Source organism: Micromonospora sp. LOL_021 (assembly GCF_048060215.1).
GTDB lineage: Bacteria > Actinomycetota > Actinomycetes > Mycobacteriales > Micromonosporaceae > Micromonospora_E.
In genome coordinates this window covers 57,307-113,522 of the sequence record NZ_JBHMIN010000008.1, presented here as the reverse complement: position 1 = coordinate 113,522, position 56,216 = coordinate 57,307, and the positions used below count along the sequence as shown (strand labels likewise).

General features: G+C 71.4%; 54 protein-coding genes (2 of these 54 only partly in view). 14 read left to right on the top strand and 40 right to left on the bottom strand.

Annotated features, from left to right (window positions below; translation table 11 throughout):
• From ACFHWT_RS08475 to ACFHWT_RS08425, 11 genes are all read right to left on the bottom strand, one after another.
• Positions 1-848, bottom strand: partial view of an NADP-dependent succinic semialdehyde dehydrogenase gene (locus ACFHWT_RS08475; protein ID WP_416594021.1) — the 5' portion only. It extends 526 nt beyond the left edge of the window; the window shows 848 of its 1,374 coding nt (coding positions 1-848); it begins with the start codon at positions 846-848; its stop codon lies off the left edge, out of view.
• Between the two features lie 2 nt (positions 849-850).
• The gene (locus ACFHWT_RS08470; protein ID WP_416594020.1) at positions 851-1,576 is read right to left on the bottom strand and encodes an E3 binding domain-containing protein; all 726 of its coding nucleotides are present in this window, start codon (positions 1,574-1,576) and stop codon (positions 851-853) included.
• Positions 1,573-2,550 (bottom strand): alpha-ketoacid dehydrogenase subunit beta, encoded by a 978-nt coding sequence (locus ACFHWT_RS08465; RefSeq protein ID WP_416594019.1) that lies wholly within the window; start codon positions 2,548-2,550, stop codon positions 1,573-1,575. Before ACFHWT_RS08465 ends, ACFHWT_RS08470 begins: the two co-directional genes overlap by 4 nt.
• Complete coding sequence (locus tag ACFHWT_RS08460) at positions 2,538-3,602, bottom strand: thiamine pyrophosphate-dependent dehydrogenase E1 component subunit alpha (RefSeq protein ID WP_416594018.1); 1,065 nt, start codon at positions 3,600-3,602, stop codon at positions 2,538-2,540. The genes ACFHWT_RS08465 and ACFHWT_RS08460 overlap by 13 nt, the downstream gene beginning before the upstream one ends.
• Entirely contained in the window at positions 3,599-4,972 is a 1,374-nt protein-coding gene (locus tag ACFHWT_RS08455; protein WP_416594017.1) for a M24 family metallopeptidase, read from the bottom strand. The genes ACFHWT_RS08460 and ACFHWT_RS08455 overlap by 4 nt, the downstream gene beginning before the upstream one ends.
• Positions 4,972-5,916, bottom strand: coding sequence for an NAD(P)-dependent oxidoreductase (locus tag ACFHWT_RS08450; RefSeq protein WP_416594016.1), 945 nt, complete (start codon positions 5,914-5,916; stop codon positions 4,972-4,974). Before ACFHWT_RS08450 ends, ACFHWT_RS08455 begins: the two co-directional genes overlap by 1 nt.
• A complete protein-coding gene (locus ACFHWT_RS08445) occupies positions 5,913-6,881 on the bottom strand; it encodes a cupin domain-containing protein (protein WP_416594015.1) in 969 nt (322 codons plus the stop codon). Before ACFHWT_RS08445 ends, ACFHWT_RS08450 begins: the two co-directional genes overlap by 4 nt.
• 57 nt (positions 6,882-6,938) lie before the next feature.
• Positions 6,939-9,476, bottom strand: a complete 2,538-nt coding sequence (locus tag ACFHWT_RS08440; protein WP_416594014.1) for an ATP-binding cassette domain-containing protein — start codon at positions 9,474-9,476, stop codon at positions 6,939-6,941.
• A gap of 5 nt (positions 9,477-9,481) precedes the next feature.
• On the bottom strand, positions 9,482-10,660 hold the full coding sequence (locus tag ACFHWT_RS08435) for a substrate-binding domain-containing protein (protein ID WP_416594013.1): 1,179 nt from the start codon (positions 10,658-10,660) through the stop codon (positions 9,482-9,484).
• Positions 10,661-10,809: 149 nt separating this feature from the next.
• Positions 10,810-11,844, bottom strand: a complete 1,035-nt coding sequence (locus ACFHWT_RS08430; protein ID WP_416594012.1) for an ABC transporter permease — start codon at positions 11,842-11,844, stop codon at positions 10,810-10,812.
• The gene (locus tag ACFHWT_RS08425; protein WP_416594011.1) at positions 11,841-13,229 is read right to left on the bottom strand and encodes an amidohydrolase family protein; all 1,389 of its coding nucleotides are present in this window, start codon (positions 13,227-13,229) and stop codon (positions 11,841-11,843) included. Before ACFHWT_RS08425 ends, ACFHWT_RS08430 begins: the two co-directional genes overlap by 4 nt.
• Positions 13,230-13,454: 225 nt before the next feature.
• On the opposite strand from ACFHWT_RS08425, the gene ACFHWT_RS08420 reads away from it, so the two are divergent.
• Complete coding sequence (locus tag ACFHWT_RS08420) at positions 13,455-14,078, top strand: helix-turn-helix domain-containing protein (protein ID WP_416594010.1); 624 nt, start codon at positions 13,455-13,457, stop codon at positions 14,076-14,078.
• Between the two features lie 21 nt (positions 14,079-14,099).
• On the opposite strand, the gene ACFHWT_RS08415 is transcribed toward ACFHWT_RS08420, so the two are convergent.
• The 3 genes from ACFHWT_RS08415 to ACFHWT_RS08405 form a co-directional block, all read right to left on the bottom strand.
• Positions 14,100-15,380, bottom strand: a complete 1,281-nt coding sequence (locus ACFHWT_RS08415; RefSeq protein ID WP_416594009.1) for a glycosyltransferase — start codon at positions 15,378-15,380, stop codon at positions 14,100-14,102.
• On the bottom strand, positions 15,377-15,838 hold the full coding sequence (locus ACFHWT_RS08410) for a GbsR/MarR family transcriptional regulator (RefSeq protein ID WP_416594008.1): 462 nt from the start codon (positions 15,836-15,838) through the stop codon (positions 15,377-15,379). Before ACFHWT_RS08410 ends, ACFHWT_RS08415 begins: the two co-directional genes overlap by 4 nt.
• Positions 15,839-15,960: 122 nt before the next feature.
• On the bottom strand, positions 15,961-16,875 hold the full coding sequence (locus ACFHWT_RS08405; RefSeq protein WP_416594007.1) for an SDR family NAD(P)-dependent oxidoreductase: 915 nt from the start codon (positions 16,873-16,875) through the stop codon (positions 15,961-15,963).
• Positions 16,876-16,961: 86 nt separating this feature from the next.
• Here ACFHWT_RS08405 and ACFHWT_RS08400 point away from each other — a divergent pair, with 86 nt between their 5' ends.
• Positions 16,962-17,537: a TetR/AcrR family transcriptional regulator gene (locus tag ACFHWT_RS08400; RefSeq protein ID WP_416594006.1), complete on the top strand. Its 576-nt coding sequence runs from the start codon at positions 16,962-16,964 to the stop codon at positions 17,535-17,537.
• Here the strand turns inward: ACFHWT_RS08400 and ACFHWT_RS08395 are convergent.
• Positions 17,516-18,304 (bottom strand): AfsR/SARP family transcriptional regulator, encoded by a 789-nt coding sequence (locus ACFHWT_RS08395; RefSeq protein WP_416594005.1) that lies wholly within the window; start codon positions 18,302-18,304, stop codon positions 17,516-17,518. The two genes, ACFHWT_RS08400 and ACFHWT_RS08395, sit on opposite strands and share 22 nt — an antisense overlap.
• Before the next feature lie 145 nt (positions 18,305-18,449).
• Between ACFHWT_RS08395 and ACFHWT_RS08390 the strand changes: the two genes are divergently transcribed.
• The 4 genes from ACFHWT_RS08390 (at position 18,450) to ACFHWT_RS08375 (ending at position 24,953) form a co-directional block, all read left to right on the top strand.
• Positions 18,450-18,665 (top strand): DUF6229 family protein, encoded by a 216-nt coding sequence (locus ACFHWT_RS08390; RefSeq protein WP_416594004.1) that lies wholly within the window; start codon positions 18,450-18,452, stop codon positions 18,663-18,665.
• A gap of 130 nt (positions 18,666-18,795) precedes the next feature.
• A complete protein-coding gene (locus tag ACFHWT_RS08385; protein ID WP_416594051.1) occupies positions 18,796-21,711 on the top strand; it encodes a type 2 lanthipeptide synthetase LanM family protein in 2,916 nt (971 codons plus the stop codon).
• 15 nt (positions 21,712-21,726) lie between these two features.
• Complete coding sequence (locus ACFHWT_RS08380; protein WP_416594003.1) at positions 21,727-23,601, top strand: ABC transporter ATP-binding protein; 1,875 nt, start codon at positions 21,727-21,729, stop codon at positions 23,599-23,601.
• Positions 23,577-24,953: an FAD-binding oxidoreductase gene (locus ACFHWT_RS08375; protein ID WP_416594002.1), complete on the top strand. Its 1,377-nt coding sequence runs from the start codon at positions 23,577-23,579 to the stop codon at positions 24,951-24,953. Before ACFHWT_RS08380 ends, ACFHWT_RS08375 begins: the two co-directional genes overlap by 25 nt.
• Before the next feature lie 51 nt (positions 24,954-25,004).
• On the opposite strand, the gene ACFHWT_RS08370 is transcribed toward ACFHWT_RS08375, so the two are convergent.
• Positions 25,005-26,480, bottom strand: coding sequence for an AAA family ATPase (locus ACFHWT_RS08370; RefSeq protein WP_416594001.1), 1,476 nt, complete (start codon positions 26,478-26,480; stop codon positions 25,005-25,007).
• 207 nt (positions 26,481-26,687) lie between these two features.
• Here ACFHWT_RS08370 and ACFHWT_RS08365 point away from each other — a divergent pair, with 207 nt between their 5' ends.
• Both ACFHWT_RS08365 and ACFHWT_RS08360 read left to right on the top strand, forming a co-directional pair.
• A complete protein-coding gene (locus ACFHWT_RS08365) occupies positions 26,688-27,083 on the top strand; it encodes a type II toxin-antitoxin system RelE/ParE family toxin (protein ID WP_416594000.1) in 396 nt (131 codons plus the stop codon).
• Positions 27,080-27,394, top strand: a complete 315-nt coding sequence (locus ACFHWT_RS08360) for a helix-turn-helix domain-containing protein (protein ID WP_416593999.1) — start codon at positions 27,080-27,082, stop codon at positions 27,392-27,394. The genes ACFHWT_RS08365 and ACFHWT_RS08360 overlap by 4 nt, the downstream gene beginning before the upstream one ends.
• Before the next feature lie 156 nt (positions 27,395-27,550).
• Here the strand turns inward: ACFHWT_RS08360 and ACFHWT_RS08355 are convergent, their stop codons facing one another.
• The 11 genes from ACFHWT_RS08355 to ACFHWT_RS08305 all read right to left on the bottom strand — a co-directional run bounded on the left by ACFHWT_RS08355 (position 27,551) and on the right by ACFHWT_RS08305 (position 36,572).
• Positions 27,551-28,726, bottom strand: a complete 1,176-nt coding sequence (locus ACFHWT_RS08355) for a helix-turn-helix domain-containing protein (protein ID WP_416593998.1) — start codon at positions 28,724-28,726, stop codon at positions 27,551-27,553.
• A complete protein-coding gene (locus ACFHWT_RS08350; protein ID WP_416593997.1) occupies positions 28,723-28,992 on the bottom strand; it encodes a hypothetical protein in 270 nt (89 codons plus the stop codon). Before ACFHWT_RS08350 ends, ACFHWT_RS08355 begins: the two co-directional genes overlap by 4 nt.
• The gene (locus tag ACFHWT_RS08345; protein ID WP_416593996.1) at positions 28,989-29,132 is read right to left on the bottom strand and encodes a hypothetical protein; all 144 of its coding nucleotides are present in this window, start codon (positions 29,130-29,132) and stop codon (positions 28,989-28,991) included. The genes ACFHWT_RS08350 and ACFHWT_RS08345 overlap by 4 nt, the downstream gene beginning before the upstream one ends.
• Positions 29,133-29,397: 265 nt before the next feature.
• Positions 29,398-30,609: a helix-turn-helix domain-containing protein gene (locus ACFHWT_RS08340; RefSeq protein WP_416593995.1), complete on the bottom strand. Its 1,212-nt coding sequence runs from the start codon at positions 30,607-30,609 to the stop codon at positions 29,398-29,400.
• Positions 30,610-30,768: 159 nt separating this feature from the next.
• Positions 30,769-31,191, bottom strand: a complete 423-nt coding sequence (locus ACFHWT_RS08335) for a hypothetical protein (protein ID WP_416593994.1) — start codon at positions 31,189-31,191, stop codon at positions 30,769-30,771.
• Positions 31,192-31,254: 63 nt separating this feature from the next.
• Entirely contained in the window at positions 31,255-31,671 is a 417-nt protein-coding gene (locus tag ACFHWT_RS08330) for a hypothetical protein (protein ID WP_416593993.1), read from the bottom strand.
• Positions 31,672-31,733: 62 nt separating this feature from the next.
• Positions 31,734-32,444, bottom strand: a complete 711-nt coding sequence (locus ACFHWT_RS08325) for a DUF624 domain-containing protein (RefSeq protein ID WP_416593992.1) — start codon at positions 32,442-32,444, stop codon at positions 31,734-31,736.
• On the bottom strand, positions 32,441-33,262 hold the full coding sequence (locus tag ACFHWT_RS08320; RefSeq protein ID WP_416593991.1) for a carbohydrate ABC transporter permease: 822 nt from the start codon (positions 33,260-33,262) through the stop codon (positions 32,441-32,443). Before ACFHWT_RS08320 ends, ACFHWT_RS08325 begins: the two co-directional genes overlap by 4 nt.
• On the bottom strand, positions 33,259-34,206 hold the full coding sequence (locus ACFHWT_RS08315; protein ID WP_416593990.1) for a carbohydrate ABC transporter permease: 948 nt from the start codon (positions 34,204-34,206) through the stop codon (positions 33,259-33,261). The genes ACFHWT_RS08320 and ACFHWT_RS08315 overlap by 4 nt, the downstream gene beginning before the upstream one ends.
• Positions 34,207-34,215: 9 nt before the next feature.
• Positions 34,216-35,502, bottom strand: a complete 1,287-nt coding sequence (locus ACFHWT_RS08310; protein ID WP_416593989.1) for an ABC transporter substrate-binding protein — start codon at positions 35,500-35,502, stop codon at positions 34,216-34,218.
• A 56-nt stretch (positions 35,503-35,558) separates the two neighbouring features.
• On the bottom strand, positions 35,559-36,572 hold the full coding sequence (locus ACFHWT_RS08305; RefSeq protein WP_416594050.1) for a hydroxyacid dehydrogenase: 1,014 nt from the start codon (positions 36,570-36,572) through the stop codon (positions 35,559-35,561).
• A 165-nt stretch (positions 36,573-36,737) separates the two neighbouring features.
• Between ACFHWT_RS08305 and ACFHWT_RS08300 the strand changes: the two genes are divergently transcribed.
• Positions 36,738-37,835 carry a substrate-binding domain-containing protein gene (locus ACFHWT_RS08300; RefSeq protein ID WP_416593988.1) on the top strand — a complete coding sequence of 366 codons (1,098 nt, stop codon included), beginning with the start codon at positions 36,738-36,740 and terminating at the stop codon, positions 37,833-37,835.
• A 2-nt stretch (positions 37,836-37,837) separates the two neighbouring features.
• Here the strand turns inward: ACFHWT_RS08300 and ACFHWT_RS08295 are convergent, their stop codons facing one another.
• The 3 genes from ACFHWT_RS08295 to ACFHWT_RS08285 are packed head-to-tail and all read right to left on the bottom strand — an operon-like array spanning position 37,838 to position 42,520.
• Complete coding sequence (locus ACFHWT_RS08295) at positions 37,838-39,829, bottom strand: DUF2264 domain-containing protein (RefSeq protein ID WP_416593987.1); 1,992 nt, start codon at positions 39,827-39,829, stop codon at positions 37,838-37,840.
• Positions 39,826-41,742 (bottom strand): heparinase II/III domain-containing protein, encoded by a 1,917-nt coding sequence (locus ACFHWT_RS08290; RefSeq protein ID WP_416593986.1) that lies wholly within the window; start codon positions 41,740-41,742, stop codon positions 39,826-39,828. Before ACFHWT_RS08290 ends, ACFHWT_RS08295 begins: the two co-directional genes overlap by 4 nt.
• Complete coding sequence (locus tag ACFHWT_RS08285; RefSeq protein WP_416593985.1) at positions 41,732-42,520, bottom strand: sugar phosphate isomerase/epimerase family protein; 789 nt, start codon at positions 42,518-42,520, stop codon at positions 41,732-41,734. The genes ACFHWT_RS08290 and ACFHWT_RS08285 overlap by 11 nt, the downstream gene beginning before the upstream one ends.
• Before the next feature lie 172 nt (positions 42,521-42,692).
• On the opposite strand from ACFHWT_RS08285, the gene ACFHWT_RS08280 reads away from it, so the two are divergent.
• Complete coding sequence (locus tag ACFHWT_RS08280) at positions 42,693-42,953, top strand: type II toxin-antitoxin system Phd/YefM family antitoxin (protein WP_416593984.1); 261 nt, start codon at positions 42,693-42,695, stop codon at positions 42,951-42,953.
• Entirely contained in the window at positions 42,943-43,356 is a 414-nt protein-coding gene (locus ACFHWT_RS08275) for a type II toxin-antitoxin system VapC family toxin (RefSeq protein ID WP_416593983.1), read from the top strand. Before ACFHWT_RS08280 ends, ACFHWT_RS08275 begins: the two co-directional genes overlap by 11 nt.
• Before the next feature lie 59 nt (positions 43,357-43,415).
• Here ACFHWT_RS08275 and ACFHWT_RS08270 read toward each other — a convergent pair whose 3' ends face one another.
• The 4 genes from ACFHWT_RS08270 to ACFHWT_RS08255 all read right to left on the bottom strand — a co-directional run bounded on the left by ACFHWT_RS08270 (position 43,416) and on the right by ACFHWT_RS08255 (position 46,701).
• A complete protein-coding gene (locus tag ACFHWT_RS08270; protein WP_416593982.1) occupies positions 43,416-44,075 on the bottom strand; it encodes a hypothetical protein in 660 nt (219 codons plus the stop codon).
• Positions 44,072-44,689, bottom strand: coding sequence for a helix-turn-helix domain-containing protein (locus ACFHWT_RS08265; protein WP_416593981.1), 618 nt, complete (start codon positions 44,687-44,689; stop codon positions 44,072-44,074). The genes ACFHWT_RS08270 and ACFHWT_RS08265 overlap by 4 nt, the downstream gene beginning before the upstream one ends.
• A complete protein-coding gene (locus tag ACFHWT_RS08260; protein ID WP_282230161.1) occupies positions 44,686-44,865 on the bottom strand; it encodes a hypothetical protein in 180 nt (59 codons plus the stop codon). Before ACFHWT_RS08260 ends, ACFHWT_RS08265 begins: the two co-directional genes overlap by 4 nt.
• 609 nt (positions 44,866-45,474) lie before the next feature.
• Positions 45,475-46,701 (bottom strand): helix-turn-helix domain-containing protein, encoded by a 1,227-nt coding sequence (locus ACFHWT_RS08255; protein ID WP_416593980.1) that lies wholly within the window; start codon positions 46,699-46,701, stop codon positions 45,475-45,477.
• A 392-nt stretch (positions 46,702-47,093) separates the two neighbouring features.
• On the opposite strand from ACFHWT_RS08255, the gene ACFHWT_RS08250 reads away from it, so the two are divergent.
• On the top strand, positions 47,094-49,214 hold the full coding sequence (locus ACFHWT_RS08250) for a DEAD/DEAH box helicase (RefSeq protein ID WP_416593979.1): 2,121 nt from the start codon (positions 47,094-47,096) through the stop codon (positions 49,212-49,214).
• 77 nt (positions 49,215-49,291) lie between these two features.
• Positions 49,292-49,963: a hypothetical protein gene (locus ACFHWT_RS08245; RefSeq protein ID WP_416593978.1), complete on the top strand. Its 672-nt coding sequence runs from the start codon at positions 49,292-49,294 to the stop codon at positions 49,961-49,963.
• 67 nt (positions 49,964-50,030) lie between these two features.
• Here the strand turns inward: ACFHWT_RS08245 and ACFHWT_RS08240 are convergent, their stop codons facing one another.
• Positions 50,031-50,174: a hypothetical protein gene (locus ACFHWT_RS08240; RefSeq protein WP_416593977.1), complete on the bottom strand. Its 144-nt coding sequence runs from the start codon at positions 50,172-50,174 to the stop codon at positions 50,031-50,033.
• A 268-nt stretch (positions 50,175-50,442) separates the two neighbouring features.
• Here ACFHWT_RS08240 and ACFHWT_RS08235 point away from each other — a divergent pair, with 268 nt between their 5' ends.
• Positions 50,443-50,814, top strand: a complete 372-nt coding sequence (locus tag ACFHWT_RS08235; protein ID WP_281554221.1) for a DUF805 domain-containing protein — start codon at positions 50,443-50,445, stop codon at positions 50,812-50,814.
• An 83-nt stretch (positions 50,815-50,897) separates the two neighbouring features.
• Here ACFHWT_RS08235 and ACFHWT_RS08230 read toward each other — a convergent pair whose 3' ends face one another.
• The 5 genes in view from ACFHWT_RS08230 to ACFHWT_RS08210 are tightly spaced (at most 50 nt apart) and all read right to left on the bottom strand, a layout consistent with a single transcriptional unit that may run on beyond the window.
• Entirely contained in the window at positions 50,898-52,121 is a 1,224-nt protein-coding gene (locus tag ACFHWT_RS08230) for an MFS transporter (RefSeq protein ID WP_416593976.1), read from the bottom strand.
• Positions 52,122-52,165: 44 nt separating this feature from the next.
• Complete coding sequence (locus ACFHWT_RS08225) at positions 52,166-53,299, bottom strand: sugar kinase (protein ID WP_416593975.1); 1,134 nt, start codon at positions 53,297-53,299, stop codon at positions 52,166-52,168.
• Positions 53,296-53,994, bottom strand: a complete 699-nt coding sequence (locus ACFHWT_RS08220) for a hypothetical protein (protein WP_416593974.1) — start codon at positions 53,992-53,994, stop codon at positions 53,296-53,298. Before ACFHWT_RS08220 ends, ACFHWT_RS08225 begins: the two co-directional genes overlap by 4 nt.
• 50 nt (positions 53,995-54,044) lie before the next feature.
• Positions 54,045-56,096: a hypothetical protein gene (locus tag ACFHWT_RS08215; RefSeq protein WP_416593973.1), complete on the bottom strand. Its 2,052-nt coding sequence runs from the start codon at positions 56,094-56,096 to the stop codon at positions 54,045-54,047.
• Positions 56,096-56,216 carry the final stretch of a heparinase II/III domain-containing protein gene (locus ACFHWT_RS08210; RefSeq protein WP_416593972.1) on the bottom strand. It continues 1,454 nt past the right edge of the window, so only the last 121 of its 1,575 coding nucleotides appear in the window; its start codon lies beyond the right edge, outside the window; its stop codon occupies positions 56,096-56,098. Before ACFHWT_RS08210 ends, ACFHWT_RS08215 begins: the two co-directional genes overlap by 1 nt.

Sequence of the window (56,216 nt, the reverse complement as noted above, 5' to 3'; positions counted from 1 at the left end):
CCGGTGAACTCGTCGAGCACCGCCCGGTGCACGATGAACCGTTTCGCCGCGATGCACGACTGCCCGTTGTTCTGGCAACGGGCCCGCGCGGCGACCGCCGCCGCCCGCGGCACGTCCGCCGACGGCAGCACGACGAACGGGTCCGAGCCGCCCAGCTCCAGCACCGTCTTCTTCAGCGCCTGCCCGGCGGCGGCGGCCACCGCCCGCCCGGCCGCCTCACTACCGGTGAGAGTCACCGCCGCCACCCGGTCGTCGCGGATCACCCGGTCCACCGTCGACGCGCCGATCAGCAGGCTCTGGAACGCCCCGGCCGGGAAGCCGGCCCGGGTGAACAGTTCCCCGAGGTAGATCGCGGTCTGCGGCACGTTGGAGGCGTGCTTGAGCAGGCCGACGTTGCCGGCCATCAGCGCCGGCGCGGCGAACCGCAACGCCTGCCACAGCGGGAAGTTCCACGGCATCACGGCCAGCACCACGCCGAGCGGTTCGTAACGCACGTACGCGCTACGCGCGCCGACCGCCGCCGGGTCGGCCGGCTCGTCGGCGAGCATCCGTTCGGCCTGCTCGGCATAGAACCGGCAGCCGGCCGCCGACTTGCGTACCTCGGCCAGCGCCGCGCCGACGGGTTTGCCCATCTCCAGGGTCATGGTGGCGGCCAGGTCGGCGGCGTCGGCGTCGAGCAGGTCGGCGGCGGCCCGCAGCCAGGACGCCCGCTGGGCGAAGCTGGCGGCCCGCATCGGCGGCCGGGCGGCGGCCGCCGCCGCGAGGGCCTGCTCGATCTCGTCGTCGCTCATCGACGGGTACGTCCGTACGGTCTCGCCGGTGGCCGGGTTCACGGTGGCGATGGGCATGGTCAACGGTTCCTGTTCGTCGTCGGGTTCGTCGTCGAGCGGAGGGTTTCCAGTTCTGCGCGTACGGCACCGAGCAGCGCGTGGGCGGCGGTGGGTGCGATCCGCGCCGGGTCGTGGACGATGCCGACGGTGCTGACCGCGCCGATGGCCAGCATCGGCTGACCGTCGTGGCGCACCACGGTGGGTCGCTCGACGGGTGCCCCGACGCTGACCACCGCCGCCAGCCCGGCCGGCAGCTGCGGGACCTCGTGCAGCAGGCCGGCGGCGGCGCTGTCGCACAGCGCGACCGCCGGTGCCGGCTGGTCGCCGACGGTGCCGGACGGCCCCTCGGTCAGGCCGTCCGGGTCGGCGAGGCGGCGGGCGACGGCCGCCGGGTTGAGGTCCCCGGCGTCGCGCAGCACCCGTACGCCGCGTCTGCCGTCCGCGCCGTCGACGAGCACCGCGAGGTGCCGTCCGTCGGCGTCGGCCAGCGGGGTGCGGCGTAGCGCCCGCAGCAGCGCGACGGCGGCGAGCGGCCCGACCGGACGATCGTCGGCGGCGCCGAGCTGGGCTTCGACCAGCGCGGCTGCCACCGTACGGCCGGAGCCGGCCGGAGCCGGCCGGCCGGCGGCGAGCACGTCGGCGGGTCGTACCCGACCGGCCGGGCCGCTCCCACGCAGGCCGGCCAGGTCGACACCGTGTTCGCCGGCGAGCCGCCGCACCCGGGGGCTGTGCTGCTGGCGGGTCACGACTGCAGCGCCTTCTCGATGGTCTGACCGATGCTCTCCACCGACGGGATGACCAGGTCCTCCAGCGAATCGGCGGACGGCAGCGGGATGTGCGGGGTGGTGATCCGCTGGACCGGCCCGTCCAGATCCCAGAACGCCTCGTCGACGGCGATCGAGGCGATCTCCGCGCCCCAGCCGAGCAGCCGCGGGTTCTCCTCGACGGTGAACAGCCGCCCGGTGCGGTGCACCGAGTCCAGGATGGTGGTCACGTCCAGCGGCACCAGTGACCGGACGTCGATGACCTCGACGTCGATGCCCCGCCCGGCGAGTTCGTCGGCGGCCTGCAGCGCCCGGGGCACCATCAGGCCGAGCGCGACGACGGTGGCGTCCCGGCCCGGCCGGCGGATCTTCGCGGTGCCGAGGGTGTCGACGACCTCCCCGTCGGGCACCTCGGCCCGCCCCGCGTACAGTCCCTTGTGTTCGAAGAACAGCACCGGGTCGTCGCTGCGGACGGCGGCGGCCATCAGACCGACCACGTCGGTCGGGGTGGACGGGCTGACCACCTTCAGACCGGGTACGGCCATCGCCCAGTTCTCCACCGACTGCGAGTGCTGCGCGCCGAACCGTAGGCTGCCGCCGTTGCCGGACTTGATCACCAACGGCAGGCTGACCTGGCCGTTGGTCATGTACCGGGTCTTGGCGATCTGGTTGACCACGATGTCCCAGCAGACCGCGAAGAAGTCGGAGAACATGATCTCGGCGACCGGACGCAGCCCGGTCATCGCCGCGCCCATCGCCGCGCCGAGGATGGCCTGCTCGGAGATCGGGGTGTCGACCACCCGACGCGGCCCGAACCGGTCGAGCAGCCCGGCGGTCGTCTTGAACACCCCGCCGGCGCCGGCCACGTCCTCACCGACCAGCACCACCCGCTCGTCGCGCTCCATCTCCTGGGCGATGCCCCGGGCGACCGCCTCGCGGTAGCTCAGTTGCGCCATGACGATCCTCCATCCGCCCACAGCTCGGTCATCGCGCTGCCCGGTGGGGGCAGCTCGCCGGCGCTGGCCCGCTCGGTCGCCTCGTCGACCGCGTCGGCCACCTCCTTGTCGATCCGGTCCAGCTGCGCCGGGTCGACGCCGAGACGCCGCAGCCGGCCCCGGTAGATCGCCACCGGGTCGTACTCCTGCCAGGCCGCCACCTCGGCCGCCGGCCGGTACTTGCCCGGGTCGGCGCGGGAGTGCCCGCCGTGGCGGTAGGTGACCGCCTCCACCAGCGACGGTCCCGCGCCGGACCGGGCCCGGGCCAGGGCGGCCACGGCCGTCTGGTAGACCTCGTCGGCGTCGTTGCCGTCGATCTCGATCGGTGTCATCCCGTACGCCGCCGCCCGGTCGGCGGCCGGCCGGCGCACCGCGGTGATGTCGCTGGTGACCGTGTACTCCATGTACAGGTTGTTCTCGCAGACGAACACCACCGGCAGCCGGTACACGGCGGCGTAGTTGAGCGCCTCGTGGAACGCCCCGATGTTGGTGGTGCCGTCGCCGAAGAAGCAGACCGCGACCTGCCCGGAGCCCCGGTACTGGGCGGACCAGGCCGCGCCGTTGGCGATCGTCAGATGCGCGCCGATGATCGCGTACGAGCCCAGCATGCCGTGCTCGACGCTGGTCAGGTGCATCGAGCCGCCCTTGCCGCCGAGCAGCCCGTTGGCCCGGCCGAGCAGTTCGGCGAGCACCGGGGTCATCCCGACGCCCCGGGCCAGGGTGTGCGCGTGGCCCCGGTAGGTGGCGAAGCTGTAGTCGTCGGCGCGCATCGCCACGCCGAAGCCGGCGGCGATCGCCTCCATCCCCAGCGACAGGTGGCTGGTGCCCTTCACCAGCTGCTGCATGAACAGGTCGTACGCCCGCTTCTCAAACTGGCGCATCTCCTGCTGACGCCGGTAGAGGTGCAGCCGGGTGTCCAGGTCGATCGGTGCGCTGTCGTGCCGGGTCACGTCGCCCGGCGGCAGGACGGCGTCGTGCTCGCCGTACGGGTGGTGTTGCAGTGGCAGGGTCATCGGTGGGCTCCGTCCGCGCCGGGTCGGTTGTTGATGTGCGACTGGCTGTGCCGTTGCAGCGGCAGCGCGCCGCCGGTGGTGAAGTAGCGCTGGCCGGCGACGAGCAGCTGTTCGGCCGGGAACTTGGTGATCACTTCGGCGCCGTCGGCGGTGACGACCAGCTCTTCCTCGATCCGGGCGGCGCCCCAGCCGTCGGCGGCCGGCCAGTAGGTCTCCAACGCGAAGACCATGCCTTCTTCGATCACCTCGGGGTGCTCCAGTGAGACGAGCCGACTGAAGATCGGCTTCTCCCAGATGGACAGACCGACGCCGTGGCCGTACTGCAGGCCGAACGCGGCCTCCTCGTCGGCGAAGCCGAACTCCTGCGCGGTGGGCCAGACCGAGACGATGTCGGCGGTGGTCGCGCCCGGCTTGACCAGCTCGATCGCCTGGTCCATGTAGTCGCGGCACCGCTGGTAGGCGTCGACCTGCGCCCGGGAGGCGCTGCCCACCGCGAAGGTGCGGTAGTAGCAGGTGCGGTAGCCCATGAAGCTGTGCAGGATGTCGAAGAACGCCGGGTCGCCGGGGCGGATCAGCCGGTCACTGAACACGTGCGGGTGCGGCGAGCAGCGTTCCCCGGAGATCGCGTTGACCCCTTCGACCTGCTCCGAGCCGAGGTCGAACAGTTTCTTGGCGACCAGCCCGACGGTTTCGTTCTCCCGCACGCCGGGGCGCAGGAACGCGTACAGGTCGTCGTAGGCGGCGTCGACCATCGACGCGGCCGTGGTGAGCAGCGCGATCTCGTCGGGGGTCTTGATCCGCCGGGCCTCCAGGAAGACCTGCTGGCCGTCGACGACCTCGATGCCTCTGGCCTGCAAGGCGGTCAGGATCGGCAGTTCGAGCATGTCGACGCCGAGCGGAGAGTCGGTCAGCCCGTACCGGTCGAGTTCGGCGTAGATCTTGTCCGCGACCGCCTCGGCGATGCCGGCGTCGGGGTGGAAAGCGCCGCGCAGCACCGAGATGCCGGCCCGGGATCCGCTGGTGCCCCGCGCGGCGGGGGCGATCGGCCGGCCCTCGCCGTCGGTTGCGCCCCGGTAGTCCAGCCACGGCGCGTACAGCTCGTGGTGGCGGGCGGCGGAGCCGAAGTCCCACAGCACGGGCTCCCCGCCGCGCGGCAGCAGCGCGAAGCGGATCAGTTTGTCCATCGCCCAGGTGCCGATGTGGGTGGCGGTCATGTAGCGGATGTTGTGGAAGTCGAAGGTCAGCAGCGCCCCGACCGACGACGCGTCGAGCTGGCGGCGCAGCCGCGCCAGCCGCTCGCGGCGCAGCCGGGCCGGGTCGACCCGGGCCTCCCAGTCGACGACGTTCAACCCGAAGGTGGCGGTGCTCATCAGGTGTTCCTCTCGTGCGGCTGGGGGTCGTCCAGCGACGGCGGCTGGTGGTCGGCCGGCGGTTGGTGATCGGCCAGGCCTGCGGCGGCGGCCTGGATCTCGTAGAGGGCCAGCAGGTCCCGCTCGCCGTGCCCGTGGCCGATGGCCTGCTGCACCAGCTGGTGCACCATGGACACCACCGGCATCGGCACCTCGTGTTCCCGGGCGGCGGCCAGGCCCAGGTCGAGGTCCTTGCGCAGCAGTACGCCGGTGAAGGTGGGCGTCCAGTCCCGGTCGGCCAGATCGGGGGTACGTTGGCGCACCCACTCGGAGCCGACGACGGCGTTGCCGAGGAAGTCGAGGAACGCCCGGCGGTCGGTGCCGGCCTTCTCGACCAGGGTGGTGACCTCCACCAGCGCCTGCGCGAGCGCGCCCAGGTAGAGGTTGTGGGCCAGCTTCACCAGCCGGGCCTGCTCCTGCTCCCCGGCGTGCACGACGATCCGGCCGACGGCCCGCAGCAGCGGCTCGACGTCGGCGAAGGTGTCCGCCGGCCCGGAGGCGACCAGGCAGGCACGGCCGGAGCCGACCACCTCCGGGTTGCCGCTGATCGGCGCGGCGAGGAACGCCACGCCGGCCCGCGCGCAGGCCGCGCGGGCGGCGGCGGAGGCGTCGACCGCGACCGTGGAGCAGTCGACCACGGTCCGCAGTCCCGCGTCGGCTGCGGACAGCAACCCGTCGCCGGGGCCGAGCACGGCGAGCAGGTCCTCGGAGGAGGACACCGACACGAACACCACCGGGCAGGCGGCCAGCTGGGCAAGCGTTGCCGCGCGTACCGCTCCCTGCTCGACCAGCGGGCCGGCCTTGGCCGCGGTGCGGTTCCAGACGGTGACCTGGTGGTCGGCGTCGATCAGCCGCCGCGCGATCGCGGTGCCCATCCGTCCGGTGCCCAGTTGGCCGACCTTCATCGCGGTGCCGTCCCGATGTCGTCCGGTCCGACCTCGGCCGCGCGCGGGTCGACCCGGACTCCGGCGCAGAGTTTCTGGTCGAGGTACTCCCAGTCCCGGTTGAACCGGTAGGAATGTTGGGCGGGCGGCTGCGGCGACTGGGTCTCGATCCACCGGGTCCGCCCGTCGGTGCGGTTGTAGAAGGCGTGGTCACAGCCGGAGCCGGTCCACAGCACGTCGCCGGGTTGGAAGCTGAGTTCGACGCCGCCGGCCACCACCGCCTCGGTGCGCCCTTCGGTGAACACGTACGCCTCCTCGAACGGGTGGTCGTGCGGGTGGGCGACCGCGGTCGGCTGGTACTCGACCATGAACATGGTGTGCAGCTGCGCGCCGACCCGCTGGTCGGCGAGCATCCGAATGCCGATTCCGCTGTACGCGAGCAGCGCGGTGGCCATGCTGGCGGACACCTCCGGGGCGTTCGGGTCGCTGCCCCGGGCCAGCCGGCGCAGGTCCATCGAGCCGCTGTCGAAACGGAAGAAGTGCCTGTTGCGCGGGTCGCGCAGGTCGACGCCGCCGGGCTCGCCGCCGGTGAGCTCGCCGGGGACGAAGAAGGTGTCCCGGCGGTGGTCGCCGGGGAGCAGCCGCACCGGCGCGGACGTCTCCAACCACCGGGCACCGCCGCGCCCGGCGGTGAGCTGGTGCGCCACCGCCACCGGCACCAACGCGCAGTCGTCGGCCTGCAGGGTCAGCCGCTGGCCGAGCATGGTCAGGGTCAGTTCACCGGACCAGATCCACAGACTCTTCTCGTACGAGTGGACGGTGACCGCGATGGCGCCGCCCGGGTCGAGGATGCCGGTGCTCATCGTCATGTGGTGCGAGCCGGTTTCCCGGCCGATCAGGTCCTGGCGGCGGAACCCGGTGCTGTGCTCGGCGTAGTCGGACGGGGTGACGGCGAGTCCGTCGTCCATCCGGGTCACGTGGTACATGTGCTGATCCCCCTTCTTGTACGCGGGTCTGCGGGCCCCCGGTCGGGTTTGCCGGCCTCAGTCGGCGGCGAGTGCGACGACGGCCCGTCGACGCCGCCGGCTGCGCAGCAGCGGGACCGACGCGGCGGCCACCACCAGGACGCCCTGGATCCAGAACTGCCAGGCGAGGCTGAACGACAGGAAACTGATCGCGCTGGTGACGGTCTGCAGGAACAGGGCGGCGGCGACGGTGGCCAGCGCCGAACCGGAGCCGCCGAAGATGCTCGCCCCGCCGAGCACCACCGCCGCCACGGAGGCGAGGGTCAGCGCCTGGCCGACGGCGGCGTTGCCGACCCCGGTCTGCGCGTACAGCACCACCCCGCCGAGCGCGGCCAGCGCGCCGGCGGTGGCGTACCCGGTGAGTTTGGTCCGGGTGGTGTCGACGCCCATCCGCGCGGCCCGCACCGGGTCGGAGCCGGTGGCCCGCAGCGCCCGGCCGAGGCGCGAGCGGCGCAGCAGCAGGTGCCCGGCGACGCCGGCGGCGACCGCGACGAGGAAGGTCAGCGGTACGCCGGCGATCGTGGTGCCGAGCAGGGTCCGCAGTGCGCCGCTGGCCGCCCCGCCGGGCAGTGGCCGCAGCAGTTGCGCCACCCCGAGTACGCCGATCCCGGTGATCAGCGTGGCCACCACCGGGGGCAGCCCGACGGCGGTCACCAAGGTCCCGTTTATCAGGCCGACCAGGATGCCGGCGACGACAGCCGCGACGATCCCGACGGCGAAGACGGCGGGTGCGCCGTCGGCGAAGAAGGAGACGGCGACCACCGCGACCGCCACCGTCGAACCGACCGACAGGTCGATCCCGCCGGTGAGGACGACGACCAGTTGGGCGAGGCCGACCAGGGCCAGCGACGCCGCGGCGACCAGCAGTTGCTGGAGGCTGATCAGGCTCAGGAAGGCCGGCGACGACGCGGCGGTGACCGCTCCGCAGACGACGGTCATCGCCAGCACGGCCAGGGTCTGCGTCTCGCCGCCGAACAGCCGCCGCCGGGGTGGGCGGGTCCGGTTGGCACCGTGCTCGACCGCCGCTTCGGTGGCGAGCACGGCGGCACCGGTGACGTGCCGTTCGGAGAGCGTGTCGGCGGCCAGTTCGGCCTGCACCCGGCCCCGGGAGAAGACCAGCACCCGGTCGCAGAGCCCCTCCAGCTCGACCGCGTCGGTGGACAGCACCACCACGGCGGCGCCGCGCGCGGCCAGCTCGCGCAGCACCCGGTAGATCTCCACTCGGGCACCGGCGTCGACGCCCTGGGTGGGGTCCTCGACCAGCAGTACGGCGGGCTCGCCGAGCGCCGCCCGGGCCAGCAGCGCCTTCTGCTGGTTGCCGCCGGACAGCGCGCCGACCGGGCTGTCCAGGGTGGCTGTCTTGACCCGCAGCGAGGTCACCGCGGCGGCCACCGTCTGCCGCTCCGCGCCCCGCCGGGGCAGCACCTTGCCGATCGACACCGCCGGCAGGTGCGTCGCGGCCACGTTCTCCCGGACGCTGAGCTGGCCGAACATCGCTTCGGCGAGCCGTTCGCCGGAGAGGAAGACGATGCCGTGGCGGGCGGCGGCGGCCGGCCCGGTCAGCCGTACCGGCCGGCCGTCGACCGCCACTCGGCCGCTCGCCGGCACCAGGCCGGCGAGCGCCCGCAGGAACTGCCGCTGCCCGTTGCCCTCGACCCCGGCGAGGCCGAGGATCTCACCGCGGCGTACCCCGCCGTCGACGTCCCGGAACCCGGTGCCGGTGAGACCGTCGAAGGTCAGCAGCGGCGGGTCGGGGTCGGCCTGCCCGGCTGCGGTCGGACCGGCTGTGGGCAGGTCGGCCTTTGGCGGGAAGGTGGTCTCCAGCGAGCGCCCGACGATGAGCTCGACGATCTCCTCGTCGGTGTGTGCCCCGACGTCGCCGCTGTCGACCACCCGGCCGTCACGCAGCACGGTGAGCCGCTGCGCGATCTGGCGGATCTCCGGGATCCGGTGGGTGATGTAGACGACCGCCCCGCCGGCCGCGACCAGCCGGCGGACCTGCTCGAACAGCCACTCGGTCTCGTCCGGCCCGAGCGCCTCGGTGGGCTCGTCGAGGACGAGCACCTGCGGCTCGCTGCCGAGCGCGGCGGCGATCTCGACCAGGTGCGCCTGGCGTGGGGTGAGGTCGGCGACCAGGGTGGCGGCGTCGATGGGCAGGCCGAGTTCGTCGAGGTGGCGGCGGGTCCAGGCGGCCACCTGGTCGACGCCGGGCCGGACCCGCTCGGGCAGCAGCATCAGCATCGACTCGGCGACGGTGAGGCTGCCGACCAGCACCGGCGTCTGGTAGACCAGCGCCAGACCGTCGTCACGGGCCAGCGCCGGGGTCAGCCGCCGGTGCTCCCGCCCGAGCAGGGTGATGGTGCCCGAGTCGGGGGCCACCGCGCCAGCGGCGACCCCGACCAGGGTGGACTTTCCGGCCCCGTTCTCACCGAGGACGGCGTGCACCTCGCCGGCCCGCACGGTCAGGTCGACCCCGTCGAGGGCGCGTACGCCCGGATAGGTCTTGACGATCCCGCGCAGGGTCAACACGGTGTCGTGGCGGACCGACGTCGTCATCGCGGTCAGCCCTCGAACAGCGCGGCGAGGTCGTCGGCGGACAGCTGCGACGAGGGTGAGGCGCCCGGCGGCAGCGCCGGCTGGCAGGCATCAACGGGGGTGACCGCGCCGTCGGCGGCTCCGGTGGAGTCCTCGTACAGGCTGAGCTGGATCAGCGACGGCTCCTGGTTGTCCAAACCGTTGATCTGCGCGAGCGCCTTGCGCAGCCCGACCCGGCCGATCCAGGTACGGGCCGACACGGTGGCCAGCTCGAAGTCCGGGTTGTCGGCCTTGGCGTCGTCGAACAGGCAGCTCAGTTCGTTGTCGTCGGTGGTGGCGACCGGCACCAGCGGCCGGCCGGCGCTCTGGAACGCCCGGATGGCACCCATCGTGGCGGTGCCGTAGTCGCTGATCACGCCGTCGATCTGCGGGTACCTGGCGAGCAGGCCGGCCATCGCCTGCTGGGTCATGGCCGGGTCCCAGTTGGTGGTGACCGGCTCCGGGGTCAGCACGTTGATCTGCGGGGCGGTGGCGAAGACCTCGTTGATGCCTTCGAGTTCCTGCTGGCTGACCGCGTTGCCGGCCGGGCCGCCGAGCAGGACGACGTTGCCGCCCTCGGCACCCAGCCGGTCGGCCATCCACTGTGCCCACAACACGCCGTCGTGCCGGGTGTCCCAGTCGACGTAGTCGAAGTAGTCGGTGCCGGGCGTACCGGTGGGGTCGGCGGCGATCGGGACGACGACCACCCCGGCGGCGTGGGCGGCCTGGAGCGCCGGCAGGTGCGACGCGCCCGGTCCGGCGGACGGCACGACGAGCAGGATGTCGACGCCCTTGGCGGTCATGCCGGTGATCGCCGACAGGGTGGCCTGCAGGTCGCCGCGGCCGGCGGCGTACTCGACGCCCTCGATCGCCGGGCACTTGCCTGCCTCGTCCTCGACCTCGGCACGGAGGATTCGCGACCACGAGTTGGTGCCGAATCCGTCGACCAGGCCGACGGTTACCGGTTCGTCGCCGCAGACGTCGCTCATGTCGATCAGGTCGGACAGCGGGCCGGTGTTGCCGATGGCGACGGTGCCGCCGTCGGTGCCGGTCTCCTCGTTCGGGGCGGCGGTCGACGAGCAGGCGGCGATGGTGAGGCAGGCGGTGGCAAACAGGGTGACGACTGCGGACCGCCGGTGGCGGCGCAGGTTGGTCGTTCGGGTCATCGAGATTCTCCTGACTTGGTGATGGATCAGGATCATGAAATAAAGTGAAAATTCATCTGGATATGGCCGCAGTGGGCCGGCCGACGGGGGTCACCGCCGACGGGGTCGGTTTCGTCAAGGGCTGGGCTTGTCCTGTTGGTCCGGTCGCGCTATCCGCTGGTACGTCTGATCGCCCGTTGGCGCAGTCGCGCCGCGAGGCTGAGTTGGACCACCACGCCCACGCCGATGATCACGGCCTGGACGATGTTCTGGATCGCGGCGGTCTGGCTGTACGTCTGCACCAGCTGGTTGAGCTGGCCGAGGAAGAGCGCGCCCAGGGCGGTGCCGACGAGGCTGCCCCGGCCGCCGGTGAGTGCGGTGCCGCCGAGCACGACGGCGGCCACCGACGGCAGCAGGTAGCTGTCCCCCGCGCTGAGCGTGGTGGTGCGCAGGAAGCCGGCGAGCAGCACCCCGGTGGCCCCGGCGAGCAGCCCGGACAGCAGATAGGCGGCGACGGTGTAGCGCCGGGTGTTGATGCCGGCCGCGTGTGCGGCCCGCCGGTTCGCGCCGACCAGCTCGAACCGGCGGCCGATCACGGTGGTCTTGAGCACGAGTTGGGCGACGGCGACCAGCGCCACCGCCAGGTAGAGCAGGTTGGGCAGGCCGAGGGTACGGCCCACCGCGAAGCTGGCGAACGACTCGGCGACCTGGGCGCTGTAGCCGCCGGACAGGTACTGCACGAAGCCGAGCAGCACCGCGTTCATCGCGAGGGTTACGACCAGGGCGGGCAGCCCCAGGTAGGTCACCACGAGCCCGCTGGCCAGTCCGGCGACCGCCGCGACGAGCAGCGCCAGCCCGATCGCCGGGGCGAGCCCGAGAGCGTCCGCGCCGCCGTAGCGGGCGACGACGAGCGCGCCGAGGGCGATACCGCCGGCCACCGAGAGGTCGAGGCCGGCCTGCTGCACGACCAGGGTCTGGCCGAGCGAGACCACCATGGTCAGCGCGGCGAACGGCAGCATGGCCAGCAGCGCCGTGCTGCCGACACTGGCCGGCGAGATGATCGCGCTGGCGGCGAAGAGCACCACGACCGCAGCCAGGGCGCGGCTCGCGGGCCAGCCGGCGAGTTGCACCCGCAGCGGGTCGGCCAGCCGCACGGCCCGTGTCGTCGGTGTCGGCGGCGCGCCCGCCACGGTCTGGATGCTCATGCCAGCAGCAGCTTCGGGTCGGGCTGCCAGCCGCCGCCGATCGCCGCGCCGTCGAGCGAGGAGATGACGTGGTCGCGGGAGGCTTCGGCCAGACCGCGCAGCCGGTCGAGGTCCACCCCGACGAGTTTGCCGTCGCGCTTGACGAACCGGCCGGCCACCAGCACGTCGCGGACCATTCCGGGGTGGGCGGCGTAGACGATGGAGGCGACCGGGTTGTTCATCGGCATGGTGGCGAGCGAGTCGCCGGCCAGGATCACGATGTCCGCCGCCTTGCCGACCTCCAGCGAGCCGGTGACCGCGTCCAGCCCGTTGGCCCGCGCGCCTTCGATGGTGGCGAAGCGCAGCACGTCGGCGCAGGACAGCCGGACCCGCTCGGGGGCCTCGCCGGCCGCGACCGCGGCACTGTTGTCGGTGGCCCGCTGCACGGCGAGGGCGGTACGCATGGTGGTGAACATGTCGCCGCCGATGGAGCTGCACACGTCGACCGACAGCGACGGCCGTACGCCGAGGTCGAGCAGCCGCCCGGTGGCCGGCCAGCCGTGCCCCATCTGCATCTCCACGTCGGGGGCGATCGACGCGGTGCCGCCGGTGTCGGCGATCAGGCGCAGCTCGTCGTCGGCGAGCGTGTTGCAGTGCACGTAGGTGACCTGGTCGCTGAGCAGGCCTTCGCCGTTCATCTGGTGGATCGGTTTGATCTTGCCCCAGTGTCCGTCGCCGACGTGCACCGACACCCGCAGGTCCAGTTCGCGGGCGAGCTGGAAGTCGCCCCTGGTGACCTCCAGGGTGCTGAACTGCGGTCCGCGCAGCGCCAGCCCCATGGTGACCAGGCCGGTGTTGTCGGCGAACCGGCCGGCGCGCAGCCGACGTACGTCGGCCTCGGGGTGCGGCACCGGTGAGGGCATCTCCCCGCCCCACTGCTGCGCGCCCCCGCCGTGGGCGAACACGGCGCGCAGTCCGGCGTCGGTGAGGGCGTCGACGGCGGCGTCCGCGTGGTCGGGGGTGAACAGGTTGTGTGACCAGTCGAGCAGGGTGGTGATGCCGGCGTCGAGCGCTTCCAGCGCGCCGATCAGCGTACCGGCGTAGGTGTCCTCGGGCCGGAAGTAGCGACTCAGCCCGACGTGCAGGCCGGCCAGGTACTGGTCCAGGGTCCAGTCCGAGGCGATGTTGCGGACCACCGCCTGCCAGGTGTGCCGGTGGGTGTCGACCAGACCGGGCATGACGATGCGCCCGGACACGTCCACCCGCTGCGCGTCGCCGGCGGGCAGGTCACGGCCGATGGCCGTGATCACCCCGTTGTCGATCAGTACGTCCGCCGGCCAGAGCACCTCGTCTGGCCCGGCGCACGTGACAACTATTCCTCCCGCGAGCAGGACGTTGCCTGTCATCGGTGCCGTCCCTTCGTCGAACTACGTGAACGTCTTGAAACTCAGGTGACTCGTCCAGGAAATGTGTCTGCCCAGGATGAGATGCACACCACGCCAGTGTCAAGCCTCAGTCAACACTTCGTTCAGCAACACTCACCGAAACCCCGGCATCAGCTAGCCGACACCGGGCGTGATCGGGTAGATTCACAGAGATCGACTGATTGGGCTGTTTGGGGTGGCTTGACATTGTCTGAGGCGGAAGACCTGGGTGGGCGGATCCGCGCCGCCCGCCAGGCACGCGGTATGTCGCTGCGGGCGCTCGCCAAGAAGGTCGGCGTCTCGGCGAGCATGCTCTCACTGGTGGAGACGGGCCGGTCCCGCTCCTCGGTGAGCACGCTGTACGCCATCGTCGAAGCCCTCGACATGTCGATGGTCGACCTGTTCGACACCCCGCCGTCGCCGAATGGCTCGGCACCGGTCCCCGCCGCCGCCACCATCGAGGCCCGGCTGGACGCCGAGGTGGCGATCGTGCGCCGTGACCAGGGTCGGCGGATCGAAATGGACAGCGGCGTCGTCTGGGAACAGCTCGGCCCGGCGACCGGGTCCGGCACCGAGTTCCTGCGGGTCACCTACCCGCCCGGTGCGAAGTCCAGTGTGTCCGGCCGGTTCCAGCGGCACACCGGCCACGAGCACGCCTACATCATGGACGGTGAGCTGACCTGCCAGGTCGGCTTCCAGGAGGTCGTGCTCGGCCCCGGGGACAGCATGGTGTTCGACTCGTCCCGCCCGCATCTGCTGGAGAACCGCAGCGACCGGGACGTGCACGCGATCTGGTTCATCGTGCGCCCCAAACCCGACTCGGGACCGTGAACGTCGACGACCCGGGGTCGGTCACGCCGCTGCGGCTTCGATCCGTGCCACCGCGCTCGCGACGCCGTCCTCGGCCGTGACGCGCCGCCCCAACCCGGCCGCCGCGTCCTGGACGTCGGCGTCGGTGGTGACCTGGCGGATCGCGGCGGCGAGCCGCTGCGCGGTGAGTGTGGACTGCGGCACCGGGGCGCTGCCCGCGCCGAGCGCCGCGACTCGCCGACCCCAGAAGAACTGGTCCAGGATGAACGGACAGATCACCGACGGTCGGCCGGCGCGCAGGGCGGCGGCGGTGGTGCCGGCCCCGCCGTGGTGCACCACGGCGGACACCCGGGGGAACAACCAGTCGTGCGGAGCCTGCGCGATGGGCAGGACATTGTCCGGCAGGCCAGCCGCGTCCAGTCCGCCCCAGCCGGTGGCGATGATGCCGCGTACGCCGGCCAGGCGCAACGCTTCCCCGACGGCGCGGGTGAGGCGCTGCGGGTCCCGCCCGGCCATGCTGCCGAAGCCGACGTACACCGGTGGGTCGCCGGCATCGAGGAAGTCGACCAGTTCGGCCGGCGGCTGCCAGTCGGTGGCACCGTCGAGGAACCAGTACCCGGTGAGGTGGGCGTGCCCCGGCCAGTCGGCGGGGCGCGGCAGGACGTGGCCGCTGACGGCGTGCAGCACCGGGATCGGCCGCCCGTCGGGCAGCCGGGTGGCCAGGGCCGCGCCCCTGGTCCTGGTCAGCCCCAACGTCTCCTGCCGGAAGGTGTTGACCATTCCGTCGTACATCCGGTAGCCGGCGCCGGCGGCACGGTAGGTGAACCGGTTGTACGCACGGCCGAGCGGCAGCGCGGGCATGCCGATCAACGGAAAGTCGCCGGTCGCCACGGACATCGGTACGGCCACCGCCTGCACCGCCGGCACGCCGAGTCTCTCGGCGACGTGCGGGCCGGCCAACGCCTTGGGGTGGTAGACGATCACCTCCGGGTCGGCCTGGCGGGCCGCCTGCCAGACGTCGGCCAGCAGCCCCCGGTTGATCGGGTTGGCCTGCCGGGCCAGTCTGATGTTGGTCTTGATCGAGCCGAGAAGTCCGGTGGTGTCCTCCATCGCGGCACGGCCCGCCGCCGAGTCGAGCAGTTGCAGGATCTCGTCGCCGAGGTGGCCGTACGCCAGGCCGTGATCGGTGACGAAGGACCGGAACCTGGCGCAGGTCGCCAGGGTGACGTCATGGCCGGCCGCCTGGAGCCCGGTGCCGAGCGCCAGGTACGGCTGCACGTCACCGCGTGACCCGACGGTGACGATCAGGACTCGCACCGTCACACGTCCCTTGTGGTCTGCCGCCGGAACTCCTCCATCAGCGCGGGCGTCCGTTCGATCATGAACGTGTAGAAGTCGCGGGTGTGCCGGAGCCGGTTCGCCTCGGGGGCGTCCGCGTCACCGACGAGATCGATGCCGCGCTGCATCAGGTCGATGAAGATACGCATCTTGTCCGTGGGGTCGATCGCCCGGGCGAAGGCGTCCGGGTGCATCTCGTACGCATGGCCCCGGCCGCTGGTCGGCACCCGACGCACCATGCCGGACTGCTCCAAGGCCCGCATGCCGGCCGAGACCGAGGCCTTGGACAGCCCGACCGCCTGGCACAGTTGCGCGGTGGTCTGGCCCGGCGGGTCGCAGATCAGCAGCCAGCCGAGCAGCTTGCCGAAGGCAGGGGTGGTGCCCATCTGAGCGAGGGCGACACCGACCTCCTCGGCGTACCGCCGCCCGGCGTCCGGGTCCACGCGCATCTCCTTCGCCACCGAGCCGGCCCCGAAAGACCTTGTTATCACGAACGTTCAGGACTTCCCGAACGTCAACGGTAACATGGCCACTGGTGACGCGCTCCGCACCGGTCCCACCCGACTCAGCGGCGGGCGAGTGCCTGGTCGATCAGCCCCTCGCTGTCAACCCAGAGCTGCCGTGCCCGGGCGACGTCGTACGACTCGGGTGATGACCGGGCGATCTCCGGGCCCTCCAGGTAGGCGCCGGTGGTGCCGTCGAACCGGGCGTCGGCGACCAGGTCGGCCAGGTGCCGGGCGGAGGCCCGGGAGCTGCGGGCACCGGGCAGCAGCGCGCTGATCAGTGGGGCGGCCATCCGAAAGCCGGTCCGGACGAGCGTCGGGTAGTCGCGGGAGAGGCTGGTGTCGGGCATCAGCCCCGGGTCGTACGCGTTGACGCTGATCGGCCGTCCGTCCAGTCGGCGGGCGAGCTCGTAGACGAAGTAGATGTTCGCCAGTTTCGAGGTGGAGTAGCGGACCCGTCCCGCCGTCGGTGTCACGTCGGCGTCGGACGGGTCGGCGAGCTCGCGGGCACTCGTCCAGCGCGGCTCCGGGAAACCCATGCTCTTCTCCCGCCAGTGGGTGCCGCTGCTGACGATCGCGATCCGGGCCCCGGCGGCCAGGTCGTCGAGCAGCCCGGTGACGAGGAGGTGGTGACCGAGGTGGTTGGTGGCGAAGGTGAGCTCGTAGCCGTCGACGGACCGGCGTACCCCGTCGATGATCTGAACGCCGGCGTTGCCGACGATGGCGTGCAGCGGCGGACGCTGCCCGGAGCGGCGCAGTTCCCCGGCCGCGTCCGCGACCGAGCGCAGGTCGGCCAGGTCGATCCGGAGCGGTTCGAGGCTCGCAGCGGGGGTCCGGCGACGGATCTGCCGGGCCGCCGCTTCTCCCCGGCTTTCCGCCCGGTAGCCGAGCACAACGTGCCAGCCCTGGGCGGCGAGCCGCCCAGCAACGCGCAGTCCGAGGCCGGTGGTTGCCCCGGTAATGACGACGGTCCTCATCAGAATGAATCCTCCATGGGTTGACGCTGTCAACCTGACCCTACGTCTTCCAGGTTGACAGCGTCAACCTAATCTAGGATCAGGCAATGAGCACCCGGGACGACCTGCTCGCCGCAGCGACCGCACTACTCGACGAGGGCGGCCCCGAGCGGGTCACTCTCCGGGAGGTCGGGCGTCGGGCCGGCGTGTCGCACAACGCGCCGTACAAGCACTTCACCGACAAGCAGGCGCTGTTGGAGGCCGTAGCCATCCAGGAATTCGACCGGCTCGACCGGCTCATGACGGAGACACCGACGCCACGGGCCGAGGCCGCCGCGCTGCTGCGGCGGGTCCTGCTCGAATACGTACGTTGGGCGCAGCGGCATCCCCGTCGGTTCGCGCTGGTCTACGGGTGGTCGATGAACGCCTCAGCGGACCTGCACGAGCGGGCCGGCGCCACCTGGCGGCGACTCGTCGAGCTGACCGCCGAGGCCCAGGCCGCCGCAGCCCTGCCCGCCGGCGACCCGGAGCGGGCCGCCGCCCTGGTCCGCGCGCTGGCGCACGGCGCCGCCGACCTGTCCATCACCGGCCATCTGGCGACCGACGGAAAGGGCCGGGCCAGCGCCGAGGACCTGGTCGAGGACCTGCTCCGGGTGCTGGGTCAGGCAGGGCAGTCGAGCTGACCCGGGCGTGACCTCTGCTCCAAGGCAGGATCGTGGCGCAACACGGCGACGTGGAGCTGCTGCAGCGCCGGCGCCGGGTCGACACCCAGCTCGGTGGAGAGCCAGACCCGACGCTGGTGATAGACGCGCACCGCCTCGGCGCTCCGCCCGGCCCGGTGCAGCGCCAGCATCACCGCCGCCGTCAGCCGGTCCCGGGCTGGATGTTCCGCCGACAGCACCACCAACTCGTCGGCGACCACCCGATGATTGCCCAACCGCAGCTCGGCCTCGTAGAGGTCCTCGACCGCGGTCAACCGGGCCGCCTCCAGGCTGCTCAGCAGCGCACCCGCCGGTCCGCCGGGCGACCAACCGCCGAGGACCGGCCCCCGCCACAGTCCCAGGGCCTGCCGCAGCACGTCGCGCGCCCGCAGGTCGGAAGCACTCCCCCGGGCCTCGCCGACCAGCTCCCGGAACCGGTGGGCGTCAACCGCCCGTTCGGGTACTCGCAGCACGTACCCGTCGTCACCGGTGATGATCGGCTGATGCTCCGGGTCGTCACCGGTCGCTCGCAGCAGCGCCCTCAGCTCCGACAGCCGACTATGCAGAACAGCCCGCGGTCGGGCCGGCGGTCGGGCCGGCCACAACAGCTCGATCAGCCGTTCACTTGAGACGTTGTGATTGGCCTCGATGCCCAGAACTCCCAGGATCAGCCGGTGCTGACGTTTGGCAAGGCGAACCGGCGTGCCTCCGATAAGGACCTCGACCGGCCCCAGGACCCGAACTTCCAACCCAACTCCCGGTGGCATAGGACCCCGACACCCACGGTAGTTGCGCGGCGGGAGTGCGGGAAGCGTGCGGGAAGCGTCGCGGAAGCAGCTGGCAAGGGCGCCCCCGAACAATCAGACATACATTCGATCACCGAGGAGGGCAATCATGCCGACCGCCACACAGCACGATCTCGACCCGGCGTTGGCCGAGGAGATCATCACCCGGTGGTTGACCGGCACGCCGGTCGACGGCTGGGACAACCCGGCCGGCCAGCTGTTCACCAGCGGCGAGTACGCCGTGCAGGAGATCACCATGACCACCGGTGGATCGGGAACCAACTGCAGTTCCTGCACCGGTTCCCGGCCCGTTCAGTGCTGCTGAACCGACCGTGACCGATACCACGGCGCCGCCGGCGACGAGCGAATCCGCCACCACGACGGCGGGCCAGGATCGCCCGGTCGACCCGACGGCAGCGGTGGTACCGGGCCGGACGGCAGCGGCCTTCGACCCTGTGCTGGACCGCCTGATCGTGCCGGAAGCCGAGCGACTGGCGGTCCAGCTCAGGGACATCACCGACCTGAACGCCGGTGAGCAGGCGGTGATCGTCGCCGCCGCCACCCGGGCGTGGCGTGACACGGTACGGCCGAAAGTGACCCGCGCGCTGGTGCTGGACGTGCACGCCGCACGGATCAGCGGTCGCTTGGTCGGGCCCGACCCGCGTGCCCGGTGGGAGCACTGGCTGGAGCTGGCCACCACCGACGGGTTCTGGCCGTCGCTGGACACCCGCTTCCCGACCCTGCGGCAGCGGGTGGGCACGGTGCTGGCCAACGGCCGCCGGGCGGTGACGTCCTTCGCGTACCGGTTCGCGGCCAACCGGGCCGACCTGCAGCCCACGGTGCTGCCACCGGGTGACGCCACGCTGCTCGGCGTCGAGTTCGGCTCCGGCGACACGCACCGCGGCGGTCAGACCGTGGCGGTGGTCCGCTGCGCCGCCGGCCCGGTGGTCTACAAGCCACGGTCCCTGCATGTCGACGCGGCACTGGCCGGGCTCGTCGACCGGCTGCTGCCCGACGAGCCGGCGGCCACCCGGATCCGGGTGCCGACGGTCCTGCTCCGCGACGGGTACGGCTGGGCCGCCCACGTCGCCCACCGATACTGCGCCGACGACGACGATCTGCACACGTTCTACCATGGACTTGGCCAGTGGACCGCGATCATGCGGATGCTCGGCGGCAGCGACCTGCACGCGGAGAACCTCATCGCGGCCGGACCGGTGCCGGTCGTCGTCGACTGCGAGACCCTGTTCACCCCGCAGCCGCCGCTGCTGCCGTCCGGGTACGGGCTGGCCACCGACCGGGCCGCCCGCGCGCTCGGCTCCTCGGTGCTGGGCACCGGGCTGCTCCCCGGCCGGGGCGTGGCACTGGCCTGGCGCGGACTGGACCCGTCCGGTGCCGGCGGTCTCAAGGGCGAGCAGCCGACGGTGTCCGTGCCGGTGCTGGTCGACGAGGGAACCGACCAGGTCCGCCTCGGCTACGCCGACCTCGACGCCCCCGAGGCCGCCAACCAGCCGAGTGCCGAGCCGGTCCTGGCCCGGTTCTGGGGTGACGTCTGCGACGCCTTCGACGAGCTGACCGACCGGCTGCGGCAGATGGACCGGCGCGGCCGGCTCGACCCGATGCTCACCGGGTTCGTCGGCGGCGAGGTACGGTTCGTCCGCCGCGACACCGAGACGTACGCCGAACTGGCCCGGATGCTGTGGCACCCGGCGTCGCTGCACGACGAGCCGACGGCCCGGGCCACGGTCGCCGACCTGTTGACCCGACACGGGCAGCGCGCCGCCGCCGCACCCGACGAACCGGAGGTCGTCGCGGCCGAGGTAGCCGACCTGCTCGTCGGGGACATCCCGATGTTCACCATGCCGGCGAGCACCCAGCTCATCGGTGACGCGCTGCGCCGCTGGCGCCAGGCCGACCAGGAGCTGGACCGCCAGGTGCTGCGGTCCACACTGATCAGCGCCTATCTGAGCGAGGCGCCACCCGCGCCGCCCGGCCCACCGCTGGTCCCCCGGCTGGTGCGGCCGGAGAACCTGGACCGTCGACGGCGGGCGCTCGCCGCGGACGTCGTCCGTACGCTGCTCGACACCGCCGTGCGGGGCGCGGACGGGACTGCCACCTGGATCGCGCCGGTGATCACCGCCGGTTCCGGCTGGGCCGTGCAGCCGTTGACCACCGACATGTACCTCGGCACCGCCGGAATCGCGGTGCTGCTGGCGGCCTACCGGCATGAGGTGTCGGCGGGGCGGGCCGACCCGGTGGACGGCGCCGGCGAGCTGCTCGACGCTGTGCTGGCCAGCATGCGCGCCGCCGAGGACAGGGCCGAGGCCGACCGGGTCACCGGTGTCCCGATCCGACCTGAGCCGGCCGGCGGTTACCTCGGGCTCGGTGCCCGGATCTGGGCCTGGCTGCTGCTGCGCAAGCTCATCGGCGACGGCCCGGTGCCCGCCGCTGCGGCAGCCGGCGAATCGGTGGTCGACGAGGCGTTGCGCCGGGCGCGGGCGCTCGCCGCGCTGATGCCGGCGGCGGTGGCGGCCGACGATTCGTACGACCTGCTGCGCGGCTCGGCCGGGGCGGTCGTGCCGCTGCTGCGGTTGGCCGAGCTCGACGGCGACGCCCGGTGGGTCGGCACCGCCGGCACGATCGGCGCCCATCTGCGGGCCGCCGCCCGCCCGACCGGCGCGACTACCGACAGCGCGAGCCCCGACAGCGCGGCCGCCGACGCCGCCCAGGCGTCCCCGGCGGCGGCGTGGTGGCCGGGTCCGTTCGCCACCGACGGCCTGGGCGGGGTGTCACACGGCGCCACCGGCATCGGGTGGGCACTGTCCCACCTCGACGACTGCCACGACCTGGCGGCTGCGGCGTTCCGCTACGAGGAGTCGCTCTACGATCCGGCGCTACCGGGCTGGCTGGACATGCGCAAACCGGAACGGCCGACCGACGCGGCGGCGTGGTGCCACGGATCGGTCGGCATCGGCATCGCCGCCGCCGACCAGCTGCGCCGCGCCCCCGACGCGCCGGCCCGTGACCAGTGGACCGACGTGCTGCGCCGGGCCGCGGCGGCGAGCTGGCCGGCGGGCATGGGCGCGAACCACACCATCTGCCACGGCGAGCTCGGCACCTGGGAGCTGCTGCGCACCGCGATGGCCGCCGGGGTGGCCCCACCGGAGGTGGATCCGGACGAGCTCGACGCCCGGGTGGTGACCGGGATCGAGGAGTTCGGGGCGGTCGCCGGCCCCAACCGGGACGCGTTCCGGCCCGGTCTGCTGCACGGCATCGCCGGCATCGGCTACCAGCTACTGCGGATGCATCCACAGTGTCCGCTGCCGTCGGTGCTGCTGCCCGATCCCGGTCCGCCGGGCCGGCTGGCGTAGGGCGGGCACGCCGCGATGTCCGACGTGACCGCACCGTACTGGCGGTTGGAGACCCCGACCGACGAGCTGGGTCCGTGGCAGGTCATCCGAGGGCTACCAGCCGCGCTCGGCCCCGCCCTGCGGCTGATCCGGCAGGCGGCCCCACGGGCGGCCGTGACCGTCCTGGTCCTGCACCTCGTCGCCGGGGTCGCCACCACGTACGGCCTGGTCGCCACGGCCGGGGTGCTGGAACGGTTGTTCGCGGCCGGGCCGACCGGGACCCGGCTGGCGTCGGCCGCGCCCGCGATCGCCCTCGTGGTGCTGGCCTTCGCCACCCGGGCCGGCCTGGAGATCGCCGCCACCCTGGCCCAGGCGCGGATCGCCCCGGCGGTGCGTCGCCTCGCCGACGAGCGGCTCGTCGCCGCCGGGCTGTCGGTGGAGCTGACCGCGTTCGACGATCCCCGGTTCCTCGACCGGATGTTCCGGGCCCGCGACCGAGGGCTGCTCTACCTGCAGCGGATCGTCGACAACCTGGTCGAGGCGATCGGCGCGCTGCTGGCCGTCACGGCGGCGGCGGTCAGCCTGACCGTGCTGCACCCGGTGCTGCTGCCGATCCTGCTGGTCACCGTACTGCCGGACGGATGGGCGGCGCTGCGGGCTGCCCGGCTCGGATACGCGAGCAACGCCCGGCTGGTCGCGCTGAACCGCCGGGTGGCGATGGTGACCGACCTGGCGACCGAGCGGGAACCGGCCGCCGAGGTGCGGGCCACCCAGGCCCAGGACAGTGTGCTGGCCCGGTACCGGCAGGCGGCCGACCTGGTCCGCGACGAGGAGATCGCGGTCGCGTCGGCGCAGGTGCGGGCGCGGGCGCGGGGTCGTGCCCTGGCCGGTGTCGCCCTCGGCGGCGTGTTCGCGGCGTTGTGGCTGCTGCTCGACGCCGGATGGATCCCGCTCGCGGTCGCCGGCACGGCGCTGATCGCCACCCGGACCGCCGTGGCGGCGCTGGCCCGCCTGGTCCGCACCGCCGACCAGCTGTTCGAGCAGGGCCTGTACGTGGCCGACTTCCACGCGTTCCTCGCCGACGCGGACACCCGCACCCGGGCGTCGGCCGGGCCGGCGGCACCCGCCGCACCGCAGCGGATCGAGTTGCGCGACGTCGGCTTCCACTACCCCGGCTCGGCGCCGGTGCTGCACGGGGTGGACCTGACCCTGCACGCCGGACAGACGGTGGCGCTGGTCGGCGAGAACGGCTCCGGCAAGACCACCCTCGCGAAGATCATCGCCGGGCTGTACCGGCCGACCGCCGGGTCGGTGGCCTGGGACGGCACCGACCTGGCCACGCTGCACCCGGACAGCGTCGCCGACCGGGTGATGATGGTGCTGCAGGACCCGGTCCGCTGGCCAGACTCGGCCCGGCTCAACGTGCGAATGGGCCGGTTCGACCGGGCCGACGCGCACGACGAGGCGCTGCGTCGGGCCGCCCGCCAGGCACTCGCCGACGAGGTGGTCGACCCGCTGCCGCAGGGCTGGGACACGCTGCTGACCACCGCGTTCACCGGCGGCGTCGACCTGTCCGGCGGCCAGTGGCAGCGGCTCGCGGTGGCCCGGGGCCTGTTCCGCGACGCGCCGGTGCTGATCTGGGACGAGCCGACCGCGCCGCTGGACGCCCGCGCCGAGTACGCCGTCTACGAGGCGCTGCGCCGGCTCGCCGCCGGCCGCACCGTCGTGCTGATCACCCACCGGTTGGCCAGCGTGCGCAACTGCGACCGGATCTACCTGATGCACAACGGCGAGATCGTCGAACAGGGCAGCCATCAGGAGCTGATCGCGTCGGGCGGCCGGTACGCCGAACTGTCCACCCTGCAGGCCCGGATGGCGCAGGACCCATGGCTATCGCTGCAGCCCCGCTGAGCCGGCTCGCCGACGAGCTGACCGGCACACTGTCGACACCGCAGGATCCGGAGTACGTCGACTGCCGGCTGCCGTTCCTCGCCCAGCTCGACGAGCGGCTGCCGCAGGTCGTGGTGCGGGCGGTGACCGCCGCTGACGTCCGGGCCGGGCTGGCGTTCGCCCGCGCCCACCGGCTCGACGTGGCGGTACGCAGCGGCGGGCACAGCTTCGCCGACCGGTGCAGCACCGACGGGCTGCTGCTGGACGTCGGCGGGCTGCGGCAGCTGCGGCGCGACGGCGACCTGGTCACCGCCGGCCCCGGGCTGCGGATGCGCGAACTGCGGCGGCGGCTGGCCACCGACGGGCGGACCGTCTCGGCCGGCTGGTGCCCGGACGTGGGACTCGGCGGTGCCGTGCTCGGCGGAGGGTACGGCAGCCTCAGCCGACTGTACGGCCTGGGCAGCGACCATCTGGTCGCCGCCGAGGTGGTGCTCGCCGACGGCCGTACCGTGTGGTGCGACGCCGACCGCGAACCGGACCTGTTCTGGGCGTTGCGCGGTGCCGGCGGTGGCCTGCTCGGCGTGGTCACCGCGTTCGTGCTGCGCGCCCGGCCGGCGGTGCCGGCGACGTTCTTCGAATGCCGCTGGCCGGTGCGGCACGCGGTGGACGTCATCGGCACCTGGCTGGGCTGGGCACCGGAGGCACCCGACGAGATCAACTGCGGGGCGGTGCTGGTCGGCCCGTACGACCCGGCCGACGAGCCGCACGTAGCCGTGTTCGGGATGAGCGTCGGCGCCGGCACCGGTTTCCTGGACCGGTTCGCCCCGGACCCGGAGCACGTCGAGATCCGTGAGCTGCCGGCGGCGGCAGCGGCGGCGGTGAGCTACCCGGAGAGCCCCGACGATCTGGAGGTGACCGGACCGCCGTGGGGCACGTCGGCGGGCCGGCGGCTGGTCCGCTCGGAGTTCTTCGACCGGACGCTGCCGCCGGAGGCGGTCGCGGCGCTGGTCCAGCACCTGGTGACCGACCGGGCCGCCGGCCAGTCCCGCGAGCTGGAGTTCATCCCGTGGGGTGGCGCGTACGGACGAGTCGCCCCGCACGCGACGGCGTTCGTGCACCGCCGGGCCCGGTTCATCCTCCGGCACACCGGCTACGCGGTCCGCCGTACCACCGACGCCGTCCGGCGCGACACCCTCCGCTGGGTGGACCGGTCCTGGGCGCTCGCCCACCCGTGGGGGTCGGGCCTGATCTACCCGAACTATCCGGAGCCCGGCCGGTCCCCGCTGGACCCGGCCTACCACGGCACCAACCTCGACCGGCTCCGTCGGACCGTGACCCGCTACGACCCCGACGCCGTCTTCACGCACGGATGAGGGGGGTCCTGCCGGCGGTCCCCGCCGAGGGTGCTGGGTGCAGGCCGCAGCTCAGGGTCGGTTCGCGGCGTACAAGCGGTCCAGGTCGACAAGCTGGACGCTGGGGTCCGTGGCCGCCACGGCTCGGAGGTCGTCGGCGAAGCCACCGCCGCTGAACAGCAGCAGCCGGCACCGGTCGGCCCGGACGCTGTCGCGGCCACGCAACAGGCTACGGATGTGCGCCAGGCGTTGCAGGTGGCCGGTCCCGACGGCCTCCTGCCACTTGGCCTCGCCGATCGCGAGGAGTTCCTCACGGCCCTGCTCGTCGCGGCCGAAGACCGCCACGTCCACCTCATGCTGCGTGCGTGCGGCGGGGTCGTTGACGACACCGGCCGCGACCCGGGTCGGAAAGCCGCCGAGAACGTCCGGATCGGCTTCCCACCGGGTCCATTCGCGGCAGATCGTTTCGAAGTGCGGGCCGACGACCTTGCTCAGGAAGGTGCGTCGCAGCCGGGGCCAGACCTGCCGCGACCGACCCACACGCTCCAGGTCGCCCCAGGCCGGCCGCATCACGGCGTGGTAGAAGACGAGCAGTGGCTCGGCGATCCGGTAGACGCCCCGGTTGCTCTTGAACGCGTCCTCCTCCCGCACGACCAGACCGACGTCCTCCAGCACACCCAGCGGATGGGCCAGGTCGGACGGCTGCCGGCCCAGAAAGTTCGCGATCTCACCTCGGCGGGTACGACCGTCCGCGATCGCCGCCAGCACCGAGTGGTACAACGCTGGGTCGCGGATGTCGGGCTCCTCCGCCAACAGGTAGCGGGCCTCCCGGAACAACGGGCGGGCCGGGTTCAACACGGCCCGCACCACCCAGTCGTCGAAATCGTCCGGTCCGGCCGGCGAGTCGTCCTGCGTGAACTCGTGCCGGTAGGCAGGGGTGCCGCCGACGATCGCGTTGACCAGCAGGGCGGTGCGCGGATCGGCGATCCCCCAGAACCGGGCCGCCGCCCAGTAGTCCAGCGTGCGCACCACCAACTCCAGGCCGGCCCGCCCCCGCAGCGGCGCGGTGCCGGACAGCAACCCGCCCATGAACGACAACGCCGAACCGCACAACAGCAGCCGCACCTGGGTGTTCGACCGCTGTCCCGCCGGGTCGAGCGCCCGCTGGATGATCGAGGGCAGCGCCGGACTGACGCGGGCCAGGAACGGAAACTCGTCGATCACCACCGGAAGCGGCCCGGCAGGGGCGAGCGTCATCGTCCGGATGACCGCCTCGTCCCAGTTCGCGAACCGCAGCGGCGTCGCCTCACCCAGATAGCCGCCGAGCGCCTCGCCGTACTGGCGCAACGCGTCAGCCTCGGACGACTCCGTGGCGGTGAACATGAACCCGCCAGCTACCCGCACCAGCGCGTCGAGCAGGAACGTCTTGCCCTGACGACGACGACCGGAGACCACTCCCAGCGTCGCCCCGCCCTGCGGCAGGCGCGCGAACCGGACCAACTCGTCCCACTCGACGTCACGGTCGAAGATCTCCGCCGGCTTCTCCACCCCACCACCCCGTCACGCTAGTGTAAGTGTAGTTACTATAACTATACCTACACCTCGCCCGCCCGTATGGCCTACCCTTGACCCAGCTGACAGAAGAGGCGCACAGGTTCCCTGGCCTTAAGCATCCGGTCGTCAGCCGGACGGCGCCGGCAGCTTCCGGTCCGCCCCACTCCCGCGCGGGTGTTTAGTTCGAGCTATAGTTGCTGCGTGTCTCCCGAACCCGCCCGGCGCTGGACAATCCGGACAACGGCTGATGTCCGCGACTGGCTGCGCACGACTCGCCAAGCCGACCCGGAAACGTACCGATCGGTGAACGTCGCGATCGACATGCTGGCCGAGATTGGTCCAGGGCTGGGGCGCCCACTGGTTGACACACTGCAAGGTTCGAGTATCAGCAACCTCAAGGAGTTGCGACCCAGGTCCGGCCGCGACGTCGCGGTCCGGCTTCTCTTCGTCTTCGATCCCTGGTCGCAAGCGGTGTTATTGGTCGCCGGCAACAAGGCCGGCAACTGGTCAAAGTGGTACAAGATGGCGATTCCGGCAGCGGAGATCGCGTACGAGGGCTGGCTGGCCTTCGAAATGAAGCGACGGGAGGAGTCATGACCGAGTTCCACGACTGGGACGACGTCCGCAGCGAACTACACGATGGGGACGACGCCGCGCTGGCGACGGAACGCGCGCGTACCGAGGCATGGATCAGCGCTTTCCACCTCGCCGAGGAACGTCAGCGGCTCGGACTCACCCAGCGGCAGGTCGCCGAGTTGATGGGGGTTACGCCGGGCCGGATCAGCCAGATCGAAAACGGCGACCTCGACGTCAACGAGGTCGCCACCCTGAGCCGATACGCACGAGCATTGGGCGCGCGGATGCGGATTATTTTCGACTACGGCAACGACCTTCGCCAGATCGCCTGACGCCAGCAGAGACGACTCCATCGGACCGTGGCCCGCTATGACCCCGACGCCGTACTCGCCCGCCGACCCGACGCGGTGACGCTGCCCGGCTGACGCTGGCGAGGGAACCTGCATTGTCGTAAAACTGGCGGGTTAAGGGCCATACAGGTTCCCTCGTCACGAAACGCCGGTCGTCAGCCCGAGCGCCGTCGCCAGCCGGGCGACGCCGGCCATGTTCGGCCCGCACCGGGCAATCTCCGCCACGACCGTACGGGCGGAGGGCCGGCAGCGGATCTCAGCCGGTACGACGCGGTCCGCCTCGACCAACCACCGTCCCGCCGCCGCGAAGTCGCCGACGTCGACGTACGCCCGCGCGGCGTCCACCAGATACGCCGCCCGATGCTCGGCCGGCAGCCGTAGCCAGCCGTCGTGACGGACGATCGTGGCGTGTCGGTTGACAGCGTCGGTGGCGTCCCCGAGGTCGACGGCCGCTGTCACCCGGGCGCAGTCGACAGCGGCCGGTCCGAAGCTCGCCTGCCGGTAGTCCAGCCCGTCGCCGATCCGGCCAGCAACGTCAGCGGCCCGACCGAGCAGCTCGTCGACGCTGCGGGTTTCGCCGCAGCCGGCAGCGGCCAACCCGGCCTGCAGCAGCAACGTCCCGTACACCGGGCCACACTCGACCGATGCCGCAACGATCCGATCGGCGGCGGCGATCGTCGTCGTCATCGCCAACCGGTCCTGGCCCAACCCGCGCAGCGCCTGCCCGAGCGGCACCGCCGCCGACCCGGCCAGCACCGGATCACCGCCGGCCACGGCAAGCGCCCGATCGGCCGCCAACCAGGCCAGCTCGGGTTCGCCGACCTTGACCAGCACGAGCGCGATGATCCGGTACGCGCGCACCAACAGCTCCGCCCCAGGCGCAGGCCGGGTGGCGTGCAGCCGCCGAGCGGCGTCCAACAGCCGCGGTGTCATCCGCAGCAGCCGGGGATAGTCCCCGTGCTGGTACGTCGACCAGCCGTGCTCGACCCGCTGCGTGACCTCCTGTTCCGCCGCCGGGCCGCTGTCGGCGGCGGTGAACACCTCGTAGCTGGCCAGCGCCGCCCGGACCGCCGCCACCCCGTCGACCGCCCCACCGGTCTCCGATGGCCGGTCCGGGCCGGTCAACTCCGCCGGGTCGACCCGCAGCACCTCGGCGACCTGCCGGATCAGCGAGAACCGGTCCAACGTCCGGACACCACGCTCCACCTTCTCCACCCAGCTCTTCGACCGACCGATCCGGTCGGCGAGCACCTGCTGGGTCATCCGCCGCCGTACCCGCCACAGCGCGACCCGACGCCCGACGGCCACGCTCATCGCCTGCCACCCGCGTCGATCCAGGTCCACGACACGAAGCGTTCGTACAACTCGGCCGGGTCGGTGATCCCGGCCTCCTCGGCTGCGGTCGTCAGCAGGTCGCCGACGTCGATCGACAGCGCCAGCGGCTCACCGACGTACGCCTCCGCCAACTGCGTCCGGCCCGGCGGGCACGGCCACGGCGTCCCGTCCGGACAGACCGCGCAGCACCACGACGGACGCAGCGGCTCGTGCACCGGCCCACCGCCGGCCCGGTGCTTCTTCACCGCAGGTAGTGCCGGCCGGCGTTACCGCCCCGCCGCTCGGCGCGGTCGGTCCGGGTCGCCGGCCGCCGATCCGGCGGCGGCACCGTCCGATCGGCGAACCGCCGCCGCCCCGGCACCGGATACACAACATCCACCGGCACGTCCGCACGCTGAAACCACTTCCCGAACACGCTGCCCCCTCAACGAGAGTTGGAAGGGCGGCGACCCGAGGTGGCTCTCCACGTCAACCCCGAGCCGCCGCCCAGCAGGCGGGCCCGACGCGCGAAAAGGGCGATCACGGGATGCGACGCCGGGCCCACACAGCACGCTATGGGCAACCCGATCTTCCAAGAGGGACGATTCCTACCCCGGGTAGGGCGTGACGCTGAACAGCGCCTCCACAAATCTCTAGTTGGCGATGCTCCGCTACGCGACCAAGCCAACCTTCGATGCAAGGTCACGAGCCTCGTTCCTCATTGTCCGTGGCCCGTCGAGCAGGTCCAGGGTGATCTGGCGGGCGTAGCCGTTGAAGCGAATCGTCTCCGGTGCCGACTCGTACGCCTGCCGAAGTGCCGCCACAGCCGCCTCGTAGTTACTCCTGCTGTGAGCGCCACGAGCAACCTCGATCAGATGTCGAGCACGACGCGGCCTTGATGGGATTGCAGCCGGGTCGATCCGCCGTGACTGCCGCACCGCCTCGCCGGGCTTCTGCAACTCCACTGCCACCGTCACCGCATGTACGCCCATGATGATCTGGGAGAACGAGGTCTGCGGCTGGTAGAAGCCCTGCGGAAGTCGTTGAGCGACTTGATCGGCACGGTCCCAGTACCGCCACGCACGACCTTCCTCACCGGCGCGCGCGGCGGTGTAGGCAGCCTCGAAGTTCAGTGCTCCCCACAGAGCGAACAAGTTTGCGTTCGACTCGGCTACCTGCGGCTCCAACGTCGAAACGACATCGAGCGTCACCGCCATGGCGGTGTCCCAGTCTCCCGCATCCCGGTGCACCTGGCACAAGAACCAACCAGCGCACGCCAATGCTTCGGGATCCCCCGACTCCTGAGCCGCGACCATCGCGCGGTCCGCGACGCGCCACAAGAGTTCCGCCGCAGGCTGGTAGGCCAGGAACATCTGCGCCAGCCCCAGTACCTCTGCCAGCAGCGCCTGCGCCTGCCGACGCTCGTCGCCGTCGTACATCAACGCGGCACGCTGCGCGTCCCGCAACAGGTCCGGCAGGAGTGCACCAAGCACCGTGCGGTGATCAGACGCCTGATGGCGTGCCTGCCACGCCGCCGTGAGGCGCTCCCGAATCCGAGGCAACGGCTGTACCGCGACGTCGTTGGACAGCGTTGAGCGGTTCACGGCGTCGCGAACCGATGCCAATGCTGGATGCTCCGGTCCGTTCACCACGGCCGAGTGGTCACCCAGTTCCCCGATGAGCGCGGATACATCAACTTTCAGGACACGGGCGATGCGGTCCAGCATGTGTATGCGCGGCGGCAGGATTCGATCGGTTTCCACTGCCTTGACCCACTCGGCACTGCGACCAACGAGGCCGCCGAGCACTGCTCGGGTCTTTCCGGACCGCTCGCGGTAGACCTTCAGACGCTGTCCGAAGGTCAGACCAGGCATGGAGTCCATTCCCGAACCTCCTCATCGCATGGAAACGCGATCGCTACCCCGGATCGCACCTCATGTCACGGTACCGGCTGTCGAGGGAACGCCCCGGGTAGGTTTTGTCGTCGAGCCGGCGGAATGCGTCCTCGATCGCTACGCGGTCCAGGAGCGGATCAGCGGCGCTCACGCGACGTTCAATTCTTGCGGCGATACGTAGACTCCGCGACGGCGGAACGCCGCCGGGGCGTGCACCACCGCGTCGACCCGCGCGGCCCGGGTGTTGAACGGGAACCAGAACCGGCGCCGTGATCGTGCCTCGGCCCATGCCGGTGCCCCGCGACCATCCTTGGTCGCCAGGTGTTCCGTCAACGCGGCCAGGAACACGTCCCAGTGCTCATCACCGGTGACAGCCGGCTCCTGCTCCAGCAGAGCGGCCCGCTCCTGCGCCGGCTCCCAGCGGTACTCCTCAAGGAACTCCGCCACCAACCGCCATCGTCGCTGCTCGTCGGCGCCGACGAGCAGCACGCCCAGCCGCGCCACCGTCAGCGGCTCGAAACTCTCACCATTCCGCCGCACGTCCTCGACGCGGCCGAGGGCGTCACGCATCCGCTTCCATCCTTCGGTGTCGCGGAATCTCTCGTGGTCCTGACGAGTTGGCGGCGGCCAGGATCACCGGCCGGACCCCACAAGCCAGTCCCGCAACTGATCATCGTCGCTAAGGCTGATCATCTGTACCAGCGCCCAGTTGTTCCGGTGATTCGGAGCGTCGAGCAGGCGCTCCTGCCAATCCTCGGCGTACTCGCGCAGCGCCACGATCATCTCGGTGATCGCCTCGTCGAACGTCGCGCCGTCCGCCGCGATGGGCAGGCCAGGGATGAAAACCGACCATCCGCCCGCTTCAGCGACGACCTGCGCGCGGGGTGCACTGAGCGATGCGAGGGAGGAACGGAGGCGTTCAACATCCACCACGGCCGTCCGCGCTGCATCCCGCCTGACCGTAGCCACGCGCCCCCGCTCAGCCGCGTCCAGCAGATCCTTCAAGTGCGCGCGAGCCTCGGTGTAGCTGTCATAGTGCGTGACCGACATCGGGCACCTCCTCGTCCTCTTGGAGACAAGCAAGCCGCAGGCGGGGACGTACGTCAAGTACGTCACGTACTCGACGCCAGCGCGGCGCGGCTGTTGACCCAGACGACCAGCAGCGCGCAGCCGGGCAGCGTCGACAGCGCCAGCAGCGGTGCCTGGTTGACCGACAGCAGTGCGGCCAGCAGCACGACCAGGCTGAGCAGGCTCAGCGGTGTCCGGCGTACCGCCGACCAGGCCGCGGCCCGGACCGCCGCGCGCACGCCCAGGCCCGGGGCCAGCTCGACCAGGGCCAGCAGCAGCACCGTCGCGGCGAGTACCAGCACGGTCAGCACCACCAACAGCGGTACGAGCACCGCCGCAGCGCCGACGTCGTGCAGCCAGACGATGTCGGTCACCAGGACCGCGATCAGCGCTGTGGCCGCCGCCCAGCGCCGCGTCGCTGCGGCGAAGTTCCGCCGGTACGCGCGGAAGTACTCGCGTACCGGTGCCCGGTCGTCGTCCTCGGCCTGCCGCAGGTAGCCGAACGCGGCGGCAACCGCCGGCCCGACGCTGAGCGACAGCAGCCCGAAGAAGACCGGGTAGCGCCACGGCTGGGCGACGACGGCGAGCGCGACCAGCAGCGGCAGGTTGGTGATGGCCAGCCCGAGGTTGACCACCAGCACCCGGTGCACCAGTGACCAGATCGTCGACCACGTGTCCGCGCCGACGTTGACCCGTGCGGTCAGCGACGGCCGCAGCGGCTGCCGGGCCGGTTGGCGCATGCCGGCCGCCGTCATTTCAACCCACTCGTGGCGATGCCCTGCACGAAGTAGCGCTGGCCGAACAGGAAGACGACCAGGATCGGCAGGATCGACAGCACCGAACCGGTCATGATCATGGCGTACTCGGCTTCGTAGAGCCCGATGAAGGTTCGCAGCCCGATCTGTACGGTCCAGAGGTCGTTGCTGGTCAGATAGATGAACGGTCCCATGTAGTCGTTCCAGGTGTTGACGAAGGTGAGCAACGCCAGGCTGGCCAGCGCCGGCTTGGACAGCGGCAGCACGATCCGCGCCCAGATGCCGTACTCGTTGAGGCCGTCGATGCGGGCAGCCTCGGTCAGCTCGTCGGGGATGGTCAGGTAGTACTGGCGCATCAGGAACACCCCGAACGCCCCGAACGCCTGCAGCAGGATCAGCGACAGGTGGGTGTTCACCAGGCCGAGCCGCTCCATGATGATGTACTGCGGCACCATGTACGCCTGCCACGGCACGGCGATCGTGGCGATGTAGGCGAGGAACAGCAGGTCCCGGCCCGGGAAGCTGATCTTCGCGAAGCCGTACGCGGCGAAGCTGCCGGTGAGTACCTGCAGGAACGTGATGGTGACGCTGAGGAACATCGAGTTGTACAGGTAGGTGCCGAGCGGGATCCGGTCCCAGATGCGGACGTAGTTGTCGAAGTGGAACTCCTGCGGGATCCACTGGATCGGCACGGTGAGCACCTGCGAGTCCAGCTTGACCGAGGAGACCAGCATCCAGGCGAACGGCACCAGCACGGCCAGGCCGAGGACGGTGAGCAGCAGCTGCAGGACGGCCCGGCGCAGCACGGCGAGGCTCATCGTTCACCCCTCCGTTGCAGCTGGAACTGGACCACCGTGATCACCAGCACGACCACGAACAGCACCATGGCGATCGCCGACGAGTAGCCGAACCGGCCCTGGGTGATCCCCTCCCGGAAGATCAGCTGCGACAGCACCAGCGTGGCGCGGCCCGGACCGCCCTCGGTCATCACCTGGATCAGGTCGAACACCTTGAAGCTGGAGATGGTCAGCATGATCAGCACGAAGAAGGTGGTGGGCCGCAGCGACGGCACGGTGATGTGCCGGAACCGCTGCCAGGCCGACGCCCCGTCGGTGCGGGCCGCCTCGTACAGCTCGGCCGGGATGGTCTGCAGCCCGGCCAGGTAGAGCACCATGTAGTAGCCCATGTCCCGCCACACGCTGGTGATGATCACCGCCGGCATCGCCCAGGTCGTCGACGTGGTCCAGCCCGGCGGGTCGTCGACGCCGATCGCCCGCAGCAGCTGGTTGACCGGCCCGGCGTCCGGGTTGAACAGCATGTTCCACACCACGGCCACCGCGACCAGGGCGGTGATGTAGGGGAAGAACAACGCGGTACGGAAGAACCGTACGCCGCGCAGCGCCCGGTTGAGCAGTACGGCGAAGCCGAGCGCGGCGACCAGGGTCAACGGGATGTGCCCCAGCGCGTAGTAGGTGGTGTTGTACAGCGCGGTCCAGAACGTCTCGCTGCCCACCATCCGGCGGAAGTTGTCCAGCCCGACCCATTCCGGGGTGCTGTAGGAGTTCCACTCCATGAACGCCAGCGCCAGCGCGGCGACGACGGGCACCAGGGTGAGCGCGGCGAAGCCGACGAAGTTCGGCAGGATGAAGCTCCAGCCGGCCAGGGTGTTGCGTCGGCGCAGCCGACGTGCCGCACCGGCACCCGGCGGCGGACCGCCGGGTGCCGGTGTGCGTACGGTGTCGATCGGGGTGTGGATCGCCATGGTGCCGGGTCAGTCGACCTCGGAGGTGACCCGCTCGCCCATCTCGGCGAGCCCGTCGTCGACGGACCGCTCGCCGATCATGATCAGCTCGTGCTCCTCGGTGAGGATGACATCCACGTCGGAGGCCTTCTCGCTGACCGGCATCTCCAGCACCACCTCGTCGGGCTGGAACGCCGCCTGCGCGACCTCGTCGTTGGTCATCCCGTCGACGCCGAAGTAGGTCTCGGTGATCGTCTCGTCGGAGTAGGCCGGGAGGACGCCGATGCTGGCGATCGCCGCCGCGCCTTCGGGTCCGGCGGCCCAGGCCACGAAGGTCCGGGCGGCTTCGGAGTTGCGGGCCTTGTTGTTGACCGCGAACGCGGTCGGCGAGCCGAAGGTGGTGACGGGTCCGCCCTCGGTGACCTGCGGCAGCGGCGCGATGCCCCAGTCGACGTCGATGCTGCCGGCCTTCTTCTCCTCGATCAGCCGGGCCGCGTACCAGGTGCCCATCGGCAGCATCGCGGCCTGCCCGGTGGCGAACATCGTGTGGTACTGGACCTTCTGCGTCGACGCGGTCGCCCACGGCAGGGTGGCGCCGGCTTCCTGCAGGTCGAGGACCATCTGGTAGCGGTCCTTGAGGAAGCCGTACTCGCCGCCGATCAGGTCTCCGCCGCTCTGTGCCGCCGCCGTCGAGTGGATGATGGAGCGCCAGGTGTGGTGGTACGTGCCGTAGACGGTGTCCTGGCCGCTGCCGCTGGTCAGCTGCTTGGCCAGGTCGGCGTACTCGGCCCAGGTGAGGCTGGTCAGGTCGGCGCCGGTGTCGGCGAGCACGGCCTTGTTGTAGTACAGCACCCAGAAGTCCTGCCGGTACGGCAACGCGAAGTAGTCCCCGTCGAGGTCGAACGGCTCCAGGCCGAGATACTTGCTCTGGTCGAGATCGGCCGCCTCGTCGGCCACCGACGCCAGCTGGCCACGCAGCGCGTAGCGGGAGTAGTCGGTGACGTTCTTCATGGTGAGCACGTCGGTCTGGTCGCCGCCGGCCAGCATGGTGGTGACCTTCTCGGAGTAGTCGTCGGCGAGGATGTCGACCGGCTGCACGTCGATGTCCGGGTGGGCGGCCTCGAACCCGTCGATCAGGGCCGCGAACTCGGGGGTGCTGTCGTAGTTCCACAGGGCGATGGTGAGGATCTCGCGGCCGTCGTCGCCGACGGCCGGCTCGTCGCCACCACCGCAGCCGGCGGTGACGAGAACCAGCGCGGTCGCGGCGGCCACCGCTGCACCGAGGTGTCGGTTCATCCTGCCGGTGTGTCGGTTCATCAGGTGACTCCTTTTGCGGAGGGTGCGGGATTTTCGTGGGTGCGGAGCCCGGCCGGTCAGGCGTGCAGCGTGAACGCGTCCGGGGTGACTTCGGCGTGCAGCGGTTCCCCGACGGTCCAGCGGGCCAGTTCGTCGAGGGTGTGGTCGGTCAGCCGGTGGATCTCGGTGCCGAGGGAACCGGCCAGGTGCGGGCTGACCATGACGTTCGGGCTGCCACGCAGGGCGGCGTCGACGGGTAGCGGTTCGGGGTCGGTGACGTCGAGGATCGCGTACAGCCGGCCGGAGCGGCACTCGGCGGCGAGCGCCGCCGGGTCGACCAGGCTGCCCCGGGCCGTGTTGATCACGGTCGCGTGGTCGGGCAGCAGGGCGAGTTCGGCCGCGCCGATCATGCGGTGTGTGCTGGGCAGCTCCGGCGCGTGCAGGGTGAGGATGTCGCTGTGCGGCAGCAGCTCGGCCAGCTCGACCAGGGTCGCGCCGGCTGCGGCGACCTCGGCCGGGTCGGCGTACGGGTCGGCGACCAGGCAGCGGGCCGAGTCGAGGCAGCCGATCAGGTCGACGACCCGGCGGCCGATCCGGGAGAAGCCGACGACGCCGATGGTGCGGCGGTAGTTGGACAGGTCGCCGTGCCCGTGGTGGTGGCTCCATCCCCGGTACGCCCGGTCGGGGTCGGCGGCGATGAACGGCACCTTCTTGCCGGCGAAGATGATCGCGGCGAGGGTGTACTCGGCGACCGGCACGGCGTTGGCGTCGGCGGCGGTGCTGACCTGGATGCCGCGCCGCCACACCTCGTCGGTCACCAGTGACCGGACGCTGCCGGCGGCGTGGAAGACGGCGCGCAGGGCGGGCGCGGTGTCCAGCCGCTGCCGGGTCAGCGGGGGTGCCCCCCAGGACGTCACCAGCGTCTCGACCGTGGCCAGTCGGGCGCGCACGGCAGGCGAGTCGAGTTCGTCGGCCCAGACCGGATCGGCCAGGACGACGACGCGGCCGAGGCGCTCCAGCCGAGCCTCGTCGAAGTGGGCCCGGTAGGAGTCCCGGTCCATCACGACGAGCGCCTGCGGCGGGGTGTGCACCGTCAACGTGTCTCCTCGGGTGGCGAATCTCCGGCCGACGTCCGACGTCGTGGGGACCTGCTGGATTCGCCGATGTGACATGGTTAACCTTCGGTGAACATGCTCGCTACCAGCCGATCTCATTCGGTCGGAAACGTTCGCGAACGAACATGGACGGGAGTGCCCATGCCGGCGGACCGGATGTTCAACCTGCAGCGCCGGGAGCGGCTGCTGGAGGAGTTGCGCCGACACGGCTCGGTACGAGTGGCCGACCTGGCCCCGCTGCTCGGGGTGAGCGAGCTGACCGTCCGGCGCGACATCGCCGCCCTGGCCGAGAGCAACCTGCTGACCAGGGTGCACGGTGGCGCCACCCTGCCCACCCAGCTCGGGCCGGCACCGCGGCGGCCCCGGGTGGCACCGACCCGGTTCACCATCGGCATGGTGGTGCCGTCACTGGACTACTACTGGCCGCAGATCGTCACCGGCGCCCGCAGCGCCGCCGCCTCGCTCGGCGTGCACATCCAGCTGCGCGGGTCCAGCTACGACCCGACCGAGGACCGCCGGCAGATCACCCGGCTGATCGACGCGCAGCAGGTGCAGGGTCTGCTGCTGGCACCCAGCCTGGACACCGACGGCGCCGCCGACATGATCTCCTGGATCGGCAACCTGCCGGTGCCGACGATCCTGGTGGAACGGCAGGCGCCCCGGTGGACCCCTACCCTGCGCCAGCTCGAATGGGTCCGCAGCGACCACGCCCTCGGCCTGGAAATGGCCGTGCGGCACCTGCACGAACACGGTCACCGTCGGATCGGGCTGGTGCTGTCCAAGGGCAGCCCCACCTCCGCCCACCTCGCCCAGGGCTGGGCGCTGGCCTGCGCCGACCTCGGCCTGCCCGCCGACCTGGTCATCCGGGAGGCGGTCGCGTTGGACTCCCCGGGGCACCGGGAGATCATCGGCGACGTACTGCGGCGGTGCCGACGCGAAGGCGTCACCGCGCTGATCGTGCACGGCGACCCGGACGCCATGTCGGTCGCGCAGTACTGCGCCGAGCAGGGCGTGCCGATCCCCGACCAGCTCGCCCTGGTGTCCTACGACGACGAGGTGGCGCACCTGGCCGAGCCGGCGCTCAGCTCCGTCCGCCCGCCGAAGAACCAGGTGGGCCGGGTGGCGGTCGAGCTGATGGTGGCCCGGCTGGTCGAGGGCCGACGCCGCCCCGTGCAACGGGTGCTGATCACCCCTGAACTGGTGATCCGCGACTCGTCCACGCCCCGGCCGCCGCGCTGATCTCACCCCGGTGCGGCCGGCAGCAGCATCGTCGAGGTGTGACCGTCCGGCCAGCGGATGTCGACCGTGTCTCCCGCGCCGCCGGCCGTCACCGTCACCACCGGCGCGGCGTCCGCCGGGTCTCCCCCGGTGCCGGTCAGGGTCACCGCCGCCACGAACACCCGACCGGGTGCCGGCACGGACGCGGTCCGCAGCACCGGCACCGCCACCTGATCACCCAACGGCGAGCTGGCCCGCTCGCGGCGTACCAGTGCATGCTCGAAGCCGGCCAGGCCGACCAGCCGGGACGTGACCGCAGCACCGGCCACGACGGACACCGGCGGGTCACCGCCGGTACGCGCCGGCGGCGGTACGTCACCGGCGACCGGCCAGCCGCTGAACTCCAGCACGGTGCCGCCGTCGAGACCGTCGGCGGAGTCGACCCGGGCCAGCCGTACCTCGGTCGGGCCGCGCACCGCCGAGGCCACCGTCACCACCGGGCCCCGGCGCAGCCGGCCCCGCCGGCCGGACCCGTGGTCCGGGCCGGCGTCATCGTCGGTGTCGACCCAGTGGGTGTCGGCCCGCGACACCGCCCAACCGACCCCGTCGACCAGCCGGCAGTCGACCGTCACGAACCCGTTGCGGTGACTGCGCCGGCCCGTCGCGTCAACCACCGTGACCGAATTGTCCGACGGGTCGCCGACGGTGGCCCCGGTCAGCGGCGGCATCGTCGCCGTCGAGTAGCCGAGCCGGGCGTACAGCGGCGAGTCGGCGCGCTCGTCGCCGGGCACCGAGTGGTCGGTGCCGTGGTTGACCACCCGGACTACGCCGTCGCGGCGGGTGCCGGTGACCAGCCAGCCCGGCGTCGACAGCGCGGCCAGCAGATCCGCCCGCTCGACCGGCAACGGCTGTTCAGTCGCCGTCCACACCGGATGGTCGGCCGGCAGGGCCAGCCCCAGCATCCCCTTCGCCGCCCAGTACGGCGACCCGGGCCCCGAGTACGACTGGGCCATCGCCGGCCACTCGTGGTGCCAGCCGATGGGCAGCAGGCCACGCCGGTCCGGTGCCCCGTGGTCGTGGAAGTGGCGCAGCATCCCGCTCGCCGCCCGGCGCAGCACCCCCGGCGCCACGTCGGTCGCACCGGTCATCGCCCCGACCCACAGCGGTGCGGCCGCCGCGAACCGGTACGCCAGGCTGCGGCCCTGCATCAGCGGCGACCCGTCGGCCCCGATCAGCCGGACCGCGTCGTCGAGGAACGCCGTGAGCCGCTGACGCCACGCCTGACGCAGCCCGTCGGGGCACAGGTCACCGGCCTGATCGGCCCACAGCAGCGGGTAGACGTGCAGCGCCCAGCCGACGTAGTGGTCGTAGGCGCGTTCCGGGCCGTCGGAGTACCAGCCGTCGGCCCGGTACAGCGACTCGTGCACCCGCAGCCCGGATTCGATGTCCTCGGTTGACCACGGGCCGCCGACCGAGCGCAGGAAGGTCTCCACGACGATCTGGAACCACACCCAGTTGATCGGCGGATAAGGCTGCCCGACGACGGTGGCGAGCCAGTCGACGGTCCGCTGCCGGGTCGCCTCGTCGAGCCGGTCCCACAGCCAGGGTCGGGTCAGGTGCAAACCGAGCGCGATCGAGCAGGCTTCGACCTTGGCCTGGTCCAGTCGGTCCGGGCGGGGCCAGGCGGTCGGCGAGGTCGGGTCGGTGCCGGCTCGCAGCCCGGCCGCGTACCAGTCGGCCAGCCCGTGCGGGTCGGCGCCGGCCTCGCCGCGTAGCCGGACCGCCGCCAGCAGGAACGACCGGGCGAACGCCTCCAGCGAGTCGCTGTCCGGGCCGTAGGCGCTGGACCGGCCGGGCAGGTCGATCCGGGCGTGGTCGGGCGAGGCGTACGGGCGCAGCGCCAGCAGCATCCGGTCGGCGGCCGCCGCCCAGTGCGCGCGGGTGTAGCCGGTGTACGGGGACAGCCGCCGGTCGTCGGCGATCTGCTCCTCGGCAGCCTGGTCATCGGCGTTCATTCGGGACCTCCGGAGACGGTCACGGTGACGGAGCCGGTCCGCTGGGCCGGCAGGGTGAGCACCAGCCGGTGCACGGCGTCGCCCCAGACGTCGCGCAGCAGCGGGTCGTCGACCGGCTGCCGGTCCAGCCGGCCGGCACCGAGCTGCGGATCCCAGGTCAGCACGAGGCTTCCGCCGGCCAGGGTCCGGACGGCGAGCCGCCCGGCGGCGTGGGTCAGCGGCTCGCCGGCGAGGACGTGGTGCAGCCGCAGCTCGGTCGGGTCGTCGACGCGCCACCGCTCGGTGACGGTCACCGTCGACCGGCGGCGGTCCAGCCGCACCTGCCGCCGCCACGACCGGCAGCCGGCCTCCGGCGGGTACGCACCGGTCAGGTCGAGGCGCAGCGCGTCGGCGTCGGCACCGGTGTCGACGGCGACCGCCGACGCCCGGAAGTCGCGGCCCGCCGCCTGACCGTGGCCGCCGACGACCGGCAGGTTGTGCCACTGGCTGCGGGTGACCCACTGCTCGTACCGGCGGTCGGTGAACGAGATCGCGGTGTAGGTGGGCTGGCCGAGGTCGACCAGCACCGGGCACCCGTCCAGGGCGACGAGGTACGAGCCGACGTCGTTGTGGTTGTGGTTTTCGTCGTTGTGCCCACCCTTGACCGCCACGGTCAGCCCGGCGGTGCTGCCGGCCCGTTCCCGGCTGACCAGTAGTTGCAGGTCGGGCAGCCAGGTGGTGGCCGGCAACGGCGGAGCGGTCGGCGGTTGCGTGGTCCACTGCTGGTCGACCAGCCCGAGCACCGCCCGGCCCAGCCCGGCGGCGACCGTCACGGCCGGTTCGCCCGGGACACGATGACTGGCCGCGAAGTCGATCACCTGCCGGTCGCCGGTGGCCCGGCCCCAGCGGTGCAGCACCTGCCACGGCTGCGCGGCGCTCGGCCGGGCCGGGCCGTCGCCGACGTTGACGTACCAGCCGTCGCCGAGGGCCATCCGGTGCGGGTAGCGGGCCAGCTGCGGCAGCGGCGACCACCGCCACGGATCCAGCCGGCCGCCGAGGACCCGGTCGAGCAGGTCGAGCGCTTCGGCAAGCCGCGCCGGCCCGTTCCACCAGTACGCGTACCCCTCGTCGCAGCCGCCGTCGGCGGGCAGCGAGTTGAGGTAGCGGTCGAGCCCGTCGACGACGAGGTCGACGACCCGCGCCCGGGTGTCCGGCTCGTCGACCAGGAACAACGCGGCGGCCAGCAGATGGCCGTGGATCCACGGGTTCCAGTTGTGCAGGTGCCCGTCCAGGCCGAGCCAGTGCCAGTCGCGGCTGCCCAGGAACGGCTCGATTACCCGGGTGCGGGTCTCCCGGCGGATCCGCTGGCGCAGCCCCGGGGTGCGTTCGTCGAGCACCGTACCGAGGATCAGGTCGGCCCAGGCCAGCACGGCGACCGTCTCGGCGGCCCCGAGGTCCAGGTACGGCCGGTCGACGTCGGGCACCACCCGGCCGGCCTCGGCGGCGAACTGCTCGTGCGCCGCCCAGCACCAGGTGCTCTGCTCGCAGAGCTGCAGCAGCCCGTCGGCGGCCTCGTCGAGGTACGGCTGGCCGTGCAGTGCGGCGGCCAGCGCGGCTGTGGCGGTACGACGCCGCAGCTCACCGGCGGGCTCCTCGTACGCTGTCCGGACCCCGTCGCGCCAGTAGCAGGCATAGTCGGACAGCAGCAGTCGGGGCCATGGGCGGTCCCGGCCGGCGTCGGCCGCGTCAACGATGGCCCGCTCGGTGACCTCGTCGACGTGCGGCCAGGCCGCCCGGCCGGTGCCGGCGGCGAACCCGATCGCCTGCCGTGCCCGGCCGAGCGCCGCCGTCCGCAGCTGCGGGTCCAGCGCCGCCCACCGACGGGCGAGCGGTCCGGGCCCGGCCGTCGCCTGCGGCCCTAACTCAGCCGTCATGCTGGTCGGCAGTGATCAGCTGGGCCAGCGAAGCCGCTTCGGTGGCGACCCGGTCGGGATCGTCGTCGATCACGAACTCCAGCAGGGTGTCAAAGTCGCGCCCGGTGGCGCGCAACTCGGCGAAGACGTCGCGCCAGAGCCGGTCGCGGGCGGTCAACGGCAGCCGCTCGTAGCCGGGCCACCAAGAGAAGACATGCACCGCGTCGACCCAGGGCAACACCTGGCGCAGGTCGTCGATTGCGGCGGCGTCGGGCAGGTCGAGCGGCGGCTGCCAGTACGTGCGTACCGCCGGATGGTCGACGTCGGCGAGCACCCGCAGCGTCGACTCGGCCGTGTCGGTCAACGTGCCGGAGTGGTACTCGAAGGCGAGGGTGACGCCGGCGTCGGCGGCCAGATGCGCGGCTGCCCGGCTGGACCGGACCACTGCCCGACGCTGCTCGGCGCTGGCCTGCGCGGAGCCGAGCGTGCCGGCCCAGATCCGGATCCGGGGTGCGCCGAGCGCGACCGCGCTGGCGAGTACAGCGGTGAAGTCCTCGTCCGGGTCGGAGCCGGCCCGGTAGTAGGAGCCGTAGGAGGCGACCCCGACGCCCCGGTCCAGGCCGGCGTCGCGCACCGAGGTCGCGGTGTGGGTGTCACCCGGCGGCACGTGCACGTCGCCGCCCCATTCGACGCGACACAGGCCGGCCCGTACGGCGACGTCGAGTACGACGAGCGCCGACTCCTGTCGCAGGGTGACGGAACACATGCCGCTGTGGATCTTCGGACTGGCCGCCGGCACGCGCCCTCCTCGCTGGGTCGGCAAGCGCTTTCCGCGAGACCCTAGAGCAGCGATTTGGGCGAACGCAACAGCCTCACCGGGTCGCCCGAGTGTCACGGCCAACCCCGCCACTCCGCCCGACCGATCGTGCCACCACGTAGCACCTGGTGCCACATCATGTTAGGGTCCGGGTATGGCAGCGGAACTGACGCAGCGGGATCTTCGGGCAAGATCCGGACAAATCATGGACGCCGTCGCGCATGGCGAGTCGTTCGTCGTCACCCGCAACGGCACCCCGATTGGGGAGCTGATCCCACTGCGTCGGCATCGAGTGGTGACGCGGGAGCAGTTCGCGGGGGTGTCTGCGAACGCGCCGGTCATCGACGCGGCGCGGTTCCGAAGTGATCTGGACAGCGCAATGGACAACGAGCTTCAGGACCCTTATGAATTCTGAAGTCCACGGGCTGCTCGACACCAACATACTGATCTTGCGCCGACAAATCGACCATGCCCGACTTCCGGATACGATGTCGATCAGCGCAGTCACCCTCGCCGAGTTGTCCGCAGGCCCACATCACACCGACGAACCAGTAGAGCGTGCGCGCCGGTTGGACGTGCTCCAGCGGGCCGAGTCGGAGTTCGACCCGCTTCCGTTCGATGCTGAGGCGGCCCGGGCGTTCGGCAGAGTTGTCGCAGCCGTACTGGCCGCAGGGCGCAAGCCGAGAGCACGTACGGCAGATCTCATGATCGCGAGTATTGCCATTGGCAACCGCCTACCGATCTACACCACAAACCCCGACGACTTCGCCGGCTTGGAGGGTCTGGTGACCGTGGTAGCGGTGCCAGTGCCGAACTGAACGGCAGCCGCCGCTGGTCCGCTGCTCCTTGATCCGGGCTGGTCACCAGCAACTCAGTCTTACCGGGTCAGCCCGAGCGTCGCGGCCAGTCCGGCCACGCCGGCAGCCGGCGGCGCGCACCGGGCGACCTCGGCGACCACCGTACGGGCGGACGGCCGCAGCCGGACCTCGGCGGACGCGACTCGGTCGGCGTCGACCAGCGACCGGCCCGCCATGATCAGGTCCCCGGACTGCAGTGCCGCCCGCGCTACGTCGACCAGGTACGCCGCCCGGTACTCGGCCGGCAACCCGCGCCAGCCGGGACGCCGCACCAGCACATCGTGTCGGCGTACGGCTTCTTCCGCCTCGCCGAGGTCGGCGGCCGCCACCACCCGAGCCAGCTCGACCGCCGTCGACCCGAAACCGCTCCGCTGGTGGTCGTGGCCGTCGCCGACCCGGTCAGCGACGTCTCCGGCCTGGCCGGTCAGCTCCCGCACGGCGGCGGCGCCGCCGCATTCGGCGGCGGCCAACGCGGCCTGCAGCAGCAGCGTGCCGTACACCGACAGCAGCTGCGGTGGAACACCGTCAGCCGGACCGACAGGGTCGAGTCGGTGCACGGCGGCGGCCGTCGTCGACATCGCCAACCTGCCCTGGCCCACCGCCCGCAGCGTCTGCCCCAGCGGCACCGCCGCCGTCGCCGCCGCCAGCAGCGGATCACCGTCGGTCGACGCGACCGTCATCGCCCGGTCGGCCGCCAACCAGGCCAGATCGGTTCGTCGAGCTTGACCAGCACCGACGACGCGACCCGGTACACCTGCACCAGCGGCGGCGCGCCGCCGGCAGGGTCGGCCGCGTGCAGTCGCCGCGCGGCGGTGAGCAGGTTGGGCAGCATCCGCAGCAGCTGCGGGTAGGGGGCGTGCCGGTACGCCAGCCAGGCGTGCTCGGCCTGCCGGGTCACCGCCTCTCTGGCCGGCGGCACGATGCCCGCGTCGGCGCCCGCGTCGACGCCCACGTCGGTCTCGGCGCATCCGTCAAGGATGTCGAAGCAGGCGAGGGCAGCGCGTACCGCCGACACGCCGGGCACCGCCGGACCGGTCCCCACCGGAGTGGTCGACCCGGCCGCGCCGACCAGCTCGGCCGGGTCGACCCGCAGCACCTGAGTGATCTGGTGGATCACCGAGAACCTGTCCAGCCTGCGGACACCGCGTTCGACCTTGTCGACCCAGCTCTTCGACTTGCCGATCCGGTCGGCGAGCACCTGCTGGGTCATCCGCCGCCGGGCCCGCCACTGCGCCACCCGGCGACCGATCGGCAGGTCGGCGCGGAACCGAACGGCACCACCGTCGACCGTCATTGCCGCTTCACCTCGGGTGCCGGTGCGGCCGCGCCGACGAACGTCCACGAGACGAACCGTTCGTGCAGCTCCGCCGGGTCGACGATGCCGGTCTCGTCGGCAACGCGCGGGAGCATCGCCGCCAGGTCGGCCGCCAGACCGATCGGATCGACGGCGTACGCCTCGGTCAACTGCACCCGCGCCGGGGAACACGGCCACGGCGTGCCGTCCGGGCACACCGTGCAGGTCCATGCGGGCCGGCACGGTTCGTGCGCCGGCTCACCCGACCCGAGTGGTCGCGGTGGCTCCGACTGTCGGGAAGCCTCCGGCCCGGTCACGGCAGGTAGTGCCGGCCAGCGTTACCACCCCGCCGCGACGCCCGATCAGTACGGGTCGCCGGCCGCCGATCCACCGGCGGCACCGTACAGTCGGCGAAACGCCGTCGGCCCGGCACCGGATACACCACATCCACCGGCGCGTCCGCACGCTGAAACCACTTCCCGAACACGATGCCCCCTCGGCGAGAGTTGGAAGGGCGGCGACCCCGAGGTGGCTCTCCACGACAACCCCGAAGCCGCCGCCGCAGGCGGGCCCGACGCACGGAAAGGGCGATCACGGGATGCGACGCCGGGCCCAGCTGAAGCGGACGGCGGGCCGGGCGGTGTACCGCGTGTGTGATGGTGCGGGACCCGGCACCGCCGTCCTACGTAGAAGGATGCCGAGTTGATCACCGAGAGTGAATGCAAGGGTGGTGCCCGTTGTGCGGCAGACCCCGAAACCGGTACTTCCGGTGCTGGTTGTGCAGGTCAGGCCGCCTGGCCGTCCATCAGTGCGGCGAGCTTCGCCAGCTCCTGGCCCATCGCCCGCCGCCGACTGGTTGTGATCATGCGGACGGTGTCGCGGGCGTAGCGTTGATGCCGCAGCCACACTGGAGCGTCAGCGGCCAGCTCACTGAGCACCGCTGTCGCCTCCGACCAATCCCGCAGCTCGGCGTGCGCGCGGGCGACGTCGAGCCGGTGCCGCCGCCAGGAGGTGATCGGCGCACCGCCCCGGCGGACGTTGGCCGCCAGATCGAGCGCGCGACGCGGCTCGCCAGCGACTACCGCCGCCTCGACCCGCGTCATGTCGACCCTGCTCGACCGCATCCCACCGACGACGAGCAGATGGTCGGGACTGACTGGTCGGGTGCCCAGCCGGGCCGTCGCGGCCGCCGCCACGTCGAGCTGGGCGGCCGCGTCGTCCGGCCGGTTGTCCCGGGCGGAAGCGGCGGCTGCACTCACCATCAGCCAGCCCCACACCGCCAGCTCATCCGGAGTGGCCCGGGAGATCCGGGGCTCGACGCTGTCAGCGGTGGCGATCGCCAGCCGCTCCGCGTCGGTCAGCCGGCCCTGGCGTAGCAATAGCCAGGTCATGCGCTTGACCGTCACCGCGCTGAGCAGCTCGTCCCCGGCGGACGCGGCAGCGTCCAACGCCGAAGTCACCGCCTGGTAGGCGAGGTCGACCGCCCGTACCTGGATCAACAGGCTGCCGGCCACCTCGTAGGCGCGGGCCAAGGTCCGGTAGGCGGCCGGCCTGTTGGCGTCGTCGGCGTGCTCGGCGGCGTGTCGGGCTCCGGCGATCAGCGGCGGCAGCACGGCCAACGCGGCGGCGTAGTCGCCCAGGTGGTAGGCACGGTCCGCCTCGGCCAGCCGACCCGGCACGCCCGCCGCCGGCAACGCCGGCACCTCGTCAGCAACGTACCCGGCCGGCCCTCGCGCCGGGATCAACACCCGACGCAGATCGAGCAACGCCAACGGACGATGACCGGGCTCCCGGCGCGCCGCACCCGTGCTCACATCCCCGAGCAAGGTCGTCGTCGGTACGCCCAACGCCCGCGCGATCGCATGCAGTGTCGCGATCCGGGGCGTCGTGCGCTGATTCGTCTCCAGCTTGCGGATCGTCTCCGTGCTGACCCCGGCGGCCGCCGCGATCTGCTCCTGAGTGATCGACTGCCGGCGTCTGACTTGCGCGATGTTGTCGCCGATGGTGGCCATGGAGAATCCTCCCCGCTGCAACGGTTACCGGGCAGCAGCATGCCGTGCGCAGAGCCAGGCATGCCGCCAGATACGACGGTACTCGCTTACCTGTCCGGTACCGGAACCTGTGGATGGCTGCGGCTTGGCCCTCTCAGGCCCTGGACTCATCGTCCTTGTGGGATATTCTCCAGATCCTGCGGTGCTCCGTCGTGGGGGAGCCGGCATGGGGTGATTGGATCATCTCCGTCGGTCACCGGGTGGAGTCCGAAATGGCGAGGCTTCACGGCTCGGTCATCGAGGCGCAGCGGGTCGCAGCCGAAGCGCTATCGGTGCTACCCGAAGAGGACCAGTTGTGGGGAGTAACCAGATCGACATGACAAACCAATCCCTATCGATGCAAGGCGTTCTGCATGCGTGAACTCACCGCCACGGAGCGGCTCACGCTGCATCAACTGCGGCTGCGGGACTTCTGGACGGCCCGCCTGCCGGTTGCCGAACCCGACGTGACGGCAGAGCCCACTGTGCCAGTGGCCGACCTGCCCCACCACTGGAATCTGACCCAGCAGATCACGCTCGCGCCCTGGCAGCTCGAGGCCGTAGATGCTTGGTTCACCGCAGGCCGGCGGGGAACGGTCAAGGTTGTCACCGGGGCTGGGAAGACCATCCTCGCGCTCGCCATAGCGGAAAAACTCCAGCGAGAGGAACCGGACCTTCGACTCGTCGTCATCGTCCCGACGATCGTCCTGATGCAGCAGTGGTACGACGTGCTCGCACAGCGCTCGAACCTGCCAACGGCGGCGATCGGCCGGCTGGGCGGCGGCTACTCCGACGAGTTTGACGGTCAGCGACGGGTGCTGGTAGCAGTCCTGGCGTCGGCACGCAAGACGTTGCCGGACATGGTGCGCAAGTCCGGAGTCGGCGACCGGTTGCTGTTCATCGCCGACGAGTGTCACCGGCTCCGAGCCCGGGAGATGTCGGCGGTTCTGGAGACTCCACGACGCCATAGCCTCGGCTTGTCCGCCACGCCCGAACGCGACGATGACCAGGACCTGCCGGAAGCAGATGACAACGCGGCAGCTGACCGGGAGATCGGCCGCGTGGTTTACGAGATGACATTTGCGCAGGCAATCGAGTCCGGTGTGCTGCCGCCGTTCGAGGTACATCACTTCGGCCTGTCGCTGAACCCGGACGAGGCCCACCAGTACCAGGCGCTGACTCGCTCCATCAACGAAGCGCGCCGTGAGCTGTCTGTCGCGGCACCGCCCGCACAACGGCAGAGCTTGCTGTCGTGGGCCCGGCGGGCCTCCCAGAAGCGGTCTGGGAGCATCGCAGAGGTCGCGGCGCGGTTTGTCGCCGAAACCCGCCGCCGCAAGCAGCTCATCTACCGGACGGGCAGCCGGCTCGACGTGGCCCAGGCTCTCGTGGTCAATGCGTTGGCGGAGCGGCCAGACACTCGGATCGTCCTGTTCCACGAGAGCATTGACGAGGTCGCCGCCCTGTTTGACCGTCTGGAATCTGCCGGCGTACCGGTCGTCATGGAGAACAGCGAACTTGCACCCGAACTGCGCGATCGGAGTCTGGAGCTGTTCCGGCGAGGCGATGCCAAAGTCATCGTTTCCGCCCGATCGCTGATCGAGGGCTTCAACGTCCCCGAAGCCGACCTGGGGATCATCGTCGCCTCGTCCAGTTCACCTCGCCAGCGAATCCAGAGCATCGGCCGAGTGCTGCGACGACACCGCGACGACAGCGGCTCCGAGAAGGCGTCGCGGGTCTGCGTCCTGTTCGTGCGCGATTCGGTCGACGAAACCATCTACGAGCGAGAGGACTGGGGCAAGCTCATCGGGGTCGAGCGTAATCGCTACTTCAGGTGGGACTTCCCAACTTCGCCGGTCGAACTGCCCGGTCCCCCGCGCTCGCCATTGCCCGACGACACCGAGATCGACTTCGGTCAGCTCAACATCGGAGACGTCTATCCCGGACGTTACGAAGGTGACGAATATTCGTCGGACTCGGCCGGCAACGTGAGCGACACCGACGGGCGGATCGTGATCAATCCGCAGGGTGTGCCCGCCGCCGTGTCCCGACTCAAGGGCCATCCGGGCCGGTTTCGGGTAACGCGCAACGCCCGCGCGATCCTGGTCCTGGCCCGAGATGACGGCGACTGGGTCACCCTTTACGGTGGCATCCTCGCCTCGCCATTCCGTCCGCGCACGCCGTTACAGCACGACGCCGAGGTGGACGCCTCCCTGCTGAAACCAGGGGATGTCTACCCGGGACCGGTCGAGCCGGCGGTCGAGTTCCGGTTCCGGCAACGCGGCGGCGGCGTCATCGCCAAACGCGTCTCCCGTGGCGAGCTGTTCGCTAACGGACCCGCCGCCGAGCACCTGACCGCCCAGATCCGGCGACTGTCCAGGGCAGGTGAGTCCGTTACCCGGGTCCTCGTCAACGAACTACGGCACGCCTTCTGGTTCGAGGGCGGTCAGCCCAGATTCATCACCGAGTTGCCGGGGGACCTCACCTTTCCCGCGTAGCAGCTCAGCCCGTACGAAGTTCCGCCGCGCCGCCCCCGCATCACCCCCTTAGCCGTACCCGAGGAGGACGCCCCACCATGAGCATCGTATTCGCACCGTTCCACGGCAATTGCCCGAAGAACGTCTCCAAAGACGCCAAGTACGCAATCCGGACCGGAGCACGCGGACCGGTGGTCGCCCTGACCTACCACAGTTCCAACCAGGAGCGGTGGCTGGCAACCACCGAAGACCACCCGGACCTCGTAAAGATGGTCAACGCCATTAAGGCCAACATAGGCGCCGCCCCAAATGGACCCTTCTACATCAATGAATACAGTCAGGTCATCGTACCGGTCGGCCCGAACGCCACCTACTACCTGGCGGGCGACTACGACCTTGCCTTGGAGTTCGAGTTCGAGGGTACACTCCTAAGCGGGGTGGCGAATGAGTCACTAAAGCCGCGCGATCCGTGGACCGGACCCCACCCAGGAATTCCATACGTTCTCAAGGCCGGGGATCTGGACATCTACTACACCGCGCAACCCCGCCCGAACGTGGAACGGAAGGTGTTCCTGAGCGAACATGTCGGCAAGGACCGTGCGCGCCCCGTCGCCGACCGCGTCCGCGCTGTCAAGGGCTGGAACGGTGGCCGATTCTACATCAACGAGTGGCGCGAGATGTTCGCGCCTGTGAGTAGCGCCAACGGCCTGCAGTACGAGTACATCGGCTACCTCGACGAAAACGATCCATGGTTTCCCAAGCCGATCTGAGCTTGTGACTCAACCGCGTCTCCCCTGCCGGCCACAGTACGCATCACCCGGTGGATGCAGTGTCACATCACCGGGTCAGCCTGAGCGTCGCGGCCATCCCGGCAGCCGGCGGTGCGCACCGGGCGACCTCGGCGACCTCGGCGACCACTGTACGGGCGGACGGGCGTAGCCGGACCTCGGCGGACGCGACCCGGGCGGTGTCGACCAGCAACCGGCCCGCCGCGCAAGAACGTTTGGTTCAGCGGAGTACGGAGAAGGTGGACAAGCTATACGCAGCAGCAGACGGCGAGGCGGTGTTCCCAGCATCCAGGTGATCACCTTCGAGATCGACGCTGCGACCGACGGGGCCGACGGCTCGATCTGGGGGGGGGAGATTATCCCGGACAGGGTCTGACGGATCAGACGCCAGGGCACGACGGACACTCGCGTACCCTGATGCCGCACCGCTGCTCATATGTCCACAATGCTGGAGTAACGTCATGTCGTTCACCGAAGCTGTCCGTTCGGCCCTGACCCGGTACGTAGGGTTCAGCGGCCGGGCTCGCCGCGCCGAGTACTGGTGGTTCGTCCTGTTCTCGACCGCCGTCGCCATCGTGGGGTCGATCCTCGACCTCCTGCTGGGGACCGGTTTGGACGGAGGCAACCTCGGCATTCTCTATGTGGTTGCCCTCCTGGCGCTCGCACTGCCCTCGCTGGCGGTCGCCGTCCGCCGCCTGCACGACACCGAACGATCCGGCTGGTGGGTGCTGATCTCGCCGATCCCGCTGATCGGCCCCCTCGTGATGCTGATCTTCACCGTGCAGGACGGCACCCCCGGCCCGAACCGCTTCGGTCCCAGCCCGAAGTACTAGTCGGCGTACGGCTGCACCCGGTCCGGATCGTCGGGGTGCAGGAGCGTCGGTGCGGCCGGCCAGGTGGGCCGCCGCATCGACGCTCAGTCGCTCCTGACTGGTGTTGACGGTCGGAGCACCAACAGGTAAGCGACCGCAGCCGCCGCGCCCCAGCCGGCGAACACCGTCCACGGTAGCCAATTCCCGGTGTCGTCGCCGAGGTCGAGCAGCCACCCGCCGCCCAGGTTGCCGATCAGTCCACCGAGGGAGAGCACCAGTCCGTTCGCACCGAAGTAGGACGCGACCGCGCCCGGCGGGGCCAGCCGCGAAACGGTGCCGTTGACCGTCGGTAGCAGCAGGACCTGCCCGAGCGTGAAGACGACGACACCGGTGACCACTCCGGCCGGTCCCGGCAGCACACCCAGCAGCAACAGACCGACGGAGAGCATGACCGTGGCCACGGCGAGCGTCCGGCCGGTCGTCAGATACCGCTCGGCAAGGCGGGTCGACGGGACGGTCGCCACGACCATGACGACCGCCGCGACGGTGTAGACCAGGCCCAGCGACGTCGCTCCCGGCAGAACCTGCCCGACCCGCACCGGCACGGCGAGGTAGAGCTGACTGAACAGCGCCCATGCGAAAGCACTGACCACAACGAACCGTCGAAACCCGCGATCTCGGGCAACGGTCCGCAACCGGTGCAGGGAGGACATCCGTACCGACGTTTCGGCGGTAGGCGGGTCGGGTCGCAGTCCGATCCAGGTGATCGCACCGGCGAGCAGGAACAGGCTGGACGCGACGATGCACAGTGCCGGGAAGTTGGTGGCCGCGAGGAGGCCACCGAGTGCGGGCCCGAGGACGAAGGACGCGTTACTGGCCATCTCCCGCACGGCGTAGGCACGGGTACGCAACGGCGCCGGTGTCAGCTCGGCGTACAGGGCGTAGCTGGCCGGGTGAAAGAGGGATCCGCCCAGGCCGGCCAGGACCGAGGCGACCGCAAGTCCCGGTACGGCGTCCACGACACCGAACGCGGCGAAGCCGGCGGCACGCAGCAGCACGCCCACGCAGATCGCCCGACGGTGACCGAACCGGTCGGCCAGCATCCCCGACCAGAGCATCATGCCCTGCTGACTGGCCGACCGTACCCCGGCGAGCAACCCGGTGAGCGCGATGCTGAGCCCCAGGTCGTTCAGGAGGTGGTACGCCAGCAGCGGGACCAGGGCGTAGAAGCCGAGCCCCATGAGGAACGTGTCGGCGACCATGATCCGCAGGCCGGACGACCACCGCATGCGCTGGCGGCCGGCCGGCGCGTCCCCCGAGGAGGACACCGGCTGCCCTCGCCCTGGGACGACACTCGTACGACGGGTGGTACTCAGCGGAGTGCCCGGGCGTTGGATCCGGCGGCCAATGCCTCGACCTCCGCCAGAGCGGCCATCGATGCGTCCCCCGGCGTGGTCATCGCCAACGCGCCGTACGCCGCACCGAGCTCGACACCGAGCCGCAGGTCGCCGAGCCGCAGCAGGCCGTAGACAAGGCCAGCGGCGAAGCCGTCGCCGCCGCCGACCCGGTCCAGAAGCTCCAGACCCGGTCGGTACCGGGCTGCGACGGGGCCGGCGTCAGCGGACCAGGCGACGGCCCCCCAGTCGTTGACCGAGGCGGACCGCACGGTGCGCAACGTCGCCGCCACGATCGACAGATTGGGGTAGCTCCGGGCTACCTGCTCCAGCGACGTCTGAGTATCGCCCAGGTCCGGACGGACCCGGTCGCCGGGCACCTCCCACCGGCCCTCGCAATGGTCCACGCCGGAGTCCGATCGGCCGGCGCCGAGAACGGTACGGAAGTGCTCGTCGTTGCCGATCAGCACGTCGACCGTCCGGGCGATGCGCTGGTTGACGAGTCGGGCCCGGTCCTGGCCGCCGATGTCGCGCCACAGGCTCGACCGGTAGTTCAGGTCGTACGAGACGACTGTGCCGTGCCGGCGGGCGGCGGCGGTGGCGGTGGATGCGGTCTCAGCGGCGGCATCGGACAGGCCCGCGTATATGCCACCGGTGTGCAGCCAGCGGACCCCGAGGGTGCCGAACAGGTGGTCCCAGTCGATCTGGTCGGAGCCGAGTTGACTGACCGCGGTGTGGCCGCGGTCCGAGGTGCCAACCGCGGCGCGCACCCCCTCGCCACGTTCGGTGAAGTTGAGCCCGTTACGGACGGTACGGCCGACTCCGTCGTAGGGCACCCACCGGATCAACGAGGTGTCCACTCCCCCTTGACGTACCAGGTCCTCGACGAGCCGGCCGATCTCGTTGTCGGCCAAGGCAGTGACGACGGCGGTCCGCAGGCCGAAGGCCCGGCGTAGCCCACGTGCGACGTTGTACTCGCCACCGCCCTCCGAGACGGCGAAGGTGCGTGCGGTCCGGACCCGGCCCGCACCGGGATCGAGACGAAGCATCACCTCACCGAGAGAGACCAGATCGAACTGACACTCGGCGGCGGGACGGATCGTCAGGGTCATCGAGCCCGCTCCCTGGACCTGCCGTTACGCTCCGTCGCCCTCGCGGCAGCCGCATCGGACCGGTCGCCGGTCGGACCGACCCACGCCGTGACGGTGCCTCGTCGTCGTGTGCTGTCCGCGAGCCGCAGGCCGAGTAGCAGCGGCAGAGTGGCACCGAGCAGCAACGGCCCGAAGGCGAGCGGCGCGGTGACGAGCGGCACCGCGACAGCAGCCGCGAGCAGGGCCAACCCACGTCGGGGAGCGGCGAAGGCGAACAGCAGCGCGGCACGTCCCCAGCGTCCGGTTTCCCCGTCGGGGTCGCCGGCGGCGGTGACGGCCAGTGCCAGGTGGTACGGCACCAGTGCCAGGATCAGCCCGATCTGCAGGGCCAGCAGGGCTGCGGCGTAGGCACCTGGACGGGTGGCCAGGAAGACGATGTTGGCCGCCAACAGCGCAGCGGCGACCGTGGACAGGATCGAGTGCCGCCACAGCCGCCGCCAGTAGTGCCCGAACATGGCCAGCGCACCGACGAACGGCCGGGCCCGTCCATCCGTACGCCACTGCTGCAGCGCGTGTGCCGTGGCGGCCAGCGCCGCAAGCCAGGTGACGACGCCCAGACTCAACAGGAGCAGGGCGCAGCCCGCCAGCGCCGGGTAGGCGACGAACTCCAGCACCCGCAACGTGGTGGCCGCCCAGCCGCCTTGGGCGGCCGCCACCTCGCTTCGACGCCGGGCCGTCCCCCGTCCGGTGGCGGACGGCGCAGCGCTCAGGCCGGCCACGGCAGCACCCCGGTCACCGGTTCGTCGCTGCGTACCAGATCGCGACCAGCGACGTCCACGTGGGTCGCCGCGACCACCCCCACCTGTGCCGGGCGGTCGGCGGAGCCAGGCAGCAGGATCACCGCGGCGGCGGCGGCCCGCACGTCGGCGCCGTCGATCCGACGGTCGGCCGGCGCCAGCAGCACCGTCTCGCCGTCGGTCCCGAACCGCACCCCGACTCCTTCGGCACAGTCCACCGGCTCGGCGACGGCCGCGCTCGGGGCCAGCGCGCAGGTCGGTTCGACGCTGGTGAGGATCCGGGTACGGACGACCGGCGCCACCTGGACCCGAACGGTGTGCAGGGTGCGGACGATCCGCAGACTCGGCGTACTGCCGGTGGGGTTGGCCTCGATCTCCGTCGTCGCCTGACTGACGGTGGCGGCGTCCGGGACGATCTGGCGGACGTACGCCTGCGCCGGTCCGGACCGGAGCACGATGTCGCCGCCGACGAGCTCGGCCGGCCAGTCCGAATGCAGCAGAAAGGTCCACTCGCGTGGCTGGTCGGCGGCGAGGAGGTCGAGCACGACCAGCCGGCCGGCCGGGGTGAAGACAAGTGTCCGGTCGACGCGCCGGACGCCGAGCGCCGGATCGAACATCGCGGCAGACTCGGCCGTCGCGTGCACCAGCCCGTCGCCGGTGAGCACGTCCCGCAGGCGGGCCTGGCGCTCGTGGGGCAGGTCCTGGTAGACCTGGTAGCGGTCCTCGCCGGCCCAACCCTGCCCGTCGACCAGGACGAGGTTGTGGTAGGCGGCCCGCTTACGGTTGCAGTACCCGTCGTCGACGGCGAGGAACTCGCCGTGCGCGCCGAACACGAACGCCCCGGCGTCGGGGTGGTGGTGACCGGCGTTGAGGGTCTGCCAGCCCTTGTCCCGGCGGAACCGCTCGGCGGTGTCCCATGCGGTGTGTCCCCCGCCGGGGGCCGCTTTGAAGCTGACGAAGGCCGCGCCCGACTGCCAGCTGGTACGGGCGGTCACCTGTCCGAGGTCGGGAAAATGAGCGGAGGTCGGCACCGTGTCGGCGGGATCCACGGCCGGCATTTGCGGGTCGTACCAGAGCAGTTCGTAGCCGGCCTCCGGCATCACGCCCGGTCTGACGCCGGAGGCGTACGCCTCCCGCCAGAAGTGCCGATCGGCGACGTGGTCGGCGAGCCAGCGGGCGCGGCCGTCGCGGTACGCGGCGGCGAGCTTGTAGTAGAGCGCGACGCTGTGCCCGGACCGGCGGTCGTGGCAGTCCCCGTGGTCGATGTTCTCCTCGAAGCCGGGGGCGCACTGGTGCAGCCGCCATTCGAAGGTGCGACTCAGGAAGTCGCCGCGCCGCCACCAGTCGATGCCTTCGGCGTGTTGCAGCAGGTCGAGGTGGATGGCCAGCCAGGGTACGCCGTACCGCCAGTAGACGACACCCTCGGAGTCCGATCCGTCGCCCGGCATCAGGTCCAGCACCGTCGCGAGGTTCTCCCGTGCCCGGTCGCTCCACCGTGGTTCGTCGAGGACGTATCCGGCGGCGGCCAGGCCGGCGTAGCAGATCCAGTTGTGGTTCTGCCAGTAGCTCGACGACCACCAGGAGCCTTCGGTCTCGACGGCGAAGGCGTACAGGCGCTCACCCTGCAGGGCGAGCTTCGCCCGCAGCGCCGCCGCCTCGTCGTCGGGCAGGTCGTCGCGCAACCAGGAGTACGCCAGGGACAGCCCGTGCAGCAGCCAACCCGCGTCGAGGTCGTGGTCGGGCATCTTCGCCTTGCCCCAGTGCGGGTAGGACACTGCGGTACCGATCCAGCGGCGGGCTTCGAGCAGGTAGCCGGGCTGGCCGGTGAGGCGGTAGGCGAGGGCCAGGTTCATCGCGGCCGGGCCGAGGTAGGTGATGCTCGCGGTCGGATGCTCGGCGGGCAGACTCTGTCCGCGGTACCAGGCGCATTGCTCGTACAGCCGCCGCCACTGGGCGGCGTGGGTGGTGGTGAGCGCCGCGCGCAGTTGCCCGAGGCGGTCACCGATGAGCAGGGGTTGCATCAGCTCTCCATCCGGTAGATCGATCGGAACGTCACTGTGGTCGCGTCGTTCGCGGTCCAGTCGACCCAGCGGCGGACACGCTGCGGGTCGTCCGCCGGTCCGGGTCCGGGACGGCAGACG

Coding starts and splice junctions, on each gene's coding strand:
- ACFHWT_RS08320 (WP_416593991.1), bottom strand. CDS start 33,262: ATGAGCCTCGCCGTGCTGCGCCGGGCCGTCCTGCAGCTGCTGCTCACC.
- ACFHWT_RS08405 (WP_416594007.1), bottom strand. CDS start 16,875: ATGAGGACCGTCGTCATTACCGGGGCAACCACCGGCCTCGGACTGCGC.
- ACFHWT_RS08340 (WP_416593995.1), bottom strand. CDS start 30,609: ATGGACTCCATGCCTGGTCTGACCTTCGGACAGCGTCTGAAGGTCTAC.
- ACFHWT_RS08425 (WP_416594011.1), bottom strand. CDS start 13,229: ATGACAGGCAACGTCCTGCTCGCGGGAGGAATAGTTGTCACGTGCGCC.
- ACFHWT_RS08430 (WP_416594012.1), bottom strand. CDS start 11,844: ATGAGCATCCAGACCGTGGCGGGCGCGCCGCCGACACCGACGACACGG.
- ACFHWT_RS08225 (WP_416593975.1), bottom strand. CDS start 53,299: ATGACCCTGACGATCCGTCCCGCCGCCGAGTGTCAGTTCGATCTGGTC.
- ACFHWT_RS08445 (WP_416594015.1), bottom strand. CDS start 6,881: ATGTACCACGTGACCCGGATGGACGACGGACTCGCCGTCACCCCGTCC.
- ACFHWT_RS08465 (WP_416594019.1), bottom strand. CDS start 2,550: ATGGCGCAACTGAGCTACCGCGAGGCGGTCGCCCGGGGCATCGCCCAG.
- ACFHWT_RS08310 (WP_416593989.1), bottom strand. CDS start 35,502: ATGAACCGACACACCGGCAGGATGAACCGACACCTCGGTGCAGCGGTG.
- ACFHWT_RS08440 (WP_416594014.1), bottom strand. CDS start 9,476: ATGACGACGTCGGTCCGCCACGACACCGTGTTGACCCTGCGCGGGATC.
- ACFHWT_RS08255 (WP_416593980.1), bottom strand. CDS start 46,701: ATGGCCACCATCGGCGACAACATCGCGCAAGTCAGACGCCGGCAGTCG.
- ACFHWT_RS08235 (WP_281554221.1), top strand. CDS start 50,443: ATGTCGTTCACCGAAGCTGTCCGTTCGGCCCTGACCCGGTACGTAGGG.
- ACFHWT_RS08450 (WP_416594016.1), bottom strand. CDS start 5,916: ATGAAGGTCGGCCAACTGGGCACCGGACGGATGGGCACCGCGATCGCG.
- ACFHWT_RS08275 (WP_416593983.1), top strand. CDS start 42,943: ATGAATTCTGAAGTCCACGGGCTGCTCGACACCAACATACTGATCTTG.
- ACFHWT_RS08245 (WP_416593978.1), top strand. CDS start 49,292: ATGAGCATCGTATTCGCACCGTTCCACGGCAATTGCCCGAAGAACGTC.
- ACFHWT_RS08300 (WP_416593988.1), top strand. CDS start 36,738: ATGCCGGCGGACCGGATGTTCAACCTGCAGCGCCGGGAGCGGCTGCTG.
- ACFHWT_RS08330 (WP_416593993.1), bottom strand. CDS start 31,671: ATGTCGGTCACGCACTATGACAGCTACACCGAGGCTCGCGCGCACTTG.
- ACFHWT_RS08335 (WP_416593994.1), bottom strand. CDS start 31,191: ATGCGTGACGCCCTCGGCCGCGTCGAGGACGTGCGGCGGAATGGTGAG.
- ACFHWT_RS08455 (WP_416594017.1), bottom strand. CDS start 4,972: ATGAGCACCGCCACCTTCGGGTTGAACGTCGTCGACTGGGAGGCCCGG.
- ACFHWT_RS08280 (WP_416593984.1), top strand. CDS start 42,693: ATGGCAGCGGAACTGACGCAGCGGGATCTTCGGGCAAGATCCGGACAA.
- ACFHWT_RS08400 (WP_416594006.1), top strand. CDS start 16,962: ATGAGCACCCGGGACGACCTGCTCGCCGCAGCGACCGCACTACTCGAC.
- ACFHWT_RS08265 (WP_416593981.1), bottom strand. CDS start 44,689: ATGACGGTCGACGGTGGTGCCGTTCGGTTCCGCGCCGACCTGCCGATC.
- ACFHWT_RS08390 (WP_416594004.1), top strand. CDS start 18,450: ATGCCGACCGCCACACAGCACGATCTCGACCCGGCGTTGGCCGAGGAG.
- ACFHWT_RS08325 (WP_416593992.1), bottom strand. CDS start 32,444: ATGACGGCGGCCGGCATGCGCCAACCGGCCCGGCAGCCGCTGCGGCCG.
- ACFHWT_RS08290 (WP_416593986.1), bottom strand. CDS start 41,742: ATGACGGCTGAGTTAGGGCCGCAGGCGACGGCCGGGCCCGGACCGCTC.
- ACFHWT_RS08270 (WP_416593982.1), bottom strand. CDS start 44,075: ATGACGGTCGCGTCGACCGACGGTGATCCGCTGCTGGCGGCGGCGACG.
- ACFHWT_RS08375 (WP_416594002.1), top strand. CDS start 23,577: ATGGCTATCGCTGCAGCCCCGCTGAGCCGGCTCGCCGACGAGCTGACC.
- ACFHWT_RS08215 (WP_416593973.1), bottom strand. CDS start 56,096: ATGCAACCCCTGCTCATCGGTGACCGCCTCGGGCAACTGCGCGCGGCG.
- ACFHWT_RS08460 (WP_416594018.1), bottom strand. CDS start 3,602: ATGACCCTGCCACTGCAACACCACCCGTACGGCGAGCACGACGCCGTC.
- ACFHWT_RS08315 (WP_416593990.1), bottom strand. CDS start 34,206: ATGGCGATCCACACCCCGATCGACACCGTACGCACACCGGCACCCGGC.
- ACFHWT_RS08380 (WP_416594003.1), top strand. CDS start 21,727: ATGTCCGACGTGACCGCACCGTACTGGCGGTTGGAGACCCCGACCGAC.
- ACFHWT_RS08360 (WP_416593999.1), top strand. CDS start 27,080: ATGACCGAGTTCCACGACTGGGACGACGTCCGCAGCGAACTACACGAT.
- ACFHWT_RS08295 (WP_416593987.1), bottom strand. CDS start 39,829: ATGAACGCCGATGACCAGGCTGCCGAGGAGCAGATCGCCGACGACCGG.
- ACFHWT_RS08250 (WP_416593979.1), top strand. CDS start 47,094: ATGCGTGAACTCACCGCCACGGAGCGGCTCACGCTGCATCAACTGCGG.
- ACFHWT_RS08355 (WP_416593998.1), bottom strand. CDS start 28,726: ATGAGCGTGGCCGTCGGGCGTCGGGTCGCGCTGTGGCGGGTACGGCGG.
- ACFHWT_RS08435 (WP_416594013.1), bottom strand. CDS start 10,660: ATGACCCGAACGACCAACCTGCGCCGCCACCGGCGGTCCGCAGTCGTC.